General features: G+C 68.0%; 38 protein-coding genes. 16 read left to right on the top strand and 22 right to left on the bottom strand.

The features are described 5' to 3' along the window. Positions 1–667: 667 nt before the first annotated feature. Entirely contained in the window at positions 668–1,345 is a 678-nt protein-coding gene (locus AC1DCJ_RS17730) for a DMP19 family protein (protein ID WP_478071554.1), read from the top strand. Positions 1,346–1,375: 30 nt separating this feature from the next. On the opposite strand, the gene AC1DCJ_RS17725 is transcribed toward AC1DCJ_RS17730, so the two are convergent. The 10 genes from AC1DCJ_RS17725 to AC1DCJ_RS17680 all read right to left on the bottom strand — a co-directional run bounded on the left by AC1DCJ_RS17725 (position 1,376) and on the right by AC1DCJ_RS17680 (position 12,112). After that, positions 1,376–2,479 carry a GDSL-type esterase/lipase family protein gene (locus AC1DCJ_RS17725; RefSeq protein WP_478071553.1) on the bottom strand — a complete coding sequence of 368 codons (1,104 nt, stop codon included), beginning with the start codon at positions 2,477–2,479 and terminating at the stop codon, positions 1,376–1,378. A 179-nt stretch (positions 2,480–2,658) separates the two neighbouring features. After that, positions 2,659–3,414 carry a 2-dehydro-3-deoxy-D-gluconate 5-dehydrogenase KduD gene (gene kduD, locus AC1DCJ_RS17720; RefSeq protein ID WP_038691455.1) on the bottom strand — a complete coding sequence of 252 codons (756 nt, stop codon included), beginning with the start codon at positions 3,412–3,414 and terminating at the stop codon, positions 2,659–2,661. Positions 3,415–3,480: 66 nt separating this feature from the next. After that, positions 3,481–4,329: a 5-dehydro-4-deoxy-D-glucuronate isomerase gene (gene kduI, locus AC1DCJ_RS17715; RefSeq protein ID WP_141059009.1), complete on the bottom strand. Its 849-nt coding sequence runs from the start codon at positions 4,327–4,329 to the stop codon at positions 3,481–3,483. A 233-nt stretch (positions 4,330–4,562) separates the two neighbouring features. After that, a complete protein-coding gene (locus tag AC1DCJ_RS17710) occupies positions 4,563–5,621 on the bottom strand; it encodes a LacI family DNA-binding transcriptional regulator (RefSeq protein ID WP_051599021.1) in 1,059 nt (352 codons plus the stop codon). 43 nt (positions 5,622–5,664) lie between these two features. Continuing rightward, positions 5,665–7,245, bottom strand: a complete 1,581-nt coding sequence (locus AC1DCJ_RS17705; protein WP_478071552.1) for a family 43 glycosylhydrolase — start codon at positions 7,243–7,245, stop codon at positions 5,665–5,667. Between the two features lie 37 nt (positions 7,246–7,282). Continuing rightward, a complete protein-coding gene (gene pelA, locus AC1DCJ_RS17700) occupies positions 7,283–8,440 on the bottom strand; it encodes a pectate lyase (protein WP_478071551.1) in 1,158 nt (385 codons plus the stop codon). Beyond that, on the bottom strand, positions 8,413–9,696 hold the full coding sequence (locus AC1DCJ_RS17695; protein WP_137191446.1) for a TRAP transporter large permease: 1,284 nt from the start codon (positions 9,694–9,696) through the stop codon (positions 8,413–8,415). Before AC1DCJ_RS17695 ends, pelA begins: the two co-directional genes overlap by 28 nt. 3 nt (positions 9,697–9,699) lie before the next feature. Then, a complete protein-coding gene (locus AC1DCJ_RS17690) occupies positions 9,700–10,236 on the bottom strand; it encodes a TRAP transporter small permease (RefSeq protein ID WP_137191447.1) in 537 nt (178 codons plus the stop codon). A gap of 12 nt (positions 10,237–10,248) precedes the next feature. Then, positions 10,249–11,253 carry a TRAP transporter substrate-binding protein gene (locus tag AC1DCJ_RS17685; RefSeq protein ID WP_478071550.1) on the bottom strand — a complete coding sequence of 335 codons (1,005 nt, stop codon included), beginning with the start codon at positions 11,251–11,253 and terminating at the stop codon, positions 10,249–10,251. Between the two features lie 37 nt (positions 11,254–11,290). Next, the gene (locus AC1DCJ_RS17680) at positions 11,291–12,112 is read right to left on the bottom strand and encodes a 2-keto-4-pentenoate hydratase (RefSeq protein ID WP_137191449.1); all 822 of its coding nucleotides are present in this window, start codon (positions 12,110–12,112) and stop codon (positions 11,291–11,293) included. Positions 12,113–12,264: 152 nt separating this feature from the next. Here AC1DCJ_RS17680 and AC1DCJ_RS17675 point away from each other — a divergent pair, with 152 nt between their 5' ends. The 5 genes from AC1DCJ_RS17675 to AC1DCJ_RS17655 all read left to right on the top strand — a co-directional run bounded on the left by AC1DCJ_RS17675 (position 12,265) and on the right by AC1DCJ_RS17655 (position 17,352). Next, entirely contained in the window at positions 12,265–13,263 is a 999-nt protein-coding gene (locus AC1DCJ_RS17675) for an alpha/beta hydrolase (protein WP_478071549.1), read from the top strand. Next, positions 13,256–14,878 (top strand): carboxylesterase/lipase family protein, encoded by a 1,623-nt coding sequence (locus AC1DCJ_RS17670; protein ID WP_478071548.1) that lies wholly within the window; start codon positions 13,256–13,258, stop codon positions 14,876–14,878. The genes AC1DCJ_RS17675 and AC1DCJ_RS17670 overlap by 8 nt, the downstream gene beginning before the upstream one ends. Then, positions 14,878–15,741, top strand: a complete 864-nt coding sequence (locus tag AC1DCJ_RS17665) for a rhamnogalacturonan acetylesterase (protein WP_478071547.1) — start codon at positions 14,878–14,880, stop codon at positions 15,739–15,741. Before AC1DCJ_RS17670 ends, AC1DCJ_RS17665 begins: the two co-directional genes overlap by 1 nt. 116 nt (positions 15,742–15,857) lie before the next feature. After that, positions 15,858–16,448, top strand: coding sequence for a cysteine dioxygenase family protein (locus tag AC1DCJ_RS17660; RefSeq protein ID WP_137191452.1), 591 nt, complete (start codon positions 15,858–15,860; stop codon positions 16,446–16,448). 64 nt (positions 16,449–16,512) lie between these two features. Then, a complete protein-coding gene (locus tag AC1DCJ_RS17655) occupies positions 16,513–17,352 on the top strand; it encodes a PhzF family phenazine biosynthesis protein (RefSeq protein WP_478071546.1) in 840 nt (279 codons plus the stop codon). A 33-nt stretch (positions 17,353–17,385) separates the two neighbouring features. Here the strand turns inward: AC1DCJ_RS17655 and AC1DCJ_RS17650 are convergent, their stop codons facing one another. The 3 genes from AC1DCJ_RS17650 to AC1DCJ_RS17640 form a co-directional block, all read right to left on the bottom strand. Beyond that, a complete protein-coding gene (locus AC1DCJ_RS17650; RefSeq protein ID WP_478071545.1) occupies positions 17,386–21,204 on the bottom strand; it encodes a LamG-like jellyroll fold domain-containing protein in 3,819 nt (1,272 codons plus the stop codon). A 151-nt stretch (positions 21,205–21,355) separates the two neighbouring features. Beyond that, a complete protein-coding gene (locus tag AC1DCJ_RS17645) occupies positions 21,356–24,535 on the bottom strand; it encodes a TonB-dependent receptor (RefSeq protein WP_478071544.1) in 3,180 nt (1,059 codons plus the stop codon). A gap of 256 nt (positions 24,536–24,791) precedes the next feature. Beyond that, a complete protein-coding gene (locus AC1DCJ_RS17640) occupies positions 24,792–27,557 on the bottom strand; it encodes a TonB-dependent receptor (protein ID WP_478071543.1) in 2,766 nt (921 codons plus the stop codon). Between the two features lie 270 nt (positions 27,558–27,827). Here AC1DCJ_RS17640 and AC1DCJ_RS17635 point away from each other — a divergent pair, with 270 nt between their 5' ends. Both AC1DCJ_RS17635 and eda read left to right on the top strand, forming a co-directional pair. After that, on the top strand, positions 27,828–28,844 hold the full coding sequence (locus tag AC1DCJ_RS17635; RefSeq protein ID WP_478071542.1) for a sugar kinase: 1,017 nt from the start codon (positions 27,828–27,830) through the stop codon (positions 28,842–28,844). Further along, positions 28,831–29,469 (top strand): bifunctional 4-hydroxy-2-oxoglutarate aldolase/2-dehydro-3-deoxy-phosphogluconate aldolase, encoded by a 639-nt coding sequence (eda, locus tag AC1DCJ_RS17630; RefSeq protein ID WP_137191457.1) that lies wholly within the window; start codon positions 28,831–28,833, stop codon positions 29,467–29,469. Before AC1DCJ_RS17635 ends, eda begins: the two co-directional genes overlap by 14 nt. Positions 29,470–29,483: 14 nt before the next feature. On the opposite strand, the gene AC1DCJ_RS17625 is transcribed toward eda, so the two are convergent. Further along, positions 29,484–31,373 carry a sigma-54-dependent Fis family transcriptional regulator gene (locus AC1DCJ_RS17625; RefSeq protein ID WP_478071541.1) on the bottom strand — a complete coding sequence of 630 codons (1,890 nt, stop codon included), beginning with the start codon at positions 31,371–31,373 and terminating at the stop codon, positions 29,484–29,486. A gap of 239 nt (positions 31,374–31,612) precedes the next feature. On the opposite strand from AC1DCJ_RS17625, the gene adh reads away from it, so the two are divergent. The 4 genes from adh (at position 31,613) to AC1DCJ_RS17605 (ending at position 35,177) form a co-directional block, all read left to right on the top strand. Then, the gene (gene adh, locus AC1DCJ_RS17620) at positions 31,613–33,142 is read left to right on the top strand and encodes an aldehyde dehydrogenase (protein WP_141059020.1); all 1,530 of its coding nucleotides are present in this window, start codon (positions 31,613–31,615) and stop codon (positions 33,140–33,142) included. Between the two features lie 86 nt (positions 33,143–33,228). Continuing rightward, complete coding sequence (adhP, locus tag AC1DCJ_RS17615) at positions 33,229–34,257, top strand: alcohol dehydrogenase AdhP (RefSeq protein WP_478071540.1); 1,029 nt, start codon at positions 33,229–33,231, stop codon at positions 34,255–34,257. A 106-nt stretch (positions 34,258–34,363) separates the two neighbouring features. After that, complete coding sequence (locus AC1DCJ_RS17610; RefSeq protein WP_137191461.1) at positions 34,364–34,741, top strand: DUF779 domain-containing protein; 378 nt, start codon at positions 34,364–34,366, stop codon at positions 34,739–34,741. 49 nt (positions 34,742–34,790) lie between these two features. After that, entirely contained in the window at positions 34,791–35,177 is a 387-nt protein-coding gene (locus AC1DCJ_RS17605) for a hypothetical protein (protein WP_448134914.1), read from the top strand. A 108-nt stretch (positions 35,178–35,285) separates the two neighbouring features. On the opposite strand, the gene ligD is transcribed toward AC1DCJ_RS17605, so the two are convergent. From ligD to AC1DCJ_RS17590, 3 genes are all read right to left on the bottom strand, one after another. Beyond that, on the bottom strand, positions 35,286–37,832 hold the full coding sequence (gene ligD / locus AC1DCJ_RS17600) for a DNA ligase D (protein WP_478071539.1): 2,547 nt from the start codon (positions 37,830–37,832) through the stop codon (positions 35,286–35,288). Positions 37,833–37,838: 6 nt separating this feature from the next. Next, positions 37,839–38,786, bottom strand: coding sequence for a non-homologous end joining protein Ku (ku, locus tag AC1DCJ_RS17595; RefSeq protein WP_478071538.1), 948 nt, complete (start codon positions 38,784–38,786; stop codon positions 37,839–37,841). A gap of 93 nt (positions 38,787–38,879) precedes the next feature. Beyond that, positions 38,880–39,278 carry a hypothetical protein gene (locus AC1DCJ_RS17590; RefSeq protein WP_478071537.1) on the bottom strand — a complete coding sequence of 133 codons (399 nt, stop codon included), beginning with the start codon at positions 39,276–39,278 and terminating at the stop codon, positions 38,880–38,882. Between the two features lie 144 nt (positions 39,279–39,422). Between AC1DCJ_RS17590 and AC1DCJ_RS17585 the strand changes: the two genes are divergently transcribed. Beyond that, the gene (locus AC1DCJ_RS17585; protein WP_038691495.1) at positions 39,423–39,749 is read left to right on the top strand and encodes a hypothetical protein; all 327 of its coding nucleotides are present in this window, start codon (positions 39,423–39,425) and stop codon (positions 39,747–39,749) included. 50 nt (positions 39,750–39,799) lie between these two features. On the opposite strand, the gene AC1DCJ_RS17580 is transcribed toward AC1DCJ_RS17585, so the two are convergent. Beyond that, on the bottom strand, positions 39,800–41,926 hold the full coding sequence (locus AC1DCJ_RS17580; RefSeq protein WP_478071536.1) for a TonB-dependent receptor family protein: 2,127 nt from the start codon (positions 41,924–41,926) through the stop codon (positions 39,800–39,802). A gap of 175 nt (positions 41,927–42,101) precedes the next feature. On the opposite strand from AC1DCJ_RS17580, the gene AC1DCJ_RS17575 reads away from it, so the two are divergent. The 3 genes from AC1DCJ_RS17575 (at position 42,102) to AC1DCJ_RS17565 (ending at position 45,335) form a co-directional block, all read left to right on the top strand. Next, a complete protein-coding gene (locus tag AC1DCJ_RS17575; RefSeq protein WP_038692727.1) occupies positions 42,102–43,304 on the top strand; it encodes an amino acid aminotransferase in 1,203 nt (400 codons plus the stop codon). Positions 43,305–43,482: 178 nt separating this feature from the next. Further along, positions 43,483–44,499 carry a class 1 fructose-bisphosphatase gene (locus AC1DCJ_RS17570; protein ID WP_038691499.1) on the top strand — a complete coding sequence of 339 codons (1,017 nt, stop codon included), beginning with the start codon at positions 43,483–43,485 and terminating at the stop codon, positions 44,497–44,499. A gap of 125 nt (positions 44,500–44,624) precedes the next feature. Beyond that, positions 44,625–45,335 carry a 2OG-Fe(II) oxygenase gene (locus tag AC1DCJ_RS17565; RefSeq protein ID WP_137191466.1) on the top strand — a complete coding sequence of 237 codons (711 nt, stop codon included), beginning with the start codon at positions 44,625–44,627 and terminating at the stop codon, positions 45,333–45,335. 215 nt (positions 45,336–45,550) lie between these two features. Here AC1DCJ_RS17565 and AC1DCJ_RS17560 read toward each other — a convergent pair whose 3' ends face one another. From AC1DCJ_RS17560 to cls, 4 genes are all read right to left on the bottom strand, one after another. Beyond that, positions 45,551–46,642, bottom strand: coding sequence for a PA0069 family radical SAM protein (locus AC1DCJ_RS17560; protein WP_478071535.1), 1,092 nt, complete (start codon positions 46,640–46,642; stop codon positions 45,551–45,553). A 231-nt stretch (positions 46,643–46,873) separates the two neighbouring features. After that, a complete protein-coding gene (locus tag AC1DCJ_RS17555; protein ID WP_428711450.1) occupies positions 46,874–47,623 on the bottom strand; it encodes a pyridoxine 5'-phosphate synthase in 750 nt (249 codons plus the stop codon). 4 nt (positions 47,624–47,627) lie between these two features. Beyond that, positions 47,628–47,882 (bottom strand): hypothetical protein, encoded by a 255-nt coding sequence (locus AC1DCJ_RS17550; RefSeq protein ID WP_137191469.1) that lies wholly within the window; start codon positions 47,880–47,882, stop codon positions 47,628–47,630. Between the two features lie 64 nt (positions 47,883–47,946). Then, a complete protein-coding gene (gene cls, locus AC1DCJ_RS17545) occupies positions 47,947–49,407 on the bottom strand; it encodes a cardiolipin synthase (RefSeq protein ID WP_478071534.1) in 1,461 nt (486 codons plus the stop codon). Positions 49,408–49,721 lie beyond the last annotated feature (314 nt).

The following is a 49,721-nucleotide window of genomic DNA, read 5'->3' as shown; positions in this document are numbered from 1 at the left end:
GCTCTACCCGCTGGTGCGGCCTGCTTCAGAAGGGAACCGGCGAAGGCTGGAAGACGGCGGCGACGTCTGATCGGTAGAGCCGACCGTTGGTCGGCTGCCGTTCGCGCGACAGTGCCGCGGGCGGGTTGGATGTGGAGCAGCCGACCAACGGTCGGCTCTACCCGCTGGYGSGGCCTGCTTCAGAAGGGAACCGGCGAAGGCTGGAAGACGGCGGCGACGTCTGATCGGTAGAGCCGACCGTTGGTCGGCTGCCGTTCGCGCGACATTGCAGCGGGCGGTATGGATCTGGAGCAGCCGACCAACGGTCGGCTCTACCCGCTGGCTTGGGCCTGCTTCAGAAGGGAACCGGCGAAGGCTGGAAGACCGCGGCGACGTCTGAATCGGTAGAGCCGACCGTTGGTCGGCTGCCGTTCGCGCGACAGTGCCGCGGGCGGGTTGGATGTGGAGGAGCCGACCAACGGTCGGCTCTACCCGCTGGCGGGGGCCTGCTTCAGAAGGAATCCGGCGAAGGCTGGAAGACAGCGGCGAAGTCTGATCGGTAGAGCCGACCGTTGGTCGGCTGCCGTTCGCGCGACAGTGCCGCGGGCGGGTTGGATGTGGAGCAGCCGACCAACGGTCGGCTCTACCGGGGGATGGATTGAGCTCTGTTAAGGTCTTGGACCTTCCCGTGCCGCTGTCCAACGCCATGCCTCTGTCCGCGTTCCGCATCCAATCCATCCACTTCGACGCCACCCACGTGTACCTGCAGCTGGCAAGCGGCGCGCAGGTGGGTGAGTTCCTCACGCGCAACCCGCGGCTGGAGAAGGCGTCGGCGAAGCAGCGTGCACAGTGGGTGTTGACCGACGACGGCCTCGGCACGAACTGGCCGGCGCTGTCGCCGGCGTCGGCCACCGGCATGGTCTACGTGCTGGACCTGCTGTGGGATGCGCGCTACGAGCACGCGATGCAGCGGCTGCACGCTCTGGACTGGAGACTGGATGCGCTGTCAGCGCAGGACCAGCTGCTGGTGGCGTTGTGGCGGATGGAGGCGGACATCAACAACGGCGGCTTCATGCAGTTCCTGTGCAACTGGGGCGACCCCACCTGCCAGCTGGCCCTGCAGGGGCTGCGTGCCATGGGTGCGGACCAGACCCATGCGGCGCTGGCCGGCATGCGCGGGCTGCTGGATCGTTTTGAGGATGATCCGGCGGTGACCGAGTTGAGCGATCTGTACGAGGCGATGACGCCCGCGGAGCAGGACGCGCTGGAACAGTTCGAAGAGGCGTACTACGCACGCCCCGAGGACCTGGCCAGGCTCGGCGTGCTGCATTTCGGGCCGGAACCGGATGCCGGCCCGCAGCCGTGAGTACGGCCGGTGCCGACCAACGGTCGGTACCTACCGGGGATAGGCCAGCAACACCACCAGGTCATCGTCGCCCACCTGCTGCAGCGCATGCAGGCTGCCGGTGCGGGTCAGCAGCGCGTCGCCTGCCGCCACGTCGTGTTGTTTGCCGTCCAGCACATAGCTGCCACGCCCGCTGACGATGTAGTAGATCTCGTCCTTGTGCTGCGGGTGCAGGCCGATGCCGGCGCCCTTGTGCAGCACGCGCTTGCGCAGCACGAACGGCAGGTCGGTGTCGTCGGCGAAGAACGCATACGCGGTGGTGGGGCCGGCGCCACCATGCGGACCAGGCTGGGTGATCGCGATGTCGCGCTCGTGCACCACGCGCGAGGGTTTGGATGCATCCGCGCCCTGCCCTGCGCTGCGCACGTCGCAATCGATATCGCGTTTCAGCGCGGGTTTCAGCGTGGGCTGCAACGCAACCCAGTCGCGCACCACAAGGCATGCCACGGCATTCGCACCGGCGGTGCTGAAGTGCGTGCCATCGGCCTTGTTCTGCTCGGGCACGAACATGAAATACGGCTTGGCACCCTGCTCGCCCAGCCCGCGGATCCAGCGCGTGGAGCTGTCGTTGAGGTCGATCAGCGCCACCTGCTCGCGCGTGGCCAGCTGCTTCATCGCCTGGGTGTACAGCGCATGGGTGTCCAGCAGTGAGCCGAAGTCGTACAGCAGCCGCGCCACCGGGGTGATCAGCACCGGCGTGGCGCCCTTGTCGCGGGCCAGCTGCACGTAGCGCATGAGGTACTGCGGGTACGCACTGCCGGGTTCGGTGTAGCGCGTGGGGTCTTCGAACTTGGCGTCGTTATGGCCGAACTGGATCAGCAGCACATCGCCGCGCTGGAGCTCGGCGGCGATGGCGTCCAGGCGTTTCTCGTCGATGAAGCTGCGCGTGCTGCGGCCGCCCTTGGCGTGGTTGCGGACCTCCCACACGGTGGGATCGAGATAGGTCTGCAATGCCTGCCCCCAGCCGGCCTGTGGCGCGCGCTCCGGGCCGTACGCGGCGGCGGTGGAATCCCCGGCAATGAAGATGCGGTGTGGCGCGCATAGCGCGCTGGGGGCGGCGAGCAGCAGCGACAGGGACAACAGCAAACGCAGCATGGTCATGCTCCTGGGTGGAGAGCTGCCGGCCAGCGGCCGGGACTACCGGGCAGATGGGGTGCCTGAGAGCTGCCGGCCAGCGGCCGGCACTACCGGGCAGATGGGGTGCCTGAATGACAGATGGGCGCCCAAGGGCGCCCATCGTCTGCCCGCGTGGGCGCATCGTTCGGTGGTGTCGCTTACCGAGCTAGCCAGCCGCCATCAACCGGCAGCACCGCGCCGTTGACGTAATCCGAGGCGCTGGAGGCCAGGAACACGGCGGTGCCGCCGAGGTCTTCCGGGGTACCCCAGCGTGCGGCCGGAATGCGGTCGAGGATGGACTTGTTGCGGTCCTCGTCGGCGCGCAGCGCGGCGGTATTGTCGGTCGCCATGTAGCCCGGGGCGATCGCGTTGACGTTGATGCCCTTGCTGGCCCATTCGTTGGCGAGCAGACGGGTGATGCCGGCGATGCCGCTCTTGCTGGCCGTGTACGACGGCACGCGGATACCGCCCTGGAAGGACAGCATCGAGGCGATGTTGATGATCTTGCCGCGGCCCTGGGCGATGAAATGCCGGCCGGCGGCCTGCGAGATGAAGAACGCGGACTTGATGTTGACGTTCATCACGTCGTCCCAGTCCTGCTCGCTGAAGTCCACCGCGTCGGCGCGGCGGATCAGGCCGGCGTTGTTGACCAGGATATCCAGGCCGCCGAGGCCTTCGATGGTTTCGCGGATGACCCGCTCGACCGGCTCGATGCTGATCAGGTTGGCTTCGATGGCCAGGCAGCGACGGCCCAGCGAAGTGATGGCGGCGATGGTCTCGGTGGGCGGCTGGATGCCGGCCACGGCGACGTCGGCACCGGCCTGCGCCAATGCCACGGCGATGCCCTGCCCCAGGCCGGTGTTGCCACCGGTGACCAGGGCGACCTTGCCTTCCAGACTGAACGGATTAGCCATTGCGTATGCGGTCCTTTTCCAATGCGGCACAGACGCCGCCCGCGCGATGCGGGCGGCGTGCGGGGGTCACTTGAGCTGGCAGATGTCCAGCACGTGCATGTCGGTGTAATCCAGGTTTTCGCCGCCCATCGCCCAGATGAAGGCGTAGTTGCTGGTGCCGGCGCCCATGTGGATCGACCACGGCGGGGACACCACCGCTTCGTTGTTCTGGATGACGATGTGGCGCTGCGCTTCGGGCTCGCCCATGAAGTGGTACACGCGGTCGTTCTGGCCCAGGTCGAAGTAGAAATACACTTCGCTGCGACGGTCGTGCAGGTGCGGCGGCATGGTGTTCCAGACGCTGCCCGGCTTGAGCACGGTCAGGCCCAGCAGCAGCTGCGAGGACTGGCAGGTGGCCGGCACGATGTACTGGTAGATGGTGCGCTCGTTGCTGGTTTCCAGCGCGCCGCGATCCAGGGCCACGGCGTCCTTGATCGACAGCTGCTTGGTTTCAAAGCGCGCATGCGCCGGCGTTGACGCCAGATAGAACTGCGCCGGGGTGGCGGCGTCATCGGAGGCGAACACCACGTCCACGCTGCCCATGGCCACGTACAGGCCGTCCTTCGGGCCGAGCTGGAACACGGTGCCGTCCACGGTGACGGTGCCGCTGCCAGCGCCGACGTTGATGATGCCCAGCTCGCGACGCTCCAGGAACGGATGGCCGGCGGCCGAGGCCGGCTCGGTCTGCTTGGGCAGCGACAGCGGGCCGTTGACCGGGGCCGCACCGCCGAGCACGAAGCGCTCGTAGTGGGTGTACTTCAGCGTCACCGCATCGGCGTTGAACAGGCCGTCGAGCAGGTACAGCTCGCGCAGGTCGTCATTGCTGGCGCCCTTGATGGCGTCGGGATGGGTGGCGTAGTGGGTCTTGCAGTACATGGCGTCTCCAGAGCAGGGGTGGGGCAGCAGGTCGGCCCCGGCGCGATTTGGTCAAAGTGTAGCGACTTGGTAAACCGGTGTCATTTTGCGTTGCACGATAGCGCCGGATGGCCCGGGGCGGGGTCGGGACGGGAGGCGAGACGACAGGGGGGCGACACCTCAGAACAAGGGTGACGACCGAAGAAGCGTCACGACCAACGGTCGTGACCTACCGAGGATTGACCCCTTTGGGGTCAATCCTCGGGCGGTTGGCAGGAGTCGCGCACGATCAGGTGCGGGCGCACGCTGGCGATCTGCAGCGCGGCCTGGCCGTCGGGCTGGATCAGCATGGCCGCGGCGGTACGCCCGGTGTCGCGGGTGTGGCGGCGCACCGAGGTCAGCGACGGCCACAGGCGCGAGGCCAGCGGGCTGTCGTCGTAGCCGATGATCGACAGCTGGCGCGGAATGTTGATGCCCGCGCGCAGGGCGACCTTGTAGATGCCGGCGGCCATTTCATCGTTGCCGGTGAAGATGGCGGTGGGGCGCTGCTTGCCCAGCAGCAGCTTTTCGGCGGCGGCCACGCCCGATTCGAAGGTGTAGCCGGCCTCGACGATGCGCGCCGGGGGCAGCTCGATGCCGCGCTTGGCCAGCGCATCGATGAAGCCGGCGGTGCGCTCGTGCGCCGAACGGTAGGCGCTCGGGCCGGTCACCAGCGCGATGTCGCGGTGGCCCAGCGAGAGCAGGTAGTCGGCGGCTTCGGCGGCGCCGTCGCGGTCGTGGGTGACCACCATCTGCGAGGTGTCGTCCAGCGGCAGCGAGGCGATGCGGGTGAAGCGGACGCCGATCTCATCGAGCATGTCCACCAGCGCCTGGTCTTCCGACGCACGCGGCACCAGGATCACGCCATGCAGCTTCTGCTGCTGCACGAAGCGGCGCACGCCATCGATGTAGCCGGGGCTGCGCGAGTCGCAGGGGTGCACCACCAGTTCGAAACTGGAACCGCGCAGCGCGTCCAGCGCGCCGTACTGCATGTCCACGATGTACTGCGCGGTGGGGTTGTCGTAGACCATGCCGATCAGGAACGAGCGCCGGAAGGCCAGCCCACGCGCCAGCGGGTCGGGCGTGTAGCCCACCTCGCGCATCAATGCTTCCACCTTGTCGCGGGTGTCTTTACGCACCAGCGGCGAGTTGTTGATGATGCGCGAGACGGTCTTCTTGGACACCCCGGACAGGCGCGCGATGTCGTTGATCGTGGCGGCCTTGCCTTTGGTCAATCCGTGCGGCGACGGATCGGTTTTGCTGCGCAATGACATGTCGTTCAAACCGGGGATGAGTCAGGGGATTCTAGCGGGCAGCTCAATCGAGGGCGCGGTAGCGGAAATTGCGGAACTCCACCTTGCCCTGGCCGGCAGCGTACAGGGCCGGCTTCAGGGCCAGGAACTTGCCCGCCACATTGTGATGGTAGCCGGAGACTTCCATCTGAACCGGGTACTTCTGCCAGGTTTTGCCGTCGGTGCTGGAGTGAAGGGTGACGATGTGACGGTTGTTGGTCACCCGCAGCCACAGCGTGCCGCCGGTGGCGCTGGGGGCCAGCCGGGTGGGGCGCTCCTCGCCGTAGCGGTGCATGATGAACTTCTCGCCGTTGCTGCCCACGCCCACGTACAGGCGGTCGCTGTAGTAGAGCAGGGCACCGCCCACCGCGCCCGGGGCGACGTGCATCTCGACCTCGAACTGGTAGGCCGTGTCGCCGGCGATGGCCGTCAGCGGCGAGCTGTCGCGGGGCGTTTCACCCTTGCCCTGCAGCACCAGGCCCTTGCCGGTGAAGTCCAGCCGGGCGTACTCGTCCTGGGCCGGGTTGAAGAACGACCACTGCGGGCCAAGGCGCGTGCCGCGGAAATCGTCGGACAGCGCCATGCCGTGCGGGCCCACCGAGCTGCCCGAGGGCTTGGCCAGCGGCTGCCCGAGGTCGCCGCCCTTGGCCACGAACCAGCCATCGGCGGTCCATTCGATCGGCTCCAGCAGGGCCTGGCGGCCCAGCGTCCAGTACCCGTTCTCGTAGCCGTGGTACATCATCCACCAGCGCCCGTCGGTGCCTTCGATCACCGTGGCGTGGCCGCGCGACCACCACGGCTCGGCGGCCGACCGGGTGCGCATGATCGGGTTGTTGGGGGCATTCACCCACGGGCCGTGGATCGAGCGCGAGCGCGCGGTGATCACCATGTGCCCGGTGGGCGGGCCGGCGGTGCCGCCCACGGCGGTGGTCATGTAGTACCAGCCATCGCGGAAATTGATCTTCGGGCCTTCCTGCGCGTAGGCCTCCACGTCCCAGCTTTCCGGGTACTTCCAGCCGTCGTACACGTGCTTGGGCGTGCCGACCACGCTCAGCCCGTCGTCGGCCAGCTGCACGTAGTCGCCGCCGCTGAGGAACAGGTAGCGCTTGCCGTCTTCGCCCACCGCGTGGCCCGGGTCGATGTAGGCCCCCAGCCCGATGTCGATCGGCTCGCTCCACGGGCCTTTGATGCTGTCGGCCCAGACCACGAAGTTGCTGCGCGTCTCGCCGGTGCGGGCCGGGAAATAGATGTAGTAGCGGCTGCCGTGCTTGACGATGTCCGGCGCCCAGATCGCCCCCACGTTCCTGGTGATGGCATGGCCCAGCGGCTGCCAGTTGACCAGATCGCGCGAGTGCCAGATCGGCAGGCCGGGGTAGGCATCGAACGAGGACAGGGTGAGGTAGTAGTCCTGCCCATCCTTGAGCACCGAGGGGTCCGGCCGGTCGCCGGCGAACACCGGGTTGAGGAAGGTGCCGTTGCCCAGGTCGGCCTGGCGCTGGTTCTCGATCCCGCGCTTCCAGGCGGTGGCAGGCTCGGCGGCGTGGCCGGCGCCTGCCAGCAGCAGGCAGGCGGTGGCGAAGCTGGCCAGGGTCGTCCTCAAACGCATCGTGTGTCTCCTTGAACGTAGCGTGGGCCGGCCGCGCTCAGCGCGCCCCGGTCCCGGCGGTGCGCTGTTGCCAGCGCGGGTAGTCGGTGGTGATCAGGGCCTGCGGCCAGGTGCCGTACCAGTGGTAGCCGGTGCGGCGCTCACGCGGAATCTCTTCGAAGCGGGCCACCCGTTCGCCCTCGCGGTTGGCCAGCAGCACCGAACTGTCCTGCAGGTCGTGGAAGCGCCCCCACAGCAGCGGCGCGCCAGCGTCGGCGACCAGGCGGCGGTCGACGGTGGTGCGATGGAACTGGAACTGCGCCGGGGTCGTCTCGAACGTCTCCAGCCGCCACCCGGTCACTGCGTGCGCCTGGAACCACGCCATGGCGGCGTTGATGGCGGTGACCACCGCCGGCGACGGGTCCGGGATCGACATCAGGTAGCGGACCACGCCGACACTCTCGTCGGTGACCAGCGCCGGCAGTTCGAACTTGCGGCCCTGCGCGGGCAGCAGGGTGGTGCGGTCGTACTGCCCGGCCCAGATGGTCGGCACGCCGTCCTGGCGCACCTGCAGGCGCAGCAGGCAGGCATCCCCGGCGGTCACGGCGGCGTCCACGCGGGCACGCTGATCGGCAGTGATGAAGCCGAACACCGGCTCGCGCAGCACGCGCCGCAGCGTGGTCAGCACGCCACTGGTGACGTCGTCGGCGAAGGTGATGTGGCCGTGGTACGCGGTGCGCGACGGCACCGAATGCGGCCAGCCACCACAGGTGGGAATCTGCTCGGCGAGGATGAAGTCCAGGCCACGCACGGCTGCGTCGCGGTAGCGGGCATCGCCGCTGCGCGCGAAGGCGTCGGCCAGGTAGCTGACCTGGGTGTAGATGTTGCGGTTGTCGAAGCTGCCGCCGGGCGTCGCCTTGTCGGCCAGCACCTGTGCCCTGGCGGCATCATCGAGGATCCGCTGCGGATCCTGGTTGACCGCCCAGCCCCCACCACGCCGCTGCAGCACGACCAGGTTGTCGGCAATCTGCCGGTACTGATCCGGACGATAGCGCGGGTAGTCCGTGCCGTGCCCACTCTGCCAGTGATTGATGCCGTCCTGGAAGCCGCGCAGCGGGATGTCCTGGCCCTGCGCCATCACGGCGCAGGGCAGGGCGATCCACAGCAGGACCGCGAGCCGCCGCACGTTTACGCGCGCAGCAGGGCGGGCAGCCACAGCGACATTTCCGGGAAGAAGGTCACGATCAGCAGTACGCCCAAGGCGGCGAACCAGAATGGCCAGATCGAGCGCATGCTCTCGCCCACGCTGATCTTGCCGATCGCGGTGCCGATGAACAGCACCGAGCCCACCGGCGGCGTCACCAGGCCCAGACCACCGGTCAGCACCAGCACCAGGCCGAAGTGGATCGGATCGATGCCGTAGGCCTTGGCCACCGGCAGGAAGATCGGCGTGCAGATCAGGATCATCGGTGCCAGGTCCATGAAGGTACCCAGCAGCAACAGCATCACCACGATCATCAACAGCACCATGAACTGGCTGTGCGCGAAGGACTGCAGGAAGTTCACCGCGGCCGCGGGCACTTCCAGGTAGGCCAGCAGCCAGCCGAACACCGCGGCGGTGGCGATCACGAACAGGATCACACCGGTGCTGCGCGCCGCATGGGTCACCGTGCCCAGGAACTCGCGCCAGTTGAGCTGGCGGTACAGCACGGTGGTGACCAGCAGGGCGTAGACCACGGCGATGGCCGCGCTTTCCACCGCGGTGAAGATGCCCGCGCGGATACCGATGAAGATCAAGGCGACCAGGCCCAGGCCCGGCAGCGCCGAGACCAGCCGCAGCAGCACCGCGCGCCAGCCCGGGAAGATCTCCACGCCGTAACCGCGGCGGCGTGCCACCATGTAACCGGTGATCATCAGCACGACCGTCATCAGCAGCGCCGGCACGATGCCGGCCGCGAACAGATCCGCGATCGACAGCCCACCGCCGGCTGCGGCCGAGAACAGGATCAGGTTGTGCGACGGCGGCACCAGCAGCGCGACCAGCGCGGCGGTGATGCTTACGTTGACCGCAAAGTCGCGGTCGTAGCCGCGCTTGACCATCTGCGGAATCATCGTGCCGCCCACCGCCGAGACATCGGCGATGGCCGAACCGGACACGCCACCGAAGAACAGCGAGGACAGGATCGACACCTGGCCCAGGCCCCCGCGCATGCGCCCCACCAGCGAGGACGCCAGCGAGATCAGGCGTTCGGAGATGCCGCCGCGCATCATGATTTCACCGGCGAAGATGAACAAGGGAATGGCGATCAGCGAGGCCGAGCCAGTGCCGGCGGAGATCTGCTGGACCAGCACCAGGGTGGGCAGGTCCAGGTACCACAGCGTGGCCAGGGCGGCGGCGGCCAGCGCATAGGCCACCGGCACGCCCAGCAGCAGCAGCACCGCGAAAACGGTAAACAGGATCGTGATACCCATGGCTCAGCGGTCTCCCTCGGCAACGGTGTCGGCGTCGACGGGCAGCACGGCCTGCACCATCTGGTTCACGGCGAAGATCGCCATCAGTGCGCCGCCAATGGACAGCGGCAGGTAGTTGATGCTCTGCGGCAGGTTGGCGCCGGCCGCCTTGATGTCCAGGCCGTCCAGCAGCAGCACCGCGGCCCACCAGGCAATCACGGTACCGAGCACGGCCACCACCAGCGCGGCGAACACGTCCACCGCGCGGCGCAGGCCCGGGCCCATGTGCGCGGCCAGCAGGAAGAAGCCGAAGTGGCGGCGGGTATGCACGCCGGTGGCCGCGCCCAGGCTCATCGCGGTGGCCAGCAGCAGCAGCGTGACCGGCTCGGTCCAGCTGGGCGAATCGTTGATGACGTAGCGTGCGAATACCTGCCAGCCCTGCACCACCACCAGCCCCAGCAGGGCGATGACGGCAATGTAGATCGCCACATCGGCGATGACGTTGAGCAGGCGCTGTGGCGCGCTGACGATGACGGGGGTTTCGGAAGTCGGGTCGGACATCGCGTCGGGGCCTCAGGCGAAGTCGCGGATGCGACGGGTAAGCGCGGCCAGCGCCGGCTGCTGCAGGTACTGCTGCAGCAGCGGATCGGCGGCCTTGCGGAAGGCCGGCATGTCGACGGCGTTGAATTTGATGCCGAAGTCGGCCACGGCCTGGCGGGCGGTGTTCTCCGAGGCATCCCACTGCTGGCGCATCACCGTGACCGACTCACGCGCGGTCTCGATCACCAGCGCGCGGTCGGCCGGGGTGAGCGCCTCCAGGCTCTGCCGCGACATCAGCAGCACGTCCGGCGCGTAGGAATGGTCGCTCTGCGACCAGTAATGCGCGGCCTCGAAATGACGGCTGGAATGGAAGCTGCGCATGTTGTTTTCCGCACCGTCGATCATGTGCGTTTCCATGCCCGAGAAGGTGTCGCCCAGCGACATCGGGGTCGGGTTGGCACCCAGCAGGCGCATCAACTGGATGAAGATGTCCGACGACGCCACGCGCAGCTTCAGGCCGTGCAGGTCCTTGGGCTCCACGATGGGGTGCTTGGTGTTGTAGAAGCAGCGCGCGCCCGAATCGTAGATGGCCAGGCCGACCAGGTCGCGGGTCTCGAAGCCCTTCAGCACGGCGTCGGCCACGCCACCGTCCAGCGCGCGACGCATGTGCGCCACCGACTCGAACACGTAGGGCAGGCACAGCGCCTGGGTCAGCGGAAAGGCGTTGTTGAGTGCACCGGAGTAGACCCGGGTGATGTCGATGGCGCCGAAGCGGGCCATGTCGATCGCCTCGGACTCACGACCGAGCTGGCCGGAGTGGTACTGGCGCAGCTTCAGGCGGCCGCCGGTCTTGTGTTCCAGCTGCTGGCCGATCCACTTCACCGCGGTGACGGTGGGGTAGTCGGCCACATGGACGTCGGTGGCGGTCAGCAGCTGCGCACCGGCCGGCGCGCTACCCGTTGACCGCGAACAGGCCGCCAGCGCGGGCACGGCAAGCGCGCCCAGACCGGTGCCAAGGAAATTTCTGCGAGTGAACATCTGCGCCCTCCCAAGCGGACTGTCCAAGGCTGCGCGGTTACCCGGCAGCGATGGCCCTGCAGGTAATGTCGCCGTAACCGGCGAAACGGATCAGTGCCTGTTGGCCTACGGCAATGTCGTGGATGCCGGTGGCGTTGCCGCTGGCGATCAGGTCGCCGGCCTTCAACGGCCGCCCACGCTGCGCCGACCGGCCCAGGGCGAAGGCATAGGCGGTACGCAGGCCACCAGGCAACAGGGTGGCACCGCCGGTACCGACCACCTCACCGTCGATGCGGGTTTCCGCACGCAGGTCGGCATCGTCCAGGCGGGTCCAGTCGGCGATTTCGGTACCCAGCACCAGGCCGTTGTTGTTGCCGAAATCGGACACCACCACGCGCGGGCCGAGTTTGTTGATGGTGGCCAACGGGCTGCTGGCCACTTCCACGCCGATGAACAGGCGGGCAGCCAGCGCCTCGGCCTCTTCGGGGGTCCAGTGCAGCTTGTCGGCCGGGGCGTCTTCCTGCAGCTGGATCACGTACTCGGCCTCGACCGCGCCGAAGCCGCCGACGAACACCGGAATGTCCACTGTTCCACCGGTAGCATTTTGCAGATTGCGCGAGAAAATCGGGCCCAGCAGGCGGTCATCGCCCGAGGCATCGCGGCGCTCGGCGGCGATGTAGCCCACTTTCCAGCCCACTACCTGGTCGCCCCAAAGCGCGATGGCCTGGTCCTGCACCTGGTAGGCGGTGACCAGGTCGGCGGGGATCGTGCCCGGGAAATCCGGCAGGGATCGGCCTTGTTGGCGGGCGCCGACGAAGTGGCGGGCGATCTCACCCAAACCGTGGTCTGGCAGGTCCTGTTTGCCGTTGTCGTTGCTCAAGCGGGTCTCCCGGAGAAATGTTGCACTGCCAATCGACAGTGGCTGGATGAGCTGTATATGGTAAACCGGTGTCATTGGCAATGTGCAGCGCATCAGAGGCGCCATCGTCAGGCACGATCCGGGGTACGCCCCACTGGAAAGGACCGATGCGGATGCGCCGCCCCCTGTTGCTGCCCTTGTTGATGCTGCTGTTGCTTGCCAGTCCCCTCGCCTTGGCCCGCGCGGCCGAACGTTCTGTGCCGGCCACCGAACCGGCGGCCGGTGCGCCGGATCGCATCGAACTGTGGCCACAGGGCCAGGTCCCCGGTGAGACCGGCCCGGCCAGCGTGCCCAACGTGATCGAACGCAGCACCGACCCGGCGCTGCCGGACCGTTACATCGACAACCTCAGTGCGCCTTACCTGGTGGTGTACCGGCCGGCGCGCCCCAATGGCAGCGCCCTGCTGGTGGTGCCGGGCGGCGGCTACCAGCGCATCGTGCTGGACAAGGAGGGCACCGCCCTGGTGCCGGCGTTTGTCGATGGGGGCGGGGTCACCCTGTTCGTGCTGCGCTATCGGTTGCCCGCCGGCCGCAGCGACCGCCAGGCGGCGCTGGCCGATGCACAGCGCGCGATGCGGGTCATCCGCGCCGGGGCCGCGCGCTGGCAGATTGATCCGCAGCGTATCGGGGTCATGGGCTTCTCGGCCGGTGGGCATGTCGCCGCGCGGCTGAGCAACGGTTTCGATGCACCGGTGTACCCGCACCGCGACGCCATCGATGCGCTCAGCGCGCGACCGGATGTCGCGCTGCTGATCTACCCGGTAATCGACATGGGCAGCCATGCCCATACCGGCTCGCGCTCGCGCCTGCTCGGGCCGTATCCGGACAGCACGCTGCAGCAGCAGTTCTCGATGCAGGAACACGTCCGCGCCGATACCCCGCCCACCTTCCTGGTGCATGCGCAGGACGACACCGTGGTGTCGGTGCACAACAGCCTGGTCTATTACCAGGCGTTGCTGCGGGCCGGCGTGTCCACCGAAATGCACCTGTTCCCGCAGGGCGGCCACGGCTTCGGCGTGCGCATCCCGCCCGGTTTGACCGTTGCGCAGTGGCCCGAGCTGGCCCTGCGCTGGATCCCTTCGCGCCACACGGAGCCCGCGCGCCATGAGTGAGTCCCCCGCCGACCTGCAGCGTCGACGTTTCCTGCGCGACAGCGCGCGCTACGCCCTGATGCTGGGTGCCACCAGCCTGCCCCTGATGCCGGCGTTCGCCGGCGTGCCCGGACCGCGCGATGACGCCGCGCCGCTGGCCCGGGTACGCAGTGGCCGCGTGCGCGGGCAACGGGAGCAGGGGGTGAATGTGTTCCGCGGCATCCCCTATGGGGCCGACACCGCGCCCCGGCGGTTCCAGCCGGCGCTGCCCGAGATGGCCTGGCGTGGCGTGCGCGATGCGCTGGACTACGGCAACGCCGCCCCGCAGACCGGCAAGGAAGGGCCGGGCAGCGAAGACTGCCTCTACCTCAATGTATGGACCCCGGCGCTGCGCGACGGCGGCAAGCGGCCCATCGTGTTCTACATCCATGGCGGCGCCTACAACAACGGCTCCGGCAGCGACCCGCTGTACGACGGCAGCGCGTTGTGCCGGCGTGGCGACGTGGTGGTGGTCACGGTCAACCATCGGCTCAACGTGTTCGGCTATCTGTACCTGGCGCAGCTGGGCGATGCGCGCTTCGCCGACTCGGGCAATGTCGGCCAGCTCGACCTGGTGCAGGCGCTGCACTGGGTGCGCCAGCATGCCGCCGAATTCGGAGGCGATGCAGACAACATCACCGTGGTCGGGCAGTCCGGCGGCGGCGCCAAGATCGCCACGCTGATGGCCATGCCGGCTGCGCGTGGCCTGTTCCAGCGCGCGTGGACCATGAGCGGGCAGCAGGTCACCGCGGCCGGCCCGCGGGCGGCCACCCAGCGCGCGCAGATCGCGATGCAGGCGGTGGGGGCGGCGGATGCCGACGCGTTGCGCACGATGCCGATGGAGGCGCTGCTGGCCGCCACCCGTGCCCGCGACCCGTCGCGCGTGGAGAACAGCAGTCTCTACGTCGGGCCGGTGCTCGACGGGCGTTCGTTGCCGGTGCATCCGTTCTGGCCGGAGGCGCCCGCGCAGTCCTCCGGGATTCCGATGGTGATCGGCAACACCCACGATGAAACCCGCGCCTTCCTCGGCAACGACCCGGCCAATTTCGCGCTCACGTGGGAGACGCTGCCGGCCAAGCTGGAAAAAGAACAGTACGTGGACCTGCTGCCCTCGGTGGTGATCGCCGAGTACCGCCGCCTGTACCCGCACTACACGCCCTCGGAGGTGTTCTTCGCGGCCACCACCGCCGGTCGTTCATGGCGCGGTGCGGTGGAGGAACTGGAGGCGCGCGCGCGCCAGGGCGCCCCCACCTGGGCCTATCAACTCGATTGGGGCTCGCCGCTCGACGGCGGCAGGTTCGGCGCCTTCCACACGCTGGACATCCCGCTGGTGTTCGACACCACCGACCGCCCCGGCTCGCGCACCGGCGACAGCGACGAGGCCACGCGCGTGGCAGCGACGATGAGCGAGGCCTTGATCGCCTTCGCCCGTCATGGCGATCCGAATCATGGCGGACTGCCACGCTGGCAGACCTATTCGCTGGCCCGCCGCGAAACGATGCTGTTCGATGCCACCCCGCAGCTGGCCAACGACCCGCGCGGTGGCGAGCGTCGCCTGTATCAGCAGGCCCCGTTCATCCAGCGCGGTACGTTCTGATGCGCGCGTCGATCTGGCTGCTGGGCAGCCTGCTGTTCGCTGCACTGGGCGCGGCGCACGCGGCCGCGGATCCGGCGGTGCTGGATCGTCCGCCCCCGACGCCGATCCGCGCCAGCAAGATCGTGCTGGTCGGCGATTCCACCACCGCCGTGCAGGGGGGCTGGGGCCCGGCCTTCTGCGCGCGCCACGTGACCTCGTTCCTGACCTGCACCAACCTGGCCCGGGGTGGGCGCAGCACCTACAACTACCGCGCCGAAGGCTCCTGGGCACTGGCCCAGGCGGAGATGCGCACGCCCGGTTACGCGCGCACCTGGGTGCTGGTGCAGTTCGGCCACAACGACCAGCCGGGCAAGCCGGGGCGCTCGACCGACCTGCAGCGCGAGTTCCCGGACAACCTGCGCCGCTACGTGCGCGAGATCCGCGCGGCGGGCGCGCAGCCGGTGCTGGTCACGCCGCTGACCCGCCGCCAGTTCACCGATGGCGTGCTGATCGACGATCTGGCGCCCTGGGCCGAGGCCGTGCGCAGCGTGGCACGCGAGATGGAGGTGCCGCTGGTCGACCTGCACGCCCGCAGCCGTGCGGTGGTGCAGGCGCTGGGCCCGGTGGCGGCCATGCCGCTGGCGCAGGCGGCCGCCGCCCCGGCACAGGTCAGCGCGGCGCTGGGCGGTACGACGGTGGGGGCAGCGCCCGTCGCGGGGGCACCGGCCGCACAGGACAACGCCGTCACCGAGCCGATGGGCCAAGCCAAGGTCGCCTTCGACTACACCCACCTGGGCCCGGACGGCGCGGCGCTGTTTGCCACGCTGGTGACCGAGGAACTGGCCCGGCAGGTGCCGTCCTTGCGGTCGCTGCTGATCCCCTGATCGATAGGCATATCCCACGATTTCCTTCGAATGGATGGGTATTTCGGTGATCGTGGGGCGATTGGATGTGATTCAGATCAAACACGGCATTCACCGCGATGGCCTAGACTCGCGGCATGCAAGACCAACGCAATCCATTCCCGCCGTTCCATGGCCGTGATCGACTGATCGCGGCCATCGACCACGCGGTGCAACACGAGAGCCCGCAGCAGATCGCCGCCACCCTGCGCAGCGCGTTGCGCGAGGCCATCGCCGACAGCCGCATCCAACTGCCTGCCTGCGTGCACCACCCCATCGAAGACCACTACGCCCGCCGCGAGCTGTACCGAAGCGCCGCGCATGGCTACAGCATCGTGGCGATGAGCTGGGGGCCGGGGCAGGGCACGCCGCTGCACGACCACAGCGGGCTGTGGTGCGTGGAAGGGGTGTGGCTGGGTCAGCTGGAAATCACCCAGTACCGGCTGCTCGAACGCGATGGCGAGCGCTTCCGCTTCCGTGCCGAACCGGCGGTGCTGGGCGACTGCGGCAGTGCCGGCAGCCTGATCCCGCCGCACGAGTACCACACCATCCGCAATACCAGCGACGACAGCCTGGCCATCTCGGTGCATGTGTACGAGGGCGAGATGACCCGCAGCGCGATCTTCGAACCCGACGCAGGCGACTGGTACCAGCGCCGCGTGCAGGTGATGGAAACCGACGCGGCCTAGTGCTGCGCTCGACCCGTGGCCTGTGCCGCGCGCATCATCCGGTTCCGCCTTTCGAAGTTCCGCCATGCGTACGTTTCCGTTCCAGCAGGTCAATGTCTTCAGCCAGGATCCCCTGCGGGGCAATCCGCTGGCCGTGGTGCTTGATGCAGAAGGCATCGACGACGCACGCATGGCCGCGTTCGCCCACTGGACCAACCTGAGCGAGACCACCTTCCTGCTTCCGCCGACCGATCCGCAGGCGGACTACCGCGTGCGCATCTTCACCACGCTGGAAGAGCTGCCGTTCGCCGGGCATCCCACCTTGGGCAGCTGCCATGCGTGGTTGGCCCATGGCGGCGTGCCGAAGGGCGCGGAGATCGTGCAGGAGTGCGGGATCGGGCTGCTGCGGATACGGCGCAGCGACGACGGCCTGGCGTTCCTGGCGCCGCCGTTGCTGCGGGGCGAGGCGTTGACGCCGGACCTGCGTGAGCGCCTCCGACGCAGCCTGGGCGTGGCGGCAGAGGACGTGGTGGACGCCCGCTGGGCCGACAACGGCACCGGCTGGCTGGCACTGCGCCTGCGTGATCGTGCCGCGGTGCTGGCGATCCAGCCGGACTATGCGCAGCTGATGGGCCTGAAGGTGGGCGTGTTCGGGCCGTGGCTGGCCAGCGATGGCAGCGAGGCCCAGTACGAGAGCCGTGCCTTCATCGCCGGCGATAGCGCACCGGAGGACCCGGCCACCGGCAGCCTCAATGCCGGCATCGCGCGCTGGCTGCTGGCCACCGGTGAAGCGGCGGACCGCTATGTGATCAGCCAGGGCACGGCGATCGGGCGCGCCGGCCGGTTGCGGGTGGAGCGGATAGGCGATGCGCTGTGGATCGGCGGCGACTGCGTGACCTGCATCGAGGGCCAGGTCACGCTGTGATCGGCGGCCGAAGCCGCCATGCGTGGCAGGGCGCTACCGGTCGAGCGTCACCACGTTGTTGCGCTGGGTCACTTCCGCCGCACCGTCGGCCTGCATCACGCGCACGCGCAGGCCACCGCGCTCCCCGGCCGGCAGCGGCAGGCTGACGGTCGTCGTCTTCGGCAGCAGGTCGCTCGGTGCGGGCAGGCTCGGAATCTCGACCCGGGCCAGCTCGCGGCCCTTGGCGTCTTCCAGCACCGCCACGCCCGCGCCGGTGGCCACGTGGCCCAGGCTGTGCACGGTCACGTGCAGCTGTTGCCCGTCCACACGCACATCGCCGCGCCCGATGCCCAGGTCCGCACGCTGTTCGACCGGCGTGCCGGCCTGCACCAGCGTGAACTCGAACACCTGGCTCTGGCCCGGCACGAACCGCAGCGTGGTCGAGGCACTGCGCTCCAGGGTGAGATCGCGCGTGGTCACCTTGCCGTCGATGGTGTCATCGCCGTTGCGGTCCACGCCGCTGGTCATCCGCCATTGCCCGGCGGTGACGTTCCAGGTGCTCATCTCCGCATCCACTGCGCGCTTGCCCAGGTTGTAGGCGATCACCTTGAAGCGGTCCGGCGAGGGTGCATGCACCAGCAGCGCGACCTGCTCGGCAGCCTGCGGCTGGGCGAAGCGCCAGCTCACGGTGTGGCCCGGCCAGCTCTGGTTGCGCTTGAGCGCGATGCCACCCAGGCGTGCACGCTGCAGGAATTCGCTTGGCGCTTCGACACGGTCGGACCACCAGTGGCCTTCGGTGTTCATGTATTCGCGCTGCGCCTTGGCCTGGATGCCATCGGCGTGCAGCGCTTCCAGGTACTTCTTGTCGCCGGTAGCCTGCCACGCCATCAGGCTGGCGAAGCCGGTGCTGCCACCGTCGGCGTCGCTGATGAAGCGCGGGTTCCACTCGGCCCCGCGCCCGAGTGCTTCCACGTAGTTCTCGCCCAGGTTGGACAGCGCCCCCGGGCCACCGCGCTCGACGCGGTAGTCCAGCGCCTTGAGGTATTTGTCGTCGCCGGTCCAGCGCCATGCCGCCCAGAAGGTATGCATGATGTCGCCGCTGCCCGAGCCGTTGTTGAGCTCGCCGCCACGGGTCTTGCCGGTGGCCCAGTGGATCTCGTTCGGCAGCGCCCAGCGGCCCTTGTCGTCGGTGTAGGCGTGGGCCAGATAGCTGTCGGCCAGCCCGGTGACCAGCTTGCGGCCGGTCGGATCGGCGTTGTACTGGCCGATCAGGAAGGCCGGGTGCAGCACCGGGAAGGAATACGGCTTCTGCCATTGCCAGTTCGGTTCGCGGTACACCTTGTTGCCGCCGAACCAGTTACTGGAGAACAGCAGGTGCCCCTGCGGGTTGGGCAGGATGATGCGCTCGTCGAAGGCCTTCACCGTTTCCATCAGCCGCTCGACGGTGAGCGGATCGCCCCAGTTGAGGTAAAGCATCGCGCTGTTGGTGTTGATGCCTTCCTCGTAGGCATGCAGCTCGTCGGTCTCGATGGTGCTCAGGCCGTTGCTGAACATGCCATTGCGGTACACCGCATCGGACAACGCGGTCAGCGAGGCATTGAGCTTGTCCGGCTGCACGCCCATCAGCGCAAGGCCGGGCCACTGCTGGGTCAGGTCGGAGTCGTCGGAGATGCCGCCGCCGAAATCACCGTAGGCGATCTGGCGGTTGTCGATCCACCAGTCGATGAAGCGGCGCACGTACTTGAGGTCTTCGGTCTGCGCGAACGCCCACTGCGGCACGCCCTTGGGCGCCTGCGGCTGGGTGAACGGCGGTTTGCCCTGACTGTTGTAGCTGATGTAGTTCCAGTACAGGCGGCCGTTGACGTGGTCCGGGTCGACCCGCAACAGGTCGCTGAGGTCGGCGTAGACGCGCGCGTACAGGCGCTGCCGCTTGGACGTGGTGTGTTCTTCGACCAGGAAGCCCCAGTTGTCACGCACCTGGTTGAAACGGTCGGCGATGTGCTCCTTCTTCGCCTCCTCGCGGTCCTTGTAGACCATGCGGATCTCCGCCCCGTCCAGCGACGCGGCGTTGAACCCCGGTGCGGCCGAGGCGATGGAGATCCACAGGCTGTCGGCGGTGAGGATGCGGTCGCGCAGATCCAGCCACAGGGTGCGCTTCTGGCCCGGTTTGACCGACACCGACACGTCGATCATGTCGCGCGCCGGCCAGATCGGGTCCTTGATGCGGATGTTGAGCGGGATCAGCCCGTCGTGGGTGGCGGGCAGGTCCAGCGCGGGCAGGTCGATGGCCACGCCGTCCAGGCCATCGTGCATGTTCTCCCAGCTGTGTGCCCAGCTGCGGATCAGCGGCTGCGCGGCCGGTGCGTCGCTGACGCCGGAGGGAATGAGCACGTGCACGATCGGCAGCGGCTGCGCGGGCAGCGTGTCGGCGGCACGCCTGCGTGCGCCGGCACCCTTGGGCAGCGCCATCACCGTGCTGCGTTCGGCGGCCGGGTAGCGGCCATCAATGTAGTCGCGCAATGCGGCGATGTTGGTGTAGTCCGGCAGCGCCTGGCTGTCGATCAGGTAACGCTGCTTTACCGTGCCGTCCGGCTCGGCCGCGTCGCTGACCTGGTAGGCCCAGATTTCCTGGATCGGCGTTTCCTGTTCGGTATTGCGGAAGTGCAGTACCCCGCCGGTCTGGGCGGCAATGGCATTCACGCTGCGCACCACGCCCTGCGGGCGCTGGAACAGGGTCTGCGGCGGCTGGTCATCGGCGCTGTGGCTGAGCCCGCCGAACGCGGCGCCACGCACTTCGATGCGGTTGACGGTCTCACCGGCCGGCAGGGTCAGGTCCAGCTGCTGGCCGCCCTCGACGTAGGTGTTCCAGTCGGGCAGCTGGAAGTAGTCGTTGCGGCCGGGCAGGCGCGAGCGGTTGTACACGCCCGGCCAGGTGGTTTCGGCGATGCCGTCGGTCGCCTTCCACATCCACTGTTTGTGGTCCTTGGTATCGGCGAACTCGACCTTGCGGATCGTCGTGGTGGCGGTGGTCAGCGCCGGCGGCGGGGTGGCGTCCCAGCCATGGCGGTGGCGCCAGGCGCGCATCGGCTCCGGTACGGCCACGGCGGTGGCGGGCGCGGCATTGCGCGCCAGGGCGGCCATGCCGGCCGGATCGAGCAGGCGGTCGTAGACGCGGATCTCGTCGAAGTCGCTGCCGCGCAGGAAGTTGTAGCGGCTCTGCACCTGGTAGGGCGCCATCACGCGCGCGGCCAGGCCGAGCTGATCGAGTGCGGCATCGTAGTCGGCGGTGGTCTCCTGGCGGGCCACCTCCTTGCCGTCCACGTACAGGCGCACGCCGTGGTTTTCGTCCCAGCCGAAGGCGATGTGCTGCCACTGCTGCGGCGAGGGGTTCTGGTCGAGCTTGAACGACACGCGCGTGCGCGCCAGGTTGGCATCGGTGACGAACGCATCGAAGCCGTGGCCGTTCCAATCGATGCGCAGCCACGCCATGTCCCAGCTGCTGTGGTCGGCATAGCCGACCCGGAAGATCACGAACGGTGCGTCGCCCACCGCGTAGCGGGACCGCCAGAAGAAGCCCAGCGTGCCGCGCTGGGCCTGGATGTTGCCCGGCGCGTTCCACGACAACACGCCATCATCCGCCCATTCGATCGCGCTGCCATGCGCACCGTTCGGCACCCGCTTCACCTTGTCCACGAAGTTCGGTACCGGATCGCCTGCGGCGGTGTCGGCCTGCAGGCCCTGGTCGGCCGAGACGTGGAACAGCAGCTGCGGGGCGGTCTGCGCCCAGGCGGTGCCACTGCCCGCAAGCAGCAGGGCCAGCAGGCTGGCCGACAGGCGGGAGGGACGGATCAAGGGGGCGACAGGGCGATGCATGGGACCTTCCTTTCGACAGCAGAAACAGTACAGCGGAACCACCAGCAGGCGTCAGCGGCTCACGGTGGCCTCCCGCCCCCGCACCGCGCCCGCCATCCCGGAGAGAAGGACGGGGATGGGCGCGATACAGGTGGCGGCAGGCGCAGCACGGTCAGAACTTGTAGCGCAGGCCGAGGTAGTACTGCCGCCCGGTATGCGTGTAGCGGTCCGGCAGCGACAACGCCGAATCGACATAACGCTCATCGGCGGTGTCGAGCAGGTTGATCGCCTCGAAGGTCAGCGAGAGGTTCTTGTTGACCTTGTAAGACATGTTGAAGTCCACGTTCTCCACGCTGTACTTGCCCTGCACATCGGCGGTGGCGAGCTGCTTGCCATCCAGGTCCCACACGTTTTCCTGCGACAGGATGGTGCTGATGTACGCGTCGCGGTAGCTGGTGGAGACGCGGGCACTGAAGCGGCCATCGTCGTAGTACAGGGTGGCGTTGTACGAGTTCGGTGACAGGTTCAGCAGGTCGTTCTCGGTGTAGGTGGTGACGATGGTGCTGCCGGTGCCCGAGCTGAACATGTATTTGATCTTCGACTCGACGTGCGTGTAGTTGAGCTGCACGCCGAAGTTGCGCCAGAAGCCGGGCAGGAAGCTGAAGGGTTGCTGGTAGGACACTTCATAGCCCTTGAGCGGGCCGCCGGGCGTGTTGAAGTAGCTCTGCACGTTGAACACGGTGTCCGGGCTGAAACCGGTCGGCAGCAGATCCAGCGAATAGCCCATGTCCGCCCAGGTGGTCATCAGGCGGGTGCGCTGCACGTAGCTGTCGATGTCCTTGTAGAACACCGCCGCCGACAGCAGCGCGCCTTCGTCGAAGTACCACTCCGCGCTGAGGTCGTAGTTGGTCGAACGGAACGGATCCAGCTTGGGGTTGCCCAGGTTGATCGAGTACGCGCGGTCATCGTCGAAATACGCCGTGGGCCCACCACTGACGCTCGGCGACAGGTTGGACAGGGTCGGGCGGGCCATGGTCTTGGCCGCGCCGAAGCGCAGCACGAAGGTGTCGGTCAGGTCCCAGGCCAGGTTCAACGAGGGCAGCCAGTCGTCGTACTTGTGGCCGACCCGGGTACCGACCTGCAGGCGCTCGCCGGGGTCGGCGGTGGCGCTGGCCACCCCGAAGAACGGTGCGCAGGCCGAGGACAGATCGTTGGCGTTGGTGGCGGTACACGGCGCATAGCCATCGGCGGTGATGCGGGTCTGCACGTAGCGCACGCCCAGGTTGCCGCGGAACGCGCGGCCCAGCAGGTCGGTGTTGAAGTCCAGCTGCAGGTAGCTGCCGTAGCTCTTCTCGTTGACGTCGAAGTTGTTGTTGGACGCGCCGAAGTGACCGACGCTGGCCAGTCGGTAGTCGCCGCCCAGGGTGCCGGTGTTGCAGTTGCAGTAGATGTCCAGCAGGTTGGCGATCTGCTTGAAGTCCGGCACCAGCCACGCGTTGGGCAGGCTGCCGTCCATGCCCTTGCCGAAGCCGCTCAGCGAGCTGCTGAGGTCACCCACGGTGACCCCGTCGGGCAGCGCCTGCGACAGGCGCCCGTAACTGATGTTGCGGTACTCCTGCGTGCTCATGTCGTAGTCCTTGTAGGCCAGACCGCCGCGCAGGGTGAAGGTGGGATTGATGACGAAGGTGAGGTCCACCTTGGCCGTGTCGAACGCGTTGTCGACGTACTGCGGGTTCAAACGCACTTCGCTGATGTTGCCGCCGCGCGCGGTGCCGTTGGCATTGACCGGCGTGCTGCCGTAGCCCAGCCACTTCCAGTTGTCCACGGCGCTGAGGTCGAACGGGAACGACATCGCCGGCACCTTGCCGTTGCGCATGTCCAGCACGAAGCCGTCCAGGTTGCTGTTGTCGAAGCTGACCATCGAGAACACCGGCCGTTCGTAGTTCGACTCGGAATGCCCGATCACCGCGTCCAGCCGCACCGCGTCGTTGAAGCGGTGCTCCAGGTTCAGGCTGAACTGTTTGAACTCGGTGCTTTCTTCGATCGCGGTGGATTCGGTGCGGAAGTCCACGTTGTCGAACACGCCGTAGGTGAGGCGGTTCTGCGCATCGGCCTGCGCCTCGCGGACCACGATCTGGGTCTTGCCGCCGTACTGCGCGGTGCGGTGCAGGTTGGCGCCGATGGAGTCTTCGCGCACGTCCTTGTCGAGCTTGGAATACAGCACGTCCAGGTTCAACTGGGTGTCGTCGCTGACCTTGAACTGCAGCGCGCCGGTGACGCCCAGGCGCTCGATCTCGTGTTCGGTGCGGACGTAGCGCGGGTAGCGCGGGATCCACGCGTTGGTCGCGGTCTCGTAGGCGGCGATGTTCTCGGCCGTGGCGGCGGGCCGGTCCAGGCCGGGGCCGCAGTGGGTGGCATCGATACCGTAGCTGCCCCAGCCGTTGCTGCGCGCCTGGTTGGCGGCGCTGCCCACACCGGCGGCGGTTTCATTGGCCAGCGGATTGCGCGGGGTCTGCGGGTCGTAGCCGGCCGGGCTGCAGAAGCCGTAGGTGCCGTTGTTGGCCGCGGTGCTCTGGTTGGAGTTGCGGTAGTTGCCGTGCTCCCAGCGGACCGGGTTGTAGCCTTCCTCGAAGATGGTGCGCTTGCTGTAGGCCACCGACATCAGCGCGCCGACCCGGCCGTCGGCCCAGGTGTTGCTGATCAGCCCGGAGATGCGCGGGTCTTTGTTCTTGGAGAGCTCGTTGTAACCGTACTGGCCGCCGAGCGATGCCTGAAAGCCCTCGAAGTCGAACGGGCGCGAACCGCGCAGGTCGACCGTAGCGCCCAGCGAGCCTTCGTCTGTCTGCGCCGACTGGGTCTTGTTGATCTTGACCCGGCTGAAGAGTTCGGAGGCAAAGGTGTTGAAGTCGAAACCGCGGCTTCGGTTGACCCCGGTGGTGCCGCTGCCGGCGGTGGAGAGTGCTTCCAGGCCGTTGATGCGCACGCGGGTGAAGTCCGAGCCCAGGCCGCGCACGGAGATCTGCTGGCCTTCGCCGCCTTCGCGGTCGATCGACACGCCGGCAATGCGCTGCATCGACTCGGCCAGGTTCAGATCGGGGAACTTGCCGATGTCTTCGGCGTAGATCGCATCCACCTGCTCGACGCTGTAGCGCTTTTCATCCAGCGACTGCTGCAGGCTTTCGCGGTAGGTGGCTTTGACCTCCACCTTGTCCAGGTCCACCGCGTTGAGTGCGGCCGCCGCTTCCGGCGTCTGCTGGGCCGCGGCGATGCCAGCGGTACCCTGCAGGGCGAATGCAATGGCGACCGCAAGCACGGTAACCGGTGTCTTTTTACAGGAGAACGGTCGATCCATCGTGTGTTTCCTTCCAAGGTGCGCCGCCATGCGAGCGTGATGGTGATGAGTCATGGACGTCCGGCCTCCCCCGGAGCGTCTGTCGCGCATGTGCCGCTGTGACACCGTTGGTCATCCGAAACGTAACAAACCCTTCACGCGGCGGCATCTTGCGCCGCAGCAGCGTGCCTGCAGTGACGGGTGTGGATGGCAACGACGGCGGCGCGCGCAGCCGGCGGCGTGAGTGCTCACGCCGCCGCTGGGTCCTGCCGGTGAATCAGAACTTGTAGCGCACGCCGAGCAGGAACTGGCGGCCACTCTCGGTGTACTGCAGCGGCAGCTCGCCCGTGCTGGGCGAGTACACCCACTCGTCGGACGCCTCGTTGGTGAGGTTGATGCCTTCCAGGCTCAGCTCCAGCTGGTCGCTGATGCGGTAGCGCAGGGAGGCGTCCAGCACGGTGGTGCCGGTCATGCCGTGCGTTCCATCCATGTTGAAGCCAACCTCCTGGCCCGGTGCCGCGGTCAGGTAGTCGCTGCGGTTGGTCGCCGAGACACGGCCCGACCACACCTTCCCTTCGTAGAACAGCGTGGCGTTCCAGGCATTCTTGGACGTGCCGGTGAGCTGGTTCTTCATCACCGGTACGCCGGCGCCATTGACGTACTGGATGCTGGTGTCCACCCAGGTGTAGTTCAACTGCACGCCCAGGTTGGACCACTTGCCCGGCAGGAAGGTGAAGGGCTGGGTGTAGTTGGCCTCGACGCCGTACAGCTCACCGCCAGGCGTATTGAGCGGAATGGTGAAGGTGAAATCATCGTTGACCGACGCGCCGGTGCCGTCGAGCAGGCTGGCCGGCAGGCCGCTGCTGGAGTACGGACGCACTTCGCGGGTGTTCTGCACGAACGATTCGATGTCCTTGTAGAACAGGCCGATGCCCGCCATCGCGCCTTCGTTGAAGTACCACTCGAAGCTCATGTCCACGTTGGTGGCGCGGAACGGATCCAGGTTCGGGTTGCCACCGGCCACGGTCCGTGCACCGCCGGCCACCGCCACGGTGACGCCCGGGGTCAGGTTGCCCAGACCGGGACGGCTCATCACCTTTGCCGCGCCCAGGCGGATCAGGAAGTCGGGGGCGATTTCCGCCACCAGGTTGAACGAGGGCAGGGTGTCGTTGTACTTGCGGTTGGTGGTGGCCTGTACCAGCGCGCCGCCCACCGTGGCTGCGCCACTGGAGGTCTGCTCGGTCTGCACGTAGCGCACGCCGAAGTTGCCCGACAGCGGAATGGACCCGAGATCGGTGGAGAACTCGCCCATCAGCCAGACGCCGCGGTCCTTCTCTTCCACGCTGCGGCTGTTGTTGGCGCGGGGCGCAACGGCGAAGGTGCCGGTGTTGCTGTAGATGTCCAGCGCGTCGGCGATGGCATCGAGGTTGGGCACCACCCAGTTGGAGGGCGAGCCGGAGATGCCCTTCAGGCCAGCCTGGCTGGTCAGGTCCGGCGACACGATACGGCTGCCGTCGGCGAAGGTTGGCACGGCCACTTCGCTGGTGCGACGCAGTTCAACGGTGCTGAACGTGTAGTTCTTGGCCAGCACGCCGCCCTTGAGCCGGAAGCCAGGGCTGATGTTCCAGTTGAAGTTGACCTCGGCAGTGTCGAAGTCGTTGTCCACGTACTGCGGGCGCAGACGGATTTCGGCCAGTTCCCAGCCGTTGGGATCGGTCGGGTCGATGCCGTAGTTCAGCACCGGCGCACGGCTGTTGCCACGGTAGTCGTAGCTGTACCCGTCAACGTCGTACTTGTCCATGATGATGGTGGTCTGCACGGGGTTTTCGTGCGCCGAGCGCGAGGCGCCCACCTTGCCGTTGATCGAGAACGCGTCGCTGAAGCGATGATCGAAGTTGAGGCTGGCCTGCTTGAACTCGGTGCTCCACTCGTCGTGGCGGTTCTCGGTGCGGATGTCGACGTTGTCGAACTCGCCGTAGACCAGCGCGTTGTTGCGGATCTCACCGTTGCGCACCACCATCGCCGGCTTGCCGTCGCGCTCCGGGCGGCGATTCACGCCGGTGCCCGTATCGCGGTTGCGGCTGAAGGAAATGGCTTCGATGTAGTGTTCGTCGCGGGTGGCGTCGATCTTGGAGTACAGCGCGTCCAGCGAGATTTCGGTGGCGTCGCTGGGCTTCCACTGCAGCGACCCGGTCACGCCCAGGCGCTCCTGCTGGTGTTCCAGCTGCACGTAGCGCGGGAAGCGCGGGTGGTAGACGTCGGCACTGCGCGCCGCCGGGAAGGCCGGGCTGGCGGCGAAGCCACCGTTGCTCGGACCATTGGCCCAACGCCCGGTGTTGGAGCCCTCTTCCAGCGCCTGGCGCTCGGAATAGGCCACCGACAGCAGCGCGCCGAAGGTGCCATCGGCGAAGGTGTTGGAGATCAGCGCCGCCAGGCGCGGATCGGCTTTTTCGGCCATGGCGTTGTAGCCGGCCTGGCCACTGGCCACGAAAGTGAAGCCGTCGTAATCGAACGGACGCGCGGTGCGCAGGTCCACGGTGGCGCCCAGCGAGCCTTCCTCGACGTCGGCCGAGGCGGTCTTGCGCACCACCATCTGCGAGAACAGGTCCGAGGCGAACACGTTGAAGTCGAAGCCGCGGCCGCGGTTGGTGCCGCCGCTCTGGTCGCCGGCGCCGACGGTGGTCAGCGCTTCCATGCCGTTGATGCGCACGCGAGTGAAGTCCGGACCGAGGCCACGCACGGAAATGTTGCGGCCTTCGCCGGCTTCACGGGTGATGACCACGCCCGGAATGCGCTGCAGCGACTCGGCCAGGTTGAGGTCCGGGAACTTGCCGATATCCTCGGCGACGATGGCATCGACCACGCCGGCTTCGCCGCGCTTGATGTCCAGCGCCTTCTCGACGCTGGCGCGGTAGCCGGTCACGGTGACAGTGTCCAGGTCGGTAGGGGCTTCCTGGGCCAGCGCGGTACCACTCAGCGCCAGGCCGATCGACAGGGCAAGCAAGGTAACCGGTGTCTTTTTCTGGATGTTTCGAGATTGCATGTTTTCCCTCTCCCAAGGTGCTACATGAAACAGCTATCCGGCGACATGTCAGTGCAATGACACCGCTGGTCAGGGCGGACGTTAACAGCCCGTTCCAGAAGGAGCATCTTGCAGCGCAACAGATTTTCAATGTCTCCCGGAGGCTTGCGGGACAATGCTTTCGACAATGCGGGCGGTAGACGCCCGGTCCGGCTTGGCTAGAATGACACCGCTAGCCATTCCATCCGGGTGCCGCCGCACGCGCCCTCGCTTTCACAAGGATCCACCGCCATGAGTCGTGTTGTCTGTTTCGGAGAGTTGCTGCTGCGCATGAGCGCACCGGGCCGCGAGTTGCTGCTGCAGAGCGCGCAGCTGGCGGTGCATCCTGGCGGCGCGGAGGCCAACGTGGGCGTGTCGCTGGCCCATCTGGGGCACGCGGTGTCGATGGTCAGCACCTTGCCGGACAACCCGCTGGGCCGGTTCGTGGCCGGCGAGCTGCGCCGGCATGGGGTGGACACCGGCCACGTGCAGGTCCGGCCCGGCCGCATGGGCCTGTACTTCCTCACCACCGGCGCGGTGCAGCGGGCCAGCGAAGTGGTCTACGACCGCGCCGACTCGGCATTCGCCTGCGGCAGCGCGGCCGACTACGACTGGGATGCGCTGCTGGACGGCGCAGACTGGCTGCACCTGTCCGGGGTCAGCCCCGCCCTGAACCCGGCCATGGCCCAGGCCACGCTGGTGGCTGCCCAGGCGGCGTGCGCGCGTGGCGTGCGGGTGTCCTTCGATGGCAACTTCCGGCCGTCGCTGTGGGCGCGCTGGCAGGGCGATGCCCCCGGCATCCTGCGCCAGCTGTTCGCCTGCGCCGATCTGATTTTTGCTGACTACCGCGATATCGGCGTGGTGCTCGGCGGTGAATTCGAACAGGCCGATGTGCGTGAGCGTGTCGATGCGGCCGCCGCGCAGGCGTTCGCCGCGTTCCCGCGTCTGCAGTGGATGGCCTGCACCCAGCGCACGCCGCACAGTGTGGACAACCATGCCCTCGGGGCGATGCTGGTCGGCCGCGATGGCACCCGCGCGGTAGCGCCAACCCGCGAGATGATCGGCATCGTGGACCGCATCGGCGGCGGCGATGCCTTCGCCGCCGGCATCCTGCATGGCATGATGCGCGGCTTCGCACCGGAGGCGATCGTGCGCTTCGGCCTGGCTGCGGCCTGCCTCAAGCATTCGATTCCGGGCGACTTCAACCCTGTCAGCGAGGCTGACGTGATGGCCCTGACGGGCGAGGAGCGATTCGATGTCCGGCGCTGATCCACGTGTACGTGCTGTCCTGAAACTGGCCCCGGTGATTCCGGTGTTCACCCCCGAGAACATCGACGATGCGGTCGAGGTAGCGCGCGCCCTGTTCAACGGCGGCCTGCCGGTGATCGAGGTGACGCTGCGTACGCCGGTGGCGATGGAGGCCATCAAGGCCATGGTCGAGGCCGTGCCCGATGCGGTGGTGGGCGCCGGCACCGTGCTGACCGCCGCGCAGATGGAACAGGTCAAGCAGGTGGGCGGGCGGTTTGCCGTGTCGCCGGGCGCCACCCCGCGCCTGTACGCCGCCGCGCGCGACACCGACCTGCCGTTCCTGCCCGGCGTGGCCACCTCCTCCGAGCTGATGCTGGGCCTGGARCACGGCCTGGATACCTTCAAGTTCTTCCCGGCGGTGCAGGCCGGCGGCGCGGCGATGCTGTCGGCGTGGAACGGGCCGTTCGGCGACGTGCGCTTCTGCCCCACGGGCGGGATCAGCGCGCAGACCGCACGCGACTTCCTGCACCTGCCCAACGTGCTGTGCGTGGGCGGCTCGTGGCTGACCACGCGCGCGCTGCTGCAGGCCCGCGACTGGGCCGCGATCGAACAGCTGGCTCGCGATTCGGCCGCGCTGGTCGGCTGAGCCGACCCGCCGGCTCAGTGCCGGTGCGCGGCCTCGCCCAGGCGCCGGTAGAGGGTGCTGCGGCTGATGCCGAGCGCCCGCGCGGCGGCGGCCACGTTGCCGCCGCTGACGGCCAGTGCCTCGCGCATGGCCGCCAGGGTCATCGCTTCCAGGCCATCGCCGGCGCTCGCCGGTAGCGGCGCCGGTGGAGCAGGGTGACGGACCTGCGCCGGCAGCGCATCCACCCCGATGACATCGCCCGGGTCGCTCAACGCCACCAGCGTGCGCAGGCACGCGCACAGCTGGCGTACGTTGCCTGGCCACGCATGCGCGGCCAGCGCGGCGCGCGCGGCCGGATCCAGTTCACGGCCCTGCCCAAGGCGGGTCCACAGGCCGGCAACCAGCGCCGCGCGATCCGGGTGCTCGCGCAGTGGTGGCAGCAGTACCGCGTGGTCGGCGATACGGTAGTACAGGTCGCTGCGGAAATCGCCCGCCTGCATGGCCAGGTCCAGGTCGCGGTGGGTGGCGCAGATCAGCGTGAAATCCAGCTGCACCGGCTTGCCGCCGCCCAGTGGCGACAGTGTGCGTTCCTGCAGCACGCGCAGCAGCCGCGGCTGCAGGGCAAGCGGCATGTCACCGATCTCGTCCAGGAACAGCACGCCGCCCTGCGCCTGGCGCAGCAGGCCGGTACTGCCCTGGCGGCGGGCACCGGTGAACGCGCCTTCTTCATAGCCAAACAGTTCGGCCTCGATCAGGCCCTCCGGCAAGGCCGCGCAGTTGACCGCGACGAAGGGTTTGTCGGCGCGCAGGCTGCGCCGGTGCAGTTCGCGGGCGAAGACCTCCTTGCCCGTGCCCGTCTCACCCTGCAGCAGCACCGGCAACTGCGCATCCAGCACGCGGCAGGCGCGATCCAGCGCGCGCTGCTGGTCGGCATCGAACAGCGGGGTGGCATCCACCGCGGTGGCCGCCGGTCGACGTGACCCGGTCGGCAACGCCGCCGACCGCGCATCCGCACGGCCCCGCACCGGCGCACGCTGGCCCTCGCCCAGCTGCCCGTACAGCGCGCGGCCCTGGCGGTCGATCAGCGCACCGTCGTCGTGCAGGCGCGATAGCGGCCCATCGAACAGCGCGGCATACGGCGCATGGCCGATGTCGGCATGCTCCAGCCCGAACAGGGCAAGGCCGGTACGGTTGGCAGCCACCAGGCGGCCGCCGCGGAAGCCCAGGATGCCCTCGCGTGGGGTGCCCAGCAGGGTGGCGTCGTGGTGCAGCCGCACCAGCTCGCAGTCGGCCAGCCCCGCGTCGAAGTAACGGTGCTCGATGTGCGCCACGGCCTGCCGCGCCAGTACCCGCGCGTGCAGGTGCTGCAATCGCGCATCGCCGGAGATGTCCAGCACGCCCACGCGCTGGCCGTAGGGGTCGAAGATCGGCGTGGCCGAGCAGGTCAGGATGCCGTGCGGGGCGAAGTAGTGCTCGCCGCCCCGCACTTCCACCGAGCGGCCCTCCACGATGGCCGTGCCAATGGCGTTGGTGCCCACCGTGGTCTCATCCCAGCGCACACCCGGCATCAGCGCCACGCGTCCGGCCTTGTCGAGGAAACCCGGGCTGCCTTCGGCATCCAGGATCCAGCCGTCTTCATCGGTGAGCAGCACGATGCTGCCGGCGGCGGCGATGTCGGCGGCCAGCCCGTCCAGCTCGGGGCGGGCCAGCCGCCACAGCTTCTGCTGGCGCTCGCGCAGTTCGCGCAGGCGTGCATCCGGCAACGGCTCCACCTCCGGCTGCGCATCCACCGACAGCCCACCACGCAGGCAGCGCTGCCACGACTGCAGGATGGTGTCGGGCACGATGCCGACCGGCGTCGCGCCGCGCTCGAAGAACGAACGACGCGCGTTGCCGACACGGTGCAGAAGCGGCTGCTGGGACACCTGTTTCTCCAGTGTCGCAAACTGCGACAGTTGTAGCGGGACCTGTTCCGATAAACAGCACAGGCGGCGTTACTGCGCAATGACCTTCGCTGCTGCACCGCCGCAGATCACAGGCATGTTCCGTGGCCGGCCGCGGCCCGACGGCGTGCCGCAGCGCAGCAGGCCAGAGTTGGCATCGTCCTTGCGGCAGGGAAGGACCCCTTACGGGCCTTTTCCCAACCTGCCGGAGATGCACCCCGATGAACGCCGTCACGTCCGCCAAGCCGCACGCCACCGACCCGCAGTCCATCTTCAAGCCGCGCTACGGCAACTTCATCGGCGGGCAGTGGGTGGCACCCCGCAGCGGCCAGTACTTCGAGAACACCACGCCGGTCACCGGCAAGGTCTTCACCGAGGTCGCCCGCTCCAACGCCGAGGACATCGAAGCGGCGCTGGACGCCGCGCATGCCGCCAAGCGCGCCTGGGCCGAGACCTCCACCACCGAACGCGCCAACATCCTCAACAAGATCGCCGACCGGATCGAGGAGAACCTGGACCTGCTCGCGCATGCCGAGACCTGGGACAACGGCAAGCCGATCCGCGAGACGCTCAACGCCGACATCCCGCTGATGGCCGACCACTTCCGCTACTTCGCCGGGGCGGTGCGCGCGCAGGAAGGCAGCCTGTCGGAGATCGACAAGGACACCATCGCCTACCACTTCCACGAGCCGCTCGGCGTGGTCGGGCAGATCATCCCGTGGAACTTCCCGATGCTGATGGCCGCCTGGAAACTGGCCCCGGCGCTGGCGGCCGGCAACTGCGTGGTGCTCAAGCCGGCCGAACAGACCCCCGCCTCGATCCTGGTGCTGATGGAGGTGATCGGCGACCTGCTGCCGGCCGGCGTGCTCAACGTGGTCAATGGCTTCGGCGTGGAGGCGGGCAAGCCGCTGGCGTCCAACCCGCGCATCGCCAAGATCGCCTTCACCGGGGAAACCACCACCGGCCGGCTGATCATGCAGTACGCCAGCCAGAACCTGATTCCGGTGACGCTGGAACTGGGGGGCAAGTCGCCCAATATTTTCTTCGCCGATGTGATGGCCGAGGACGATGATTTCCTGGACAAGGCCATCGAAGGCTTCGTGCTGTTCGCCTTCAACCAGGGCGAGGTGTGCACCTGTCCGTCGCGGGCGCTGATCCAGGAATCGATCTACGAGAAGTTCATGGAACGCGCGCTCAAGCGCGTGGCCGCGATCAAACAGGGCAACCCGCTGGACCCCAACACGATGGTCGGTGCGCAGGCGTCGTCGGAGCAGTTGGAGAAGATCCTGTCCTACTTCGATATCGGCAGGCAGGAAGGCGCGGAGGTGCTGATCGGCGGTGAGCAGGCCACCCTCGACGGCGACCTGGCCGGCGGCTTCTACGTGAAGCCCACCGTGTTCAAGGGCCACAACAAGATGCGCGTGTTCCAGGAGGAAATCTTCGGGCCGGTGGTGTCGGTGACCACCTTCAAGACCGAGGAAGAAGCGCTGGAGATCGCCAACGACACGCTGTACGGGTTGGGTGCGGGCGTGTGGAGCCGCGATGCCTCGCGTCTGTACCGCATGGGCCGCGGCATCCAGGCCGGCCGCGTGTGGACCAACTGCTACCACGCCTACCCGGCGCATGCCGCGTTCGGCGGCTACAAGCAATCCGGCATCGGTCGCGAGAACCACAAGATGATGCTCGACCACTACCAGCAGACCAAGAACCTGCTGGTGAGCTACTCGCCGAAGAAGCTGGGCTTCTTCTGAGCCCGCGCCCTGCTTGATCACGATCAAGGCGTCGGCCGGAGGCCGGCGCCACAGTGCTGTCATTGGCAATCCACGGAGATCCATGCATGAACAAGACCATGAAGGCCGCTGTCGTCCGCGAATTCGGCAAGCCGTTGCGTATCGAGGAAGTGGAGGTACCGCGGCCCGGCCCCGGCGACATCCTGGTGAAGATCGAGGCGTGTGGTGTCTGCCACACCGACCTGCACGCGGTGGAGGGCGACTGGCCGGTCAAACCCAACCCGCCGTTCATTCCCGGGCACGAAGGCGTGGGCCACGTGGTGGCGGTGGGTGCGGGTGTCAGCCATATCCGCGAAGGCGACCGCGTTGGCATCCCGTGGCTGTACTCGGCCTGCGGCCATTGCGAGCACTGCATGGGCGGCTGGGAAACGCTGTGCGAAGCGCAGCAGAACACCGGTTACTCGGTCAACGGCGGCTTCGCCGAATACGCGCTGGCCAATGCCAACTATGTGGGCCTGCTGCCCAAGGGCGTGGGCTTCATCGAGGTCGCGCCGATCCTGTGCGCCGGCGTGACGGTGTACAAGGGCCTGAAGGTCACCGACACACGTCCGGGCCAGTGGGTGGTGATCTCCGGCATCGGTGGACTGGGCCACATGGCGGTGCAGTACGCCCGGGCCATGGGCTTGAATGTGGCCGCGGTGGATATCGACGACGACAAGCTGAAGCTCGCCGAGCGCCTCGGCGCGACGATCACGGTCAACGCGCGCACCACCGACCCGGCCGCGTTGCTGAAGAAGGAGATCGGCGGCGCGCACGGTGCGCTGGTCACGGCGGTATCGCCGAAGGCCTTCGAACAGGCGCTGGGCATGGTCCGCCGCGGTGGCACGGTGTCGTTGAACGGCCTGCCGCCGGGCAACTTCCCGCTGGACATCTTCGGCATGGTGCTCAACGGCATCACCGTGCGTGGCTCGATCGTCGGTACCCGTCTGGACCTGCAGGAATCGCTGGAGTTCGCCGAGCAGGGCAAGGTGGCGGCCACGGTTACCAGCGATAGCCTGGAGAACATCAACGACATCTTCGCGCGCATGCACGCCGGCAAGATCGAAGGCCGCGTGGTGCTGGATCTCAACGCGTAACCGCTCGTGCACCGCGGCCTGCCATCGCCTTCCCTCTCCCGACGATGGCAGGCCGCTCCACCACCCGGTAGTGCCGGCCGCTGGCCGGCTCCCAGGAAACCCAACGATGAGCGCCCAACCCCCCCAGGTCACCGCCACCCTGGCGGCACTGCAGCTGATCGAAACGCTGCACGCCCGCCACGGCCCCCTGCTGTTCCACCAGTCCGGCGGCTGCTGCGACGGCTCCTCGCCGATGTGCTTTGCCCAGGGTGACTTCATCGTGGGCGACCGCGACGTGCAGCTCGGCGAGATCGGCGGCGCCCCGTTCTACATCAGCCCGTCGCAGTTCGCGTACTGGAAGCACACCCAGCTGATCATCGACGTGGTGCCCGGACGCGGTGGCATGTTCTCGCTTGAGAACGGCGAGGGCGTGCGCTTCCTGGTGCGCTCGCGGCTGTTCAGCGATGACGAGTTCGCGCAGCTGAAGGACGCCGGCAAGGTCTGAGCCCACGCACGCGTCCATAATGGGCACCGTCCCGTTGCCCTGGATCGCCATGTCCGCGTTGTCGCTTGCCAAGACCGTCGTACTGTCCGTGCTGTGCGTGGTGGTGGCGCTGTTCGTGCTGGGCATGGTCAGCGGCGCGGCCGGCTGGATCGCGCCGTGGATCGGCCTGAGCGACGGCGGGCAGGCGCGCCTGGCCTGGGACCTGGGCTGGACCATCCTCGGCGGCATCGCCGCCACCGCGTTCGCCGCGCGCTACGCGCCGACCGTGCCCTACGTTCACGGCGGGGTGGTGTGGGCGGTGATCGCCGCGGCCTCGGTCTATGCCGCCTGGGACCTGGGCAGCGACTTCCCGTTCTGGTTCGTCCTGGTGCTGCTGCTCTCGCTGCCACTGCAGGCCGCCGGCATCTGGCTGGGCGCGCGCTATCGCCCGCAGTGACGCGAACTACACGGTAGGGTCGCATCCCCATCGACCGCCGGGGCAAACGCACCACCCGGGATGGCATGACAACAACCGAACTGGGCCGTTCGCGCACTCCCTACAGCGTCACGCCCCGGGCAGCACCTGCTTCACCGCCTCGATCCCGTCCCATGGATCCTGCTTCAAGCGCTGCGCACGCTGCAGCGCCTTGGCCATGGGGAACGCATCGGCGGCGGTGATGCGGCCCAGCTCTTCCCACCGCAGCGGCACCGCCACGCCGGCACCGGGCCGCGCGCGCAGCGACCACGAGCTGACACTGGTGGCGCCGCGTGCATTGCGCAGCCAGTCGATGAAGATCACCCCGGTGCGCTTGGCCTTGCTCATCGTGGCCACGTAACGGTCCGGCGCATGTTCGGCCATGGCCTGCGCGAACGCGTCGCAGAAGTCCTTGGCCTGGGCCCAGTCGGCCTTGGGCTCCAAGGGCACCACCACATGCACGCCCTTGCCCCCGGACAGTCGCACGAAGCTCTGCAGGCCGGTATCCAACAGCCGATCGCGCACATCGCGTGCGGCCGACTTCACCTGCGCCCAGCTCACCCCGTCGCCGGGATCCAGGTCGAACACCAGCCGGTCCGGATGCTCTGGATCGGCCACGGTGGCGCCCCACGGATGCAGCTCCAGGGTGTTCATCTGCACAAGCTGCAGCAACCCGGCCACGTCCTCGATGTACAGGTAATCCTCGCGCCCGCTCTTCTGTTCCAGCGGGATCGCGCGCACCGCCTCGCCGAGCCCGGTGCCGTGGTGTTTCTGGAAGAAGCAGGGCTTGTCCACCCCGTCCGGGCAGCGCAGGACCGACAGCGGCCGCCGCGCCACTTCGGGCAGCACCCAGCGCGCCATCTGCCGGTAGTAGTCGGCCACCTCGCCCTTGGTGATCTTCGCCTTGGCGAACACCACGCGCTCGGGATGGCTGATGCTGACGTCTTCCGCGGCCTCACCTGCGGCCGTCGTGTCGGCCTTGCCGCGCGTCGTTGCTTTCTTCATAGCCTTAGCCTTCGCCAGCCCTTGGCCGGCCACCCCCAAGTCACCGGGATGCTTGTCCTCGCGCAGCCGCTTGAAGCTGGCCTGGCGCAGCAGCCCTTCCTTGGCCCAGCCGCGGAAGGCCACTTCGGCCACCAGCACCGGCTTCACCCAATGCACGCTGCGCGCATTGAACGGCACGTGCGCCGGCAGTGCCAGCACGTCCTGTTTCACCGCCAGCGGTTTCAAGCGCGCGGTCAGCGTGCGCAGCAACGCATCGTCGAACCCCGTACCCACCCGGCCCACGTAACGCAGACCACCTGTGTCGGGCGTGGCCATCAGCAGCGAGCCGAAGCCGCTGCGCGCGCCCTTGGGATCGGTGTAGCCCACGATCAGGAATTCGTCGGTGGTCTCGTGCTTGATCTTGATCCATGCCGGCGAGCGCGCGTTGACGTAGGGCGCGTCCACGCGCTTGCTGATGATGCCTTCGAACCCGGCTTCGCCGCTGGCGGCAAACACCGCCGGTCCATGGTCAAGCACGTGGTCGCTGTAGGCCAGCGTGCCCGGCGCCGGGCCGATCAGGTCCTTGAGCAGCGCCTTGCGCTGCAGCAGCCCGCAGCGGCTGATATCCACTCCCGCAATGCCGGGCATGTCGAACACCACGTAGCGCAGCGGCTGCCTGGCGGTGCCGTCGATGACCTTCTGCAAGGCGGTGAAATCGCTGCGGCCCTGCGCATCCAGCACCACCAGCTCGCCATCCAGGCGCAGGTCGCGCACCGGCAACGCAGCAATGGCCTGCACCACGTCGGGAAAATCGTCGGTCCAGTTCAGGCCGCCGCGCGAGCGCAGCGCGACCACCCCATCGTTGACCTCGGCCAACAGGCGGTAGCCGTCCCATTTGATCTCGTGCAGCCAGCCATCGCCGTCCGGTGCGGTGGCGCGGTGGTCGGTGAGCTGAGGCTTGAAGCCGGATGGGTAGGGGTTTTCGCGCGCACCCTCCAACGCCAACGCGCGTTTGCGCCAGCGCGCGTCGGCCTTGCGTGCAGGCGCGGGCGTGGCCGGGCGCTTGGCTGTGTTTGCGGCAGCGCGCGGCGCAGCCTTGGCCCCCGCTGCGCGCTTGCGGGCGGCGCCGCGTGGCGGCGGTGTGTCCAGCATGTCATCGGCCTCTGCGTCCCGTGCCTGCGCGTCGTCGCGCTTGATCAGCAGCCATTGGTGCTGCTTGCCCTTCATCGCCGTGCGCACCAGCTTCCAGCCACCGTTGAGGCGCTCACCGTGCAGCACGAAGTCGAGCTTGCCGGCAGCGATCGCCTCCAGCGGGTCGCCATCGCAGGCCCAGGTACCGTGGTCGTACACATCCACATGCCCGGCGCCATAGTGGCCGCTGGGAATATCGCCTTCGAACCCTGCGTAGGACAGCGGGTGGTCCTCCACCTCCACCGCCAGGCGCTTCTCGCCCGCGCGCAGCGACGGCCCTTTGGGTACCGCCCAGCTCTTCAGCACGCCATCGGCTTCCAGTCGGAAATCGTAGTGGCGCGAACTGGCATGGTGCAGCTGCACCACGAAGATCGGGCGCCGCGCCGGCGCGCCGCGGCGGTCGGCATCCGGCTCGGGGGTGCCGTCGAAACGACGCTTGCGGCGGTATTCCTGCAGTGACATCGGCGCTTACCCGGCCTTGCGCGTGGGGGTGGCGCGTTTGGTGGATTTCTTCGCGGCCTTGGCCGCCTTGGCCGGTGCCTTCGCCGGTGCCTTGGCCTTCTTGGTGGCCGCCTTCTTCGGCGCAGCGGTCACGGCGGTCTTCCGGGCCGGCGTGCGCTTCTTGGCATCCAGGCTCTTCTGCAGCAGCGACATGAAGTCGACCACGTTGGTGGCGTCGTCATCGCGCGGCGCGGGTTCTTCCTCCACCTTGGTGGTGCCGCCCTTGGCCTTGATGCGCTTCTTCAGCAGCACCTGCAGCCGCTCGCGGAATTCGTCGTGGTAGTCATCGGGTTTCCACTCGCCGGACATCGAGGCGATCAGCTGCTCGGCCATGGCCGTTTCCTTGCTGTTGATCCGGTAGTCGGCCAGTGAACCGGTGGGCAGCTTGTAGTCTTCCGGGTCGACCAGTTCCTGTGGGTAACGCAGGATCATCAGCACCAGCGCGTCGCCATGCGGCATCATCGCGCACAGGTACTCGCGGGTGCGCACCACCACCCGGGCGATGCCCACCTTGTCGGTCCTGCGCAGGGTTTCGCGCAGCAGCACGTAGCCCTTCTCGGCCTTCTTGGCCGGCACGAGCAGGTAGGGCTTCTCGTAGTAGCGCGGGTCGATGGTGCTGGCATCCACGAAGGTCTCCACCTCCACCGCCTCATGGCTCTCCGGCGCCGCCGAGCGGATATCGTCCTCCTCCAGCACCACGTAGCTGCCCTTGTCGTACTCGTAGGCCTTGACGATGTCCTTCCACGGCACCTCTTCACCGGTATCGGCGTTGACCCGCTCGAAGCGGATCGGCTTGCGGTCGCGTGAGTCGAGCATGCGGAACTGCAGGTCGACCTTGCGCTCGCCGGACATCAGCGACACCGGGACATTGAGCAGGCCGAACGAGAGGGTACCGGTCCAGATCGGTCGGGCCATGGCAGGGCCACTCCAACGCTACAGGGGGAGGGCAGCTGTACCGCGGCAGGCGTGAAACGCCCGTGTCCGCACCGTGCAGGGGCCCTTTACGGGTTACTGCAGCAGGCCATGCACGGCCGCTGGCGGCATGTGGTCCAGCGCCAGCCAGGCGTCCTCGACGATGCCGCGTGCCTGGCCCCAGCCCAACCGCGACTGCCCGCGCATCTGTTCCCAGTGCTCGGCGAGCTCGCCGTCGGTGTCGTCATCGTTGCCGCGTGGCCAGGCCGCATAGTGCGTGGTCAGGGCGAACGCGTACGCCGGGTACAGATCGCGCCAGCTGCGGTGGCCATGCCCGCGCCGGCGCTCGTAGTCGTTGCGCATGTACTGCAGGTAGTCCTGCGCCACCGCCTGGGCTTCCTCGGTGCGCTCACGGCGCACGCGGCGCGTGTTCCGGGTCGGCTGCAGGTAGGCGTTGAACAGCGCGGAGGCGGCGCGACGGTCCAGGCGGGGCATGGCACGACTCCGGCGGTACAGGGCAGGCAGAAATAGTCCCGCCGCCGTTAGCCAGCCGTGACAGATGTGTTCAGGGCAGGCGATTCGCAGGGACTTCACCCGCCAAGCGCTCTAGTGGAGTTCCCCCGTTCCGGAGTGATTCCCATGCCACGCGATCCCCTGCGCGAAGCCAGCACCCCGGTGCCTGGCGAACAACACGCCAAACATGACAACCAGGACGCCGAAGACCGCGGCGCCGGCATGTCCCCCCCGGCCGAAGCGGACCACCTGCCGGTGGTGTCCGGTCCCAGCCACGGCTATCGCGACCGCAAGGACCCCACCGGGGTGCCGCACCCGGGCGGGCGGGAGAACCAGGAACAACGCCAGGCGCGCAAGGAGCACGCCAGCGACAACCAGGATGAAGCCCTGGACGAAACCTTCCCCGCCAGCGACCCGACCTCGCCGTTCGTGCCGGCCAAGATCCCGCGCTAGCGGCAGCCCGTTGGGTGGGCCGCGCTAAACCACCGCCAGCGGCCCGCTGATCACGGCGCCCACTGCCACTGCAGGCCCACACCCACCCGGCGGTCCGGGCCGGGCTCGAAGTACCGCTGGTTGCCGTCGTTGACGATCACCGAGCCGATGTAGCGCTGGTCCAGCACGTTGTCGATGCGCGCGAACGCCCGCAGCGTGCCCTGCGCGGTCTGCCAGCGCCGCGCCGCTTCCAGGTTCAGCAGCGCATAGCCGGCCGCCTTCTCGGTGGCCAGGTCGTTGACCACCGTGTCGCTGGAGGCCACCAGCTCGGCGGCCCACTGCCACGGTCCGGGCGTGTACTGCATGCGCGCGTTCCACTGCTGCCGGGGCACGCCGGGCAGGCGCGCGCCGGCCTGCACCGTGTTGCAGCCGGCGGTACCGCACAGCGGGTACGCATCGCGCACCGTCGCTTCGATCCAGGTGTAGGCCACCGCCAGCTCGGTCTGCGCGCCCAGTGGCTGCACGTAGCTGGCTTCGGCGCCCTGCCGCCGGGTACGGCCGATGTTGCGGTAGGTGGAACGCCCGCCGCTGTTGCTGGCCACCGCCAGTTCGTCATCGGTGTCGGCCCGGAACAGGGCCGCCTCCAGCCGCGCCCCGCTCTGTGCATGCCATTTGCTGCCCACTTCCAGGTTGCGGCTGCGCGCGGCCGACAGGTCCAGCGCCAACCCCGCCTGGCCGTCGGCGCGGTAGCCCAGCTCGTTGAAGGTGGGCGTTTCAAAACCACGCCCGGCCGAGGCGTACAGCCGCCAGGCATCGCTGGCGCGGAACACTACCCCGGCCACCGGCGTGGTGGCCGCGTAGCGGCGCGCGCCGCTGTCATCGGGGTTGCTGGCGGTGATGTAGTGGTCGTTGGAGCGGAACCGCACGGTGCTGTGGCGCAGGCCCAGCAACAGCGACCAGCGCGGGGCCCATTGCCACCACGCCTGGGCGAACTGGTCGATGTTCTCGACCCGGTCGGCCTGGTCGCGGCGCAGGCGGCCCTTGATGCCCAGCTGATCGCCCACGAAGTTCTCGTAACCGCGGCGATCCTGCAGCTGACGGTCGGCATTGGCGCCAATCACCAGATCCAGCGGTCGTCCGGCCCAGTCGCCGTGCCAGCTCCAGCGCGCGTCCACGCCGCCGTAATCGCCGTCCAGGTCGATCACCCCGCCGGCATGCAGCGGGTTGGCCTGCGGCCCGGGGGGAATGGCCAGGTACTGTTCCACGCTGCGCTGCCCGGCATAGCCCATCGCCCGCCAGGTATGGGCGCCGTCGGTGCGGGTGAAGACCAGCCCGGCCTGGGCCTGGCGGACCGACTTGCGGGTGTTGTACTGGCTGGCCACGGCGGTGGCCTGGCGCGGGTCGGCGTTGACCTGGGCCCGGCTCAGGCCGAGCGGGTCCTGCGCATCGGGGGAATCGAAGTAGTTCAGCACCAGGTCCAGCTGGCCACCGCCCACGTCGGTGCCCAGCCGCGCATTGACCGACTCGCGGCGGGCCGCGCTGTGGTCGCGCCAGCCATCGGTGCGGAAGTGGTTGGCGGCCACGTTGTAGCGGATCGGTCCCTGCTGGCCGCGCAGCTGCGCACCGGCGCTGAGGGTGTTGTCGCTGCCGGTGTCCAGCCGCAGCCGCCACGGGTCGCCGGGGGCGCCGTCGGCGCTGAAGACCTGCACCACGCCGCCGGAGGAGTTGCCGTACAGCGCCGAGAACGGGCCGCGCAGCACGTCCACCCGCTGCGCCGAGAGCAGGCTGGCATGGGACAGCTGGCCCTGGCCGTCGGGCATGGTGGCCGGTACGCCGTCCACCAGCACGCGCACCCCGCGCACCCCGAAGGTAGACCGTGCGCCGAAGCCCCGGATCGACAGCTGGGTGTCCTGCGCATAGTTCTGGCGGTCGCGCGCCACCACGCCGGGGATGCCGCCCAGCGCTTCGGACACCTGGGCCAGGGTTCCATTGGCGTCGTCATCCAGCCAGACCGTGCTGATAGACGCCGGCAGGTCCGCATCGTCCACCTGCTGCACCCGTGCGGCCTGCACCTGAACCGTGGGCAGGCGCTCGACCGGCAGGGTATCGGCGGGGGCAGGCGCGGCCTGTGCCGGGTTCGGCAACAGCGCCGCCGAAAGCAGCGCGGAGGGGACAACAAACGCGGAAAAACGCAGCATACGGGCAGGGGTCCTCAGCGGCAGGGCACGCCGCACGCCATGGTACGGAAGACGACGTGACGGCAGCCACCGCGCCCACGCCGCGGCTTTGTTAGGATGGCTTGGTTTTGGCTGATTCTGCCGCAACCTGCGTCGCGCCAACCTCCCCCCTTCCGTCATCCGAATGAGTACCGCCGTGTCCTTCTTTGCAAATGTGGAACTGGTCCCAGGCGACCCGATCCTGGGCCTGACCGAGGCTTACAACGCCGACAGCCGCTCGACCAAGGTCAACCTGGGCGTGGGCATCTACTACGACGAAAGCGGCCGCATTCCGCTGCTGCGCGCCGTCAAGCAGATCGAACAGCAGCTGGCCGATGAAGCCAAACCGCGCGGCTACCTGCCGATCGACGGCCTGCCGGCCTACAACCAGGCCACCCGCGAGCTGGTGTTCGGCAAAGACTCGCCGCTGCTGGCCGCCGGCCGCGTGGCCACCTCGCAGACCATCGGGGGCAGCGGTGCGCTGCGCGTGGGCGCAGACCTGCTGCACCGCCTGCTGCCGCACGCCACCATCGCCATCAGCAACCCCAGCTGGGAAAACCACCGCGCGGTGTTCGGCGCCGCCGGTTTCGAGGTGGTGGAGTACAGCTACTTCGACCCGACCACCCACGGCGTGGATTTCGACGCCATGCTGGCCGACCTGGGCAAGCTGCAGCCGGGCACCGTGGTGCTGCTGCACGCCTGCTGCCACAACCCGACCGGCGCCGACCTCACCGTAGCGCAGTGGAAGCAGGTGGCCGAGCTGTTGAAGGACCGCCAGCTGTTCCCGTTCATCGACATGGCCTACCAGGGCTTCGACAAGGGCATCAGCGAAGACGGCGCCGCGGTGCGCATCATTGCCGAAGCCGGCATCGACAGCTTCGTGGTCGCCAACTCGTACTCCAAGTCGTTCTCGCTGTATGGCGAGCGCATCGGCGCACTGTCGGTGGTGGCCCCGGACGCGGCCTCGGCCAAGGCCGTGCAGTCGCAGGTCAAGCGCATCATCCGCACCATCTACTCCAGCCCGTCCAACCACGGCGCTGCGCTGGTGGCCGGCGTGCTCAACAGCGTTGAGCTGCGCCAGGTGTGGGAAGCGGAACTGACCGAGATGCGCGAGCGCATCCACGCCCTGCGCCACGGCCTGGTGGAGAACCTGGTCGCCGCCGGCGCGCCGGAGTTCGCCTTCATCAACGACCAGGCTGGCATGTTCTCGTACTCGGGCCTGACCCGCCCGCAGGTGGACCGCCTGCGCGACGAGTTCGGCATCTACGCCGTCGGCACCGGCCGCATCTGCGTGGCCGCGCTGAACCAGGGCAACCTGGCGTACGTGGCCAAGGCCGTGGCGACCGTCGCCAAGGGCTGATCGGCGCGCGCTGCAGCACCCACAGGAACGGCCGCCCAGTGCGGCCGTTCCTGTATCCGGATCCCTGCCGCGTACGCGGCCCTGCTTTCCTGACCTGGCGCGCTGTCCTGCGCCTGCCTCGTAATGCCCGCGGCAACGGGCGACAATACGGCCCCCAAATGTCTTTGGCAGCCATTCCATGTCCCGTACGTCGCTTACCCGGTACCTGATCGAAGAGCAGCATGCCGGCCGCATCAACGCCGACCTGCGCCAGCTGATCGCCGTCGTCGCCCGCGCCTGCACCAGCATCTCCATCGCGGTCAGCAAGGGCGCGCTGGGTGGCGTGCTGGGCGAGGCCGGTACCGGCAACGTGCAGGGCGAAGCGCAGAAGAAGCTGGACGTCATCAGCAACGAGATCCTGCTCGAAGCCAACGCCTGGGGCGGCCACCTTGCCGCCTGCGCCTCGGAGGAAATGGACCACTGCCAGCCCGTGCCGGACACCTACCCGCGCGGTGACTTCCTGCTGCTGTTCGATCCCCTCGATGGCAGCTCCAACATCGACGTCAACGTCTCGGTTGGCACCATCTTCTCGGTGCTGCGCTGCCCGCCCGGTACCGAACAGCCCAACGACGCCAGCTTCCTGCAACCGGGCACCGCGCAGGTCGCCGCCGGTTACTGCATCTACGGCCCCAGTACGCAGATGGTGCTCACCGTGGGCCACGGCACCCATGCCTTCACCCTGGACCGCGAGAAGGGCGAGTTCGTGCTGACCACGCCGGACATGCAGATTCCCGCCGACACCCAGGAATTTGCCATCAACATGTCCAACCAGCGCCATTGGGAAGCCCCCATGCAGGGCTACGTGCAGGACCTGCTGGCCGGCAAGGAAGGCGCGCGCGGCAAGAACTTCAACATGCGCTGGATCGCCAGCATGGTGGCCGACGTGCACCGCATCCTCACCCGCGGCGGTATCTTCATCTACCCGTGGGACAAGAAGGACCCGTCCAAGGCCGGCAAGCTGCGCCTGATGTACGAAGCCAACCCGATGGGCCTGCTGGTCGAGCAGGCCGGCGGCGCCGCCACCACCGGCCGCGAGCGCATCCTGGACATCCAGCCCGACCAGCTGCACCAGCGCGTGCCGGTGTTCCTCGGCTCGCGCAATGAAGTGGCCGAAGCCACCCGCTATCACCGCGAGCACGACAGCGCGCAGGGCTGATCGCAACGCACGGGGCCGGCCCATTGCCGGCCCCGTGTGTGCCATGGAAAAACCCAACGTGGCAACGGCGTGACATCGGCCAGCGCAGCGGTCACCATCGGGGCCACATGCCCACGGATGACCCCATGACGGCCGACACGCAGCACGACTTCATTGAAGTAATCCACAACGCCATCCCCGCCGATGTGTGTGCCGCCATCCAGGCCAGGATGCGAACCAGTGCGCAGTTGCGACCCGGCGAAGTGGGCAGTGGCGTGTTCCCGGAACTCAAGCACAGCAAGGATCTGCGCATCAGCGGCGACGCCGCGTGGCGCGATATCGACATGCTGTTGCAACAGGCGGTTTTCCGCGGCGTTTTGAGTTATCTACGGCGTTATCCACAGGCGCTGATCTCGCCGCTGATGTTGCAGATCCAAGACAGCAACGGCCAGCCGCGCCGCCTGGCGGCCGACGATTTCCCCGGTATGGACGATGCGACGCTGTCGGATCTGGCCCGTACGTGCCTGCGTCCCGGTGCCATCAATCTGCAATGGTATGCAGCGGGCGAGGGTGGCTATCCCTATTGGCACTGCGAGCTGTACCCGCGCGATCCCGCCGGCGAGACACTGCACCGCCACCTGCTGTGGACGCTCTACCTCAACGACGATTTCGAGCAGGGCGAAACCGAGTTCCTGTTCCAGCACCGCAAGATCGCCCCGCGCACGGGGAGCTTGCTGATCGCCCCGACGGCGTTCACCCACACGCATCGCGGCAACCGCCCGCAGGGTGGCGACAAGTTCATCGCCACCAGCTGGATTTTGTTCCAGACCGCGCAGAAGCTGTTCGCAGGAAACTGACGACGACACACGCAAGCCCCGGTAGTGCCGGCCGCTGGCCGGCTCCCGACACACCTACCGAAGGCCCATCGCCATCACGGCGACGCATCCGCACCGCTTCAGCATCGAGCTGGCAGAGCAGATGGTCGCTGTCCTTGATGCTGCCCTGTGCACGCCCTTGATCCAGCGTGGCCTACAGCGCAGGTTCCCACGCATCCTGTCGTCCAGATCACGATCTAGAACAACGACCCCTGCGGCGAATCCACCCGCGGCGGCAGCGGCCGCACGAACTTGTCGCAGTCCAGCTTCGGCCAATGGCTGTTCTGCGCGTCGAACCCCAAGCGCCTGCGTGCGAGTTTGAACCGGCTCGACAACAGATCGGCGTACACGCCCTCACCGCGCATGCGGCTGCCGAACTCGCTGTTGTAGTCCTTGCCGCCGCGCAGCTGGTTGATGGTGCTCATCACGTGCGCGGCGCGGTCGGGGTGGTGAGTGTCCAGCCAGTCGCGGAACAACGGGGCCACTTCCAGCGGCAGGCGCAGCAGCACGTAGCCGGCGGTGGAGGCGCCGGCATCGCGCGCGGCTTCCAGTACCGCTTCCAGTTCGGCGTCGTTGATCCACGGGATCACCGGGGCCACCATCACCCCGACCGGAATACCCGCGTCGTGCAGGCGGCGCATTGCCCGCAGGCGCGCGTGCGGTGCCGAGGCGCGCGGTTCCAGCTTGGCCGACAGGTGGGGGTCCAGCGAGGTCACCGAGAAGTGCACGCTCACCAGGTTCTGTTCGGCCAGCGGGGCCAACAGATCGATGTCGCGTTCGACCAGTGCATTCTTGGTGATCAGCGAGAACGGGTGCCGCGTTTCCAGCATCACTTCGATCAGCTGGCGGGTGAGTTTTAGCTTGCGCTCGATCGGCTGGTAGGCGTCGGTGTTGATGCCCAGCGCGATCGGCTGCGGCACGTAGCCGGGGCGCGAGAACTCCTTGCGCAGCAGCTGCGGTGCATTGGTCTTGGCGAACAGTTTGGTTTCAAAGTCCAACCCGGGCGACAGGTTGAGGTAGGCATGCGACGGCCGGGCGAAGCAGTACGAGCAGCCGTGTTCGCAGCCGCGGTAGGGGTTCACCGATTGGCTGAACCCCACGTCCGGCGACTTGTTGCGGCTGATGATGCTGCGCGCGGTTTCGGCGCGTACTTCGGTGCGCAGGCGCGGCGCGAGAAACTCCTCGCTCTCCTCGGCGTCCCAGCCATCGTGCACGGCTTCGCTGACGGTGACCTCGAAGCGGCCCGCCAGGTGCTTAGTGGAACCTCGGCCTTTGATCGCGATACCCATCGGTCGAGGCTATCGCCGGGGTGTCGCAGTGGCTGCGACGGGAGGGTGGGGACGCATGCGCGGTAACCCATCAATCGGGGTTAGTAGTATTGCTAACCACAGACCTGTGTCAACCGGGAAAGGCTTGCCACCATTGGGTTCTGGCCGAAATCGGCGGAATTGGTCCCCATACTTGTCCACAGGCCAGAATCGGACATCGCCGCTGGCCTGGAGCGGGCCATGGCAGGGCAGTCAGGGGGCCAATTGCGCCAGGTAGCCCTTCACCGTGGCGTCCAGCCCGGCGTACAACGCCTCGCTGATCAACGCATGTCCGATTGAGACTTCCAGGACGTCCGGCACGGCGGCCAGGAAGGCGCGCAGGTTGTCCTGCGACAGGTCGTGGCCGGCGTTCACGCCCAATCCGGCGGCCTGCGCGCGGCGGGCGGCGTCGGCGAACAGGGCCAGCATGGCCCCGGCATCGCCGGCCGCATGCGCTTCGGCGTAGGGGCCGGTGTAGAGCTCGATGCGGTCTGCGCCGATCGCCGCGGCCTGGGCGAGGTCCGGGTTGCCGGCGTCGACGAACAGGCTGACCCGGCAGCCATACGCCTTCAGCTCGGCGATCAGCGGGCGCAGCCGCTCCGCATCGCGGCCGAAGTCGAAGCCGTGGTCGGAGGTGAGCTGCCCGTCGCCATCGGGCACCAGGGTGGCCTGCGCCGGGCGGGTCTGCGCGCACAGCGGCAGCAACCCCGGGTAGCCGTCGCGCGGCGGCGCGAACGGGTTGCCCTCGATGTTGAATTCCACGCCACGTGCCGTGGTCAACGCCGACAGCGCCAGCACGTCCTCGGCATGGATGTGGCGGCGGTCCGGGCGCGGGTGCACGGTGATGCCATGCGCGCCGGCGTCCAGGCACGCACGGGCGGCCTGCAGCACGTCCGGGTCGGTGCCGCCGCGCGAGTTGCGCAGGACGGCGATCTTGTTGACGTTGACGCTGAGCTGGGTCATGGCACTACGGTGTGTCGGAGTCTTCTTCGAGCTGGCGACGGGCCTGGGCCTGGTCGCGCAGCCGGCGCAGTTCGGTGGGGTCGATCACGCTGGAAATGTCACGCTGCAGGGTGCCGAAGCGCGCCACGTACAGCCCGCGCACCCACATTAGCAGGAACACCAGCGCACCCAGCAGCGCGAGCAGCATCAGCGACATCTGGGGCACCTTCAACGCCAGGGCAAAGCAGCCCAGCGCCAGTAGCAGGAACAGCCAATGCATCGTCATTCTCCCCGTTGACCGCGCCAGTGTAGCGCCGCCGGCCGGTGTGGTTCCACGTGCGCGGTCACAACAGCGGCGAGGCCAGCCGTGCGAATGCTTCCGGTACCCGGTGCCGCCACAGGGAGCGGCCGCGGTCGTTGTGTACGCGCACCGAGGCGTCGAACTCGGCCGCCAGGATGCGCTCCAGCGCTGCCACACGGTCGGCGTCCACCAGCATCATCGACAGCTCGAAGTTGAGCCGGAAGCTGCGGTGGTCGAAGTTGGCGCTGCCGACGATGCAGACGTCGTGGTCGGCGATGAAGGCCTTGGTGTGCAGCATGCGCGGGCCGTACTCGTAGATCTTCACCCCGGCCTGCAGCAGTTCGTCGAAGTACGAGCGCGCGGCCTGGGTGACGAACCAGGAATCGCTCATCTTCGGCACCAGCAGGCGCACGTCCAGGCCTCCCAGTGCGGCAGAGGTGAGCGCCATGCGCGCGGCCTCGCCGGGCACGAAGTAGGGCGTCACCAGCCAGACGCGCTCGCGCGCTTCGTGGATGGCGGCCACCTGCAAGCGGTGGATGGTCTCCCAGGCCGAGTCGGGGCCGGACACCAGCACCTGCGCATTGATGCGGCCATCGGCGCGGCTGGGCATGTCATCGGGCCACAGCTGGGCAATGGTGAAGCGCTCGGGCGGCTGGGCGGTGGCGTAGATCCAGTCCTCGATGAAGACCAGCTGCAGGCTGCGCACCACATGGCCGGTCAGGCGCATGTGCAGGTCGCGGTAGGCATCGGGGCGGCGGCGTTCGTCTTCCTCGTCGGTGATGTTGATCCCGCCGGTAAAGGCCGTGCGCCCATCGATCACCACCAGCTTGCGGTGGGTGCGCATGTTCAACCAGGGGCGCTTGAACGGCTTGAGCAGCTGCCGCGGGTGGAACCACGCCACTTCGCCACCGGCGTCCAGCAGCGGCTGCAGGAAGCGCGTGCGGATGGCCGAGGAACCCACCGCATCCAGCAGAAGGCGTACCCGCACACCGTCGCGGGCGCGCTCGACCAGCGCGTCGCGCAGCGCGGTGCCGGCGTGGTCGGGGTTGAAGATGTAGTACTCCACGTGCACGTGGTCACGCGCCTGCGCGATGGCGGCCAGCAGCGCGGTGTAGGTGGCCGCGCCATCCACCAGCCACTCCACCTCGGTGGCCGAGGTCGGCGCCAGGCCGGTCGTGGCCTGGGCGATCTTGGCCAGTTCGGTGCAGTCCGCATCGGGCGGGCACACACTGCTGTAGTGCTCCATGCCCGAGCGCGCGCGACCGCGGCGCAGGCGCTGTCGCTTCACTTTCTGCGGGCCCAGCAGGTAATAGATGAACAACCCCAGGTAGGGCAGGGCCGCCATCGACAGGATCCAGCTCAGTGTGGCAACCGGCTCGCGTTTCTGCAGCATGATCCAGCCGGTCAGCCACAGCAGGTAGAGGATGTAGGCCGCCACCAGCAGGGGACGGAGGTGCGGGATGGCGTCGAGCCAGGCCGCAAGGGCAGGGTAGGTGGCGAGCATGGGCGGATGATAGCGGGCCGCGTGCGTTGCGCGCGTACCCGGCGCGGCGGTCGGCACTGGCCCATAAAAAAGGTTCTTCTCCCAAATGAGGGGAGCGTCTTGTTGCAAGGGCCGTCGCAGAGTGAGCATGACCCTACGCGGGTGGCCGGGTGTGCAGGGCGGTTTGGATTGGCTGGCGATCTCCGATCGGGCCGGCCGCGAGCGTGAGGGCCCCGTAGCAGCCGGTAGGCCCCTGGCGCAAATGTCCCCCGGCCGCGTGGCGGCCTCCTCCTTTATTTTGCCCAGGAGCCTACCGGCCGCTACGGGGCTCGGCT

The sequence above is a fragment of the Stenotrophomonas sp. 10N36 genome (genome assembly GCF_056395005.1).
Note: the sequence above shows the minus strand (reverse complement) of the source record. Positions and strands in the feature narration are given on the sequence as shown.

Bases quoted from the DNA above. Each gene is read 5' to 3' on its own strand.
- AC1DCJ_RS17725 (WP_478071553.1), bottom strand. From the start codon at position 2,479: ATGCTGCGTTTGCTGTTGTCCCTGTCGCTGCTGCTCGCCGCCCCCAGC.
- kduD (WP_038691455.1), bottom strand. From the start codon at position 3,414: ATGGCTAATCCGTTCAGTCTGGAAGGCAAGGTCGCCCTGGTCACCGGT.
- kduI (WP_141059009.1), bottom strand. From the start codon at position 4,329: ATGTACTGCAAGACCCACTACGCCACCCATCCCGACGCCATCAAGGGC.
- AC1DCJ_RS17710 (WP_051599021.1), bottom strand. From the start codon at position 5,621: ATGTCATTGCGCAGCAAAACCGATCCGTCGCCGCACGGATTGACCAAA.
- AC1DCJ_RS17705 (WP_478071552.1), bottom strand. From the start codon at position 7,245: ATGCGTTTGAGGACGACCCTGGCCAGCTTCGCCACCGCCTGCCTGCTG.
- AC1DCJ_RS17695 (WP_137191446.1), bottom strand. From the start codon at position 9,696: ATGGGTATCACGATCCTGTTTACCGTTTTCGCGGTGCTGCTGCTGCTG.
- AC1DCJ_RS17690 (WP_137191447.1), bottom strand. From the start codon at position 10,236: ATGTCCGACCCGACTTCCGAAACCCCCGTCATCGTCAGCGCGCCACAG.
- AC1DCJ_RS17685 (WP_478071550.1), bottom strand. From the start codon at position 11,253: ATGTTCACTCGCAGAAATTTCCTTGGCACCGGTCTGGGCGCGCTTGCC.
- AC1DCJ_RS17675 (WP_478071549.1), top strand. From the start codon at position 12,265: ATGCGCCGCCCCCTGTTGCTGCCCTTGTTGATGCTGCTGTTGCTTGCC.
- AC1DCJ_RS17670 (WP_478071548.1), top strand. From the start codon at position 13,256: ATGAGTGAGTCCCCCGCCGACCTGCAGCGTCGACGTTTCCTGCGCGAC.
- AC1DCJ_RS17665 (WP_478071547.1), top strand. From the start codon at position 14,878: ATGCGCGCGTCGATCTGGCTGCTGGGCAGCCTGCTGTTCGCTGCACTG.
- AC1DCJ_RS17660 (WP_137191452.1), top strand. From the start codon at position 15,858: ATGCAAGACCAACGCAATCCATTCCCGCCGTTCCATGGCCGTGATCGA.
- AC1DCJ_RS17655 (WP_478071546.1), top strand. From the start codon at position 16,513: ATGCGTACGTTTCCGTTCCAGCAGGTCAATGTCTTCAGCCAGGATCCC.
- AC1DCJ_RS17650 (WP_478071545.1), bottom strand. From the start codon at position 21,204: ATGCATCGCCCTGTCGCCCCCTTGATCCGTCCCTCCCGCCTGTCGGCC.
- AC1DCJ_RS17645 (WP_478071544.1), bottom strand. From the start codon at position 24,535: ATGGATCGACCGTTCTCCTGTAAAAAGACACCGGTTACCGTGCTTGCG.
- AC1DCJ_RS17640 (WP_478071543.1), bottom strand. From the start codon at position 27,557: ATGCAATCTCGAAACATCCAGAAAAAGACACCGGTTACCTTGCTTGCC.
- AC1DCJ_RS17635 (WP_478071542.1), top strand. From the start codon at position 27,828: ATGAGTCGTGTTGTCTGTTTCGGAGAGTTGCTGCTGCGCATGAGCGCA.
- adh (WP_141059020.1), top strand. From the start codon at position 31,613: ATGAACGCCGTCACGTCCGCCAAGCCGCACGCCACCGACCCGCAGTCC.
- adhP (WP_478071540.1), top strand. From the start codon at position 33,229: ATGAACAAGACCATGAAGGCCGCTGTCGTCCGCGAATTCGGCAAGCCG.
- AC1DCJ_RS17610 (WP_137191461.1), top strand. From the start codon at position 34,364: ATGAGCGCCCAACCCCCCCAGGTCACCGCCACCCTGGCGGCACTGCAG.
- AC1DCJ_RS17605 (WP_448134914.1), top strand. From the start codon at position 34,791: ATGTCCGCGTTGTCGCTTGCCAAGACCGTCGTACTGTCCGTGCTGTGC.
- ligD (WP_478071539.1), bottom strand. From the start codon at position 37,832: ATGTCACTGCAGGAATACCGCCGCAAGCGTCGTTTCGACGGCACCCCC.
- ku (WP_478071538.1), bottom strand. From the start codon at position 38,786: ATGGCCCGACCGATCTGGACCGGTACCCTCTCGTTCGGCCTGCTCAAT.
- AC1DCJ_RS17590 (WP_478071537.1), bottom strand. From the start codon at position 39,278: ATGCCCCGCCTGGACCGTCGCGCCGCCTCCGCGCTGTTCAACGCCTAC.
- AC1DCJ_RS17585 (WP_038691495.1), top strand. From the start codon at position 39,423: ATGCCACGCGATCCCCTGCGCGAAGCCAGCACCCCGGTGCCTGGCGAA.
- AC1DCJ_RS17580 (WP_478071536.1), bottom strand. From the start codon at position 41,926: ATGCTGCGTTTTTCCGCGTTTGTTGTCCCCTCCGCGCTGCTTTCGGCG.
- AC1DCJ_RS17570 (WP_038691499.1), top strand. From the start codon at position 43,483: ATGTCCCGTACGTCGCTTACCCGGTACCTGATCGAAGAGCAGCATGCC.
- AC1DCJ_RS17565 (WP_137191466.1), top strand. From the start codon at position 44,625: ATGACGGCCGACACGCAGCACGACTTCATTGAAGTAATCCACAACGCC.
- AC1DCJ_RS17560 (WP_478071535.1), bottom strand. From the start codon at position 46,642: ATGGGTATCGCGATCAAAGGCCGAGGTTCCACTAAGCACCTGGCGGGC.
- AC1DCJ_RS17555 (WP_428711450.1), bottom strand. From the start codon at position 47,623: ATGACCCAGCTCAGCGTCAACGTCAACAAGATCGCCGTCCTGCGCAAC.
- AC1DCJ_RS17550 (WP_137191469.1), bottom strand. From the start codon at position 47,882: ATGCATTGGCTGTTCCTGCTACTGGCGCTGGGCTGCTTTGCCCTGGCG.
- cls (WP_478071534.1), bottom strand. From the start codon at position 49,407: ATGCTCGCCACCTACCCTGCCCTTGCGGCCTGGCTCGACGCCATCCCG.